The sequence below is a fragment of the Streptomyces sp. NPDC051582 genome (assembly GCF_040681715.1).
Taxonomy (GTDB): Bacteria; Actinomycetota; Actinomycetes; order Streptomycetales; family Streptomycetaceae; genus Streptomyces.
In genome coordinates, this window is sequence record NZ_JBFAZJ010000030.1 from 57,108 (window position 1) to 103,766 (window position 46,659).

Annotated in this window: 45 protein-coding genes (1 of these 45 cut by a window edge); 26 read left to right on the forward strand and 19 right to left on the reverse strand. The window is 73.8% G+C overall.

Annotated elements, in window-relative coordinates; genetic code table 11:
• Window positions 1-270, reverse strand: the start of a protein-coding gene (locus AB0M92_RS30990; protein ID WP_366105624.1) for an IclR family transcriptional regulator C-terminal domain-containing protein. The gene continues 480 nt to the left of window position 1, outside the view; only the first 270 of its 750 coding nucleotides appear in the window; the start codon lies at window positions 268-270; its stop codon lies beyond the left edge, outside the window.
• Between the two features lie 122 nt (window positions 271-392).
• Here AB0M92_RS30990 and AB0M92_RS30995 point away from each other — a divergent pair, with 122 nt between their 5' ends.
• Window positions 393-1,085, forward strand: a complete 693-nt coding sequence (locus AB0M92_RS30995; protein WP_366105625.1) for a hemerythrin domain-containing protein — start codon at window positions 393-395, stop codon at window positions 1,083-1,085.
• Between the two features lie 9 nt (window positions 1,086-1,094).
• Here the strand turns inward: AB0M92_RS30995 and cynR are convergent, their stop codons facing one another.
• Entirely contained in the window at window positions 1,095-1,982 is an 888-nt protein-coding gene (gene cynR / locus AB0M92_RS31000) for a transcriptional regulator CynR (protein WP_366105626.1), read from the reverse strand.
• A gap of 124 nt (window positions 1,983-2,106) precedes the next feature.
• Here cynR and AB0M92_RS31005 point away from each other — a divergent pair, with 124 nt between their 5' ends.
• Window positions 2,107-2,691 carry a carbonic anhydrase gene (locus AB0M92_RS31005; protein ID WP_366105627.1) on the forward strand — a complete coding sequence of 195 codons (585 nt, stop codon included), beginning with the start codon at window positions 2,107-2,109 and terminating at the stop codon, window positions 2,689-2,691.
• Window positions 2,692-2,785: 94 nt separating this feature from the next.
• Entirely contained in the window at window positions 2,786-3,256 is a 471-nt protein-coding gene (gene cynS / locus AB0M92_RS31010; RefSeq protein WP_366105628.1) for a cyanase, read from the forward strand.
• A gap of 101 nt (window positions 3,257-3,357) precedes the next feature.
• Here cynS and AB0M92_RS31015 read toward each other — a convergent pair whose 3' ends face one another.
• Window positions 3,358-3,981 (reverse strand): helix-turn-helix domain-containing protein, encoded by a 624-nt coding sequence (locus AB0M92_RS31015; RefSeq protein ID WP_366105629.1) that lies wholly within the window; start codon window positions 3,979-3,981, stop codon window positions 3,358-3,360.
• Window positions 3,982-4,101: 120 nt separating this feature from the next.
• Here AB0M92_RS31015 and AB0M92_RS31020 point away from each other — a divergent pair, with 120 nt between their 5' ends.
• A complete protein-coding gene (locus tag AB0M92_RS31020) occupies window positions 4,102-5,553 on the forward strand; it encodes an amidase (protein WP_366105630.1) in 1,452 nt (483 codons plus the stop codon).
• 41 nt (window positions 5,554-5,594) lie between these two features.
• Here the strand turns inward: AB0M92_RS31020 and AB0M92_RS31025 are convergent, their stop codons facing one another.
• Window positions 5,595-6,587: a DUF5937 family protein gene (locus tag AB0M92_RS31025; protein WP_366105669.1), complete on the reverse strand. Its 993-nt coding sequence runs from the start codon at window positions 6,585-6,587 to the stop codon at window positions 5,595-5,597.
• 70 nt (window positions 6,588-6,657) lie between these two features.
• Here AB0M92_RS31025 and AB0M92_RS31030 point away from each other — a divergent pair, with 70 nt between their 5' ends.
• On the forward strand, window positions 6,658-7,587 hold the full coding sequence (locus AB0M92_RS31030; protein ID WP_366105631.1) for an aldo/keto reductase: 930 nt from the start codon (window positions 6,658-6,660) through the stop codon (window positions 7,585-7,587).
• A gap of 15 nt (window positions 7,588-7,602) precedes the next feature.
• On the opposite strand, the gene AB0M92_RS31035 is transcribed toward AB0M92_RS31030, so the two are convergent.
• The gene (locus AB0M92_RS31035) at window positions 7,603-8,259 is read right to left on the reverse strand and encodes a hypothetical protein (protein WP_366105633.1); all 657 of its coding nucleotides are present in this window, start codon (window positions 8,257-8,259) and stop codon (window positions 7,603-7,605) included.
• Window positions 8,260-8,391: 132 nt separating this feature from the next.
• Between AB0M92_RS31035 and AB0M92_RS31040 the strand changes: the two genes are divergently transcribed.
• The 9 genes from AB0M92_RS31040 to AB0M92_RS31080 all read left to right on the forward strand — a co-directional run bounded on the left by AB0M92_RS31040 (window position 8,392) and on the right by AB0M92_RS31080 (window position 15,892).
• A complete protein-coding gene (locus tag AB0M92_RS31040; protein ID WP_366105634.1) occupies window positions 8,392-9,069 on the forward strand; it encodes a response regulator transcription factor in 678 nt (225 codons plus the stop codon).
• Between the two features lie 124 nt (window positions 9,070-9,193).
• Entirely contained in the window at window positions 9,194-10,567 is a 1,374-nt protein-coding gene (locus tag AB0M92_RS31045; RefSeq protein ID WP_366105671.1) for a HAMP domain-containing sensor histidine kinase, read from the forward strand.
• A gap of 144 nt (window positions 10,568-10,711) precedes the next feature.
• Entirely contained in the window at window positions 10,712-10,939 is a 228-nt protein-coding gene (locus AB0M92_RS31050) for a hypothetical protein (protein ID WP_366105635.1), read from the forward strand.
• Window positions 10,936-11,862, forward strand: a complete 927-nt coding sequence (locus AB0M92_RS31055; RefSeq protein WP_366105636.1) for a sigma-70 family RNA polymerase sigma factor — start codon at window positions 10,936-10,938, stop codon at window positions 11,860-11,862. The genes AB0M92_RS31050 and AB0M92_RS31055 overlap by 4 nt, the downstream gene beginning before the upstream one ends.
• Entirely contained in the window at window positions 11,846-12,640 is a 795-nt protein-coding gene (locus AB0M92_RS31060) for a hypothetical protein (RefSeq protein WP_366105637.1), read from the forward strand. The genes AB0M92_RS31055 and AB0M92_RS31060 overlap by 17 nt, the downstream gene beginning before the upstream one ends.
• 111 nt (window positions 12,641-12,751) lie before the next feature.
• Entirely contained in the window at window positions 12,752-13,198 is a 447-nt protein-coding gene (locus AB0M92_RS31065; RefSeq protein WP_366105638.1) for a GntR family transcriptional regulator, read from the forward strand.
• Complete coding sequence (locus tag AB0M92_RS31070) at window positions 13,195-14,127, forward strand: ABC transporter ATP-binding protein (protein ID WP_366105639.1); 933 nt, start codon at window positions 13,195-13,197, stop codon at window positions 14,125-14,127. The genes AB0M92_RS31065 and AB0M92_RS31070 overlap by 4 nt, the downstream gene beginning before the upstream one ends.
• Window positions 14,124-15,071, forward strand: a complete 948-nt coding sequence (locus AB0M92_RS31075; protein ID WP_366105640.1) for a transporter — start codon at window positions 14,124-14,126, stop codon at window positions 15,069-15,071. The genes AB0M92_RS31070 and AB0M92_RS31075 overlap by 4 nt, the downstream gene beginning before the upstream one ends.
• Before the next feature lie 47 nt (window positions 15,072-15,118).
• A complete protein-coding gene (locus AB0M92_RS31080; RefSeq protein ID WP_366105641.1) occupies window positions 15,119-15,892 on the forward strand; it encodes a class I SAM-dependent methyltransferase in 774 nt (257 codons plus the stop codon).
• 61 nt (window positions 15,893-15,953) lie between these two features.
• Here the strand turns inward: AB0M92_RS31080 and AB0M92_RS31085 are convergent, their stop codons facing one another.
• The 3 genes from AB0M92_RS31085 to AB0M92_RS31095 all read right to left on the reverse strand — a co-directional run bounded on the left by AB0M92_RS31085 (window position 15,954) and on the right by AB0M92_RS31095 (window position 22,026).
• Entirely contained in the window at window positions 15,954-17,240 is a 1,287-nt protein-coding gene (locus tag AB0M92_RS31085; protein WP_366105672.1) for a serine hydrolase domain-containing protein, read from the reverse strand.
• Window positions 17,241-17,376: 136 nt separating this feature from the next.
• Window positions 17,377-21,276, reverse strand: coding sequence for a helix-turn-helix domain-containing protein (locus tag AB0M92_RS31090; protein ID WP_366105642.1), 3,900 nt, complete (start codon window positions 21,274-21,276; stop codon window positions 17,377-17,379).
• Between the two features lie 174 nt (window positions 21,277-21,450).
• Complete coding sequence (locus tag AB0M92_RS31095) at window positions 21,451-22,026, reverse strand: hypothetical protein (RefSeq protein WP_366105643.1); 576 nt, start codon at window positions 22,024-22,026, stop codon at window positions 21,451-21,453.
• Between the two features lie 135 nt (window positions 22,027-22,161).
• Between AB0M92_RS31095 and AB0M92_RS31100 the strand changes: the two genes are divergently transcribed.
• Both AB0M92_RS31100 and AB0M92_RS31105 read left to right on the forward strand, forming a co-directional pair.
• Entirely contained in the window at window positions 22,162-24,276 is a 2,115-nt protein-coding gene (locus AB0M92_RS31100; RefSeq protein WP_366105644.1) for a SpoIIE family protein phosphatase, read from the forward strand.
• A 61-nt stretch (window positions 24,277-24,337) separates the two neighbouring features.
• The gene (locus tag AB0M92_RS31105) at window positions 24,338-25,348 is read left to right on the forward strand and encodes an endonuclease/exonuclease/phosphatase family protein (RefSeq protein ID WP_366105645.1); all 1,011 of its coding nucleotides are present in this window, start codon (window positions 24,338-24,340) and stop codon (window positions 25,346-25,348) included.
• Here AB0M92_RS31105 and AB0M92_RS31110 read toward each other — a convergent pair.
• Genes AB0M92_RS31110 through AB0M92_RS31120 form a run of 3 tightly spaced genes read right to left on the reverse strand, consistent with a single transcriptional unit; the run spans window position 25,317 to window position 27,010 of the window.
• Entirely contained in the window at window positions 25,317-26,186 is an 870-nt protein-coding gene (locus AB0M92_RS31110) for a hypothetical protein (RefSeq protein ID WP_366105647.1), read from the reverse strand. The two genes, AB0M92_RS31105 and AB0M92_RS31110, sit on opposite strands and share 32 nt — an antisense overlap.
• Window positions 26,186-26,521: a MazG-like family protein gene (locus AB0M92_RS31115; RefSeq protein ID WP_366105649.1), complete on the reverse strand. Its 336-nt coding sequence runs from the start codon at window positions 26,519-26,521 to the stop codon at window positions 26,186-26,188. The genes AB0M92_RS31110 and AB0M92_RS31115 overlap by 1 nt, the downstream gene beginning before the upstream one ends.
• A 45-nt stretch (window positions 26,522-26,566) precedes the next feature.
• Window positions 26,567-27,010, reverse strand: a complete 444-nt coding sequence (locus tag AB0M92_RS31120; protein ID WP_366105650.1) for a nuclear transport factor 2 family protein — start codon at window positions 27,008-27,010, stop codon at window positions 26,567-26,569.
• A gap of 119 nt (window positions 27,011-27,129) precedes the next feature.
• Here AB0M92_RS31120 and AB0M92_RS31125 point away from each other — a divergent pair, with 119 nt between their 5' ends.
• Entirely contained in the window at window positions 27,130-27,699 is a 570-nt protein-coding gene (locus AB0M92_RS31125) for a PadR family transcriptional regulator (protein ID WP_366105651.1), read from the forward strand.
• 64 nt (window positions 27,700-27,763) lie between these two features.
• On the forward strand, window positions 27,764-28,516 hold the full coding sequence (locus AB0M92_RS31130; protein WP_366105673.1) for an SGNH/GDSL hydrolase family protein: 753 nt from the start codon (window positions 27,764-27,766) through the stop codon (window positions 28,514-28,516).
• A gap of 34 nt (window positions 28,517-28,550) precedes the next feature.
• On the opposite strand, the gene AB0M92_RS31135 is transcribed toward AB0M92_RS31130, so the two are convergent.
• Window positions 28,551-29,144 carry an MBL fold metallo-hydrolase gene (locus AB0M92_RS31135; protein ID WP_366105652.1) on the reverse strand — a complete coding sequence of 198 codons (594 nt, stop codon included), beginning with the start codon at window positions 29,142-29,144 and terminating at the stop codon, window positions 28,551-28,553.
• A 141-nt stretch (window positions 29,145-29,285) separates the two neighbouring features.
• Between AB0M92_RS31135 and AB0M92_RS31140 the strand changes: the two genes are divergently transcribed.
• The gene (locus AB0M92_RS31140; RefSeq protein ID WP_366105674.1) at window positions 29,286-30,194 is read left to right on the forward strand and encodes a helix-turn-helix domain-containing protein; all 909 of its coding nucleotides are present in this window, start codon (window positions 29,286-29,288) and stop codon (window positions 30,192-30,194) included.
• Between the two features lie 12 nt (window positions 30,195-30,206).
• Here the strand turns inward: AB0M92_RS31140 and AB0M92_RS31145 are convergent, their stop codons facing one another.
• From AB0M92_RS31145 to AB0M92_RS31165, 5 genes are all read right to left on the reverse strand, one after another.
• Entirely contained in the window at window positions 30,207-31,397 is a 1,191-nt protein-coding gene (locus AB0M92_RS31145) for a low temperature requirement protein A (RefSeq protein ID WP_366105653.1), read from the reverse strand.
• Between the two features lie 80 nt (window positions 31,398-31,477).
• Complete coding sequence (locus AB0M92_RS31150) at window positions 31,478-33,493, reverse strand: hypothetical protein (protein ID WP_366105654.1); 2,016 nt, start codon at window positions 33,491-33,493, stop codon at window positions 31,478-31,480.
• A gap of 90 nt (window positions 33,494-33,583) precedes the next feature.
• On the reverse strand, window positions 33,584-34,336 hold the full coding sequence (locus AB0M92_RS31155; protein WP_366105655.1) for a hypothetical protein: 753 nt from the start codon (window positions 34,334-34,336) through the stop codon (window positions 33,584-33,586).
• A gap of 43 nt (window positions 34,337-34,379) precedes the next feature.
• Window positions 34,380-34,778: a hypothetical protein gene (locus AB0M92_RS31160; RefSeq protein ID WP_366105656.1), complete on the reverse strand. Its 399-nt coding sequence runs from the start codon at window positions 34,776-34,778 to the stop codon at window positions 34,380-34,382.
• Window positions 34,779-34,855: 77 nt separating this feature from the next.
• Entirely contained in the window at window positions 34,856-35,563 is a 708-nt protein-coding gene (locus AB0M92_RS31165; protein WP_366105657.1) for an aspartate/glutamate racemase family protein, read from the reverse strand.
• Window positions 35,564-36,176: 613 nt separating this feature from the next.
• Between AB0M92_RS31165 and AB0M92_RS31170 the strand changes: the two genes are divergently transcribed.
• Entirely contained in the window at window positions 36,177-38,459 is a 2,283-nt protein-coding gene (locus AB0M92_RS31170) for an ATP-binding domain-containing protein (protein ID WP_366105658.1), read from the forward strand.
• A gap of 52 nt (window positions 38,460-38,511) precedes the next feature.
• On the opposite strand, the gene AB0M92_RS31175 is transcribed toward AB0M92_RS31170, so the two are convergent.
• Window positions 38,512-39,411, reverse strand: a complete 900-nt coding sequence (locus tag AB0M92_RS31175; RefSeq protein ID WP_366105659.1) for a helix-turn-helix domain-containing protein — start codon at window positions 39,409-39,411, stop codon at window positions 38,512-38,514.
• A gap of 206 nt (window positions 39,412-39,617) precedes the next feature.
• Here AB0M92_RS31175 and AB0M92_RS31180 point away from each other — a divergent pair, with 206 nt between their 5' ends.
• The 4 genes from AB0M92_RS31180 (at window position 39,618) to AB0M92_RS31195 (ending at window position 44,804) form a co-directional block, all read left to right on the forward strand.
• Window positions 39,618-40,991 carry an MFS transporter gene (locus AB0M92_RS31180; protein ID WP_366105675.1) on the forward strand — a complete coding sequence of 458 codons (1,374 nt, stop codon included), beginning with the start codon at window positions 39,618-39,620 and terminating at the stop codon, window positions 40,989-40,991.
• A 105-nt stretch (window positions 40,992-41,096) separates the two neighbouring features.
• Window positions 41,097-42,419 (forward strand): cytochrome P450, encoded by a 1,323-nt coding sequence (locus AB0M92_RS31185; RefSeq protein ID WP_366105660.1) that lies wholly within the window; start codon window positions 41,097-41,099, stop codon window positions 42,417-42,419.
• Between the two features lie 149 nt (window positions 42,420-42,568).
• A complete protein-coding gene (locus AB0M92_RS31190) occupies window positions 42,569-43,183 on the forward strand; it encodes a TetR/AcrR family transcriptional regulator (RefSeq protein WP_366105661.1) in 615 nt (204 codons plus the stop codon).
• Window positions 43,167-44,804, forward strand: coding sequence for an isovaleryl-CoA dehydrogenase (locus AB0M92_RS31195; RefSeq protein ID WP_366105662.1), 1,638 nt, complete (start codon window positions 43,167-43,169; stop codon window positions 44,802-44,804). The genes AB0M92_RS31190 and AB0M92_RS31195 overlap by 17 nt, the downstream gene beginning before the upstream one ends.
• Window positions 44,805-44,861: 57 nt before the next feature.
• Here the strand turns inward: AB0M92_RS31195 and AB0M92_RS31200 are convergent, their stop codons facing one another.
• A complete protein-coding gene (locus tag AB0M92_RS31200) occupies window positions 44,862-45,356 on the reverse strand; it encodes a DUF3995 domain-containing protein (RefSeq protein WP_366105663.1) in 495 nt (164 codons plus the stop codon).
• A 65-nt stretch (window positions 45,357-45,421) separates the two neighbouring features.
• Here AB0M92_RS31200 and AB0M92_RS31205 point away from each other — a divergent pair, with 65 nt between their 5' ends.
• Window positions 45,422-46,027 (forward strand): TetR/AcrR family transcriptional regulator, encoded by a 606-nt coding sequence (locus tag AB0M92_RS31205; RefSeq protein WP_366105664.1) that lies wholly within the window; start codon window positions 45,422-45,424, stop codon window positions 46,025-46,027.
• A gap of 131 nt (window positions 46,028-46,158) precedes the next feature.
• The gene (locus AB0M92_RS31210) at window positions 46,159-46,473 is read left to right on the forward strand and encodes a CPCC family cysteine-rich protein (RefSeq protein ID WP_366105665.1); all 315 of its coding nucleotides are present in this window, start codon (window positions 46,159-46,161) and stop codon (window positions 46,471-46,473) included.
• The last annotated feature ends 186 nt before the right edge of the window (window positions 46,474-46,659 follow it).

The following is a 46,659-nucleotide window of genomic DNA, read 5'->3' on the forward strand; positions in this document are numbered from 1 at the left end:
GGTCAGCAGGTCGGCCATGCGCGGGGTGGGCTCCAGATGGCGCAGCAGGCTCCGGTGCAGCCCGGGGATCCGCGGCCCGAGTTCGTACCCCTGCGGGGTGCGGACGAGGTAGCCGCGCTCGGTGAGCGGGGCCAGGAGGTGGTAGGCGGTGGACAGCGAGCATTCCATCCGGCGGGCCAGGGCCTTGGCGCCGAGCGGTCCGGGGGCGTCGGCGACGGCGTCGAGGATCGCGAGCGCGCGGTCGACGGACTGCGGACCGGTGGGCGGCATGGTGCGGATCTCCAGGTTCTCCGGTGGAGGGGGTGGGCGTACCCCGAGCCTATGACGCAGTGGACGGACGACGTTCATCGAACGTTGACCCGACGCTGACACGGGGCGCGCACAGTCTCCGTATGGACAGCGAACACGTCGCCCCCGCGAGGCCGTACGGTCCGGTGGCTGCCGATCTCACCGGCGTCCGGGTCACCCATCGTGCGATCCTGGCCGACATCGAGCGCCTGGCCGGGCTGCTCGGCGCTCTGGCCGCGGCCGCCGAACCGGCCGGGCCCGCGAGGGCCGGGGCCATCGCCGGGTACGTGCACCGTTTCAACGAGGTCGTGCGGGGCCACCACCGCGGGGACCAGATCCTGTGGCCGGTGGTCCTGGACGCCGTGCCCGACGCCGCGGAGGCGGTGGCCGGCATCGTCCGCTTCGTCGCCGACCACGAGGCGCTCGACGCGCTCCAGGCCGACTGCGACGCGGCCGCGGCCCGCTTCGCCGCCGAACCCGGGCGCCACGCGGGGCACCTGGCCCGCCTGCTGGCCGTCCAGCGGGACCTGCTGGCCGCGCACATCGAAGCCGAGGAGCGGCACGTCCTGCCGGTCATCGCCCGCCGGGTGCCCGGCGCCGCGTACGCCGCCGCGCAGGCCCGCATCCGTCAGGCAGACCGCTCCGCGGACCCGGCGTGGTCCCGCGCCTGGCTGCTGAGCCACGCCACCGAGGACGAGGCCCGGCGCCTGATGCCGGCGGGCGCCGCGGCCCCGGCCGGCCTGGAGCCGCGGCTGCGCGAGTACGCCGCCGAGGCGTCGGCGGTGTTCGCGGGCTGACCGGCCGGTTCAGGGGTGCGGCCACTGCCGGGCGAGCGAGGTGAAGGCGCGGACGGCGGCGCTCTCGTACGCGCTCTCGCGGCGCAGCAGGACCACCGTCCGCGCCGGGAGGGCGGGGGCGAGCGGGACGGGGTGCAGCGGGGTGTCTCCGCGGGTGAGGGCGTCGGGGAGCACCGTGGCCAGCCCGGTGCGGCGGACGATCTCGGTGAGGGCGCTGATGGAGTTGGCCTCGACCGCGATCCGCGGCGCGACGCGGTGCAGGCGGAAGTACGCGTCGATGTGCGCCCGCGTGGCGAAGTCCCCGCTGAGCAACGCGAGCGGGAAACGGGGGAGTTCGGCCACGGGCAGGGGCTCGGTGCGGCCGGCGTGCGGGTGGTCGGGGCCCACGACCAGGCCGAGGGTCTCGGTGAAGAGGTCGGTGGCGCCGATGCCGGGCAGATGCGCTCCCGGGAAGGCGATGCCGAGGTCGACGGCGTCGGCCAGCAGCGCCGACTCCAGCTGATCCTGCGTCATTTCCTTCACGTTCAGGGCGATTCCGGGGTGCCGGGCGTGGAGCTGTGCGGCGAGCGGGCCCAGCAGGTACGCGGTGAAGGTCGGGGTCATCGCGAGGCGCAGGCTGCCGCGCGAGAGATCGGCGACGTCGAGCACGGCCCGCTCGGCGGCGGCCAGGTCCTGGAGCGCGCGGCGCGCGTACGAGGCGAAGGTCGCGCCGGCGTCGGTCAGTCGTACGGACCGCCCCGTACGGTCCAGCAGCTGGACGCCCACGGTCCGCTCCAACTGCTTGACCTGCTGGGACAGCGTGGGCTGGGAGACGTGCAGCTCCTCGGCGGCGCGGGTGAAGCTGCCGTGTTCGGCCACGGCCAGCAGATAGCGCAGATGGCGCAGTTCCAGGGGCATGGAAGCGAGTATAGATCGCACCAATAACGATCATGCTCAACATGTCTTGGACACTATAGATCCAGGTCATGCATGGTGGATCTCGTCAGCCCGACCCGGGCCGGCCCCACCGAAGGGAGTGACCGTGCAAGACCTCACCGAGGGCCTCGCGCACTTTCAGCAGGACGTCTTCCCGGCGAAGGCGGAGCTCTTCGCCCGCCTGGCGACCACCCACCGGCCGCGGACGCTCTTCATCGGCTGCTCGGACGCCCGCGTCGTCCCGGAGCTGATCACCCAGCGGGAGCCGGGCGAGCTGTTCGTGATCCGGACCGCCGGCAACCTCGTACCGGCGCACACGGACGTCCTGGACGGCGGCGACGGCGTCGCCGCCAGCATCGAGTACGCGGTCGCCGTCCTCGGCGTCGCCGACATCGTGGTCTGCGGGCACTCCGCCTGCGGCGCCATGAGCGCGCTCGCCGCCGGACAGGACCTCGCGGAGCTGCCCGCCGTCGCCCGCTGGCTGCGCCACGCGGCCCCGGCCGAAGCGGCGCGGCGCGAGCCGGGGCCCCTGATCCGGGGCAACGTCGCCGTGCAGCTCGCGAACCTCGCCACCCACCCCGCGGTGGCCCGCGCCCTGGCCGCCGGGACCGTCACCCTGCACGGCTGGGTCTACGACATCCCCACCGGCGCGGTCGAGCGGATCGAACCCGCCGCCGCCCTCGCGGCCTGAACGCCGTACCGGCCCCTCCGCACCCCCAACCCCAGCCCCCAACCCCAGCCCCAGCCCCCAACCCTCGACCCCCGACCCCCGAAGGGAACCTCCCGTGATCCACGCCCAGTTCGACCCCTCCGCCCGCCAGGCCCTGGCCGTCGCCGCCGTCGACGCCAAGATCCGCAAGGACCTCTCCTGGCAGCGGATCGCCGACGCGGCCGGCCTGTCCGTCGCCTTCGTCACCGCCGCGGTACTCGGCCAGCACCCGCTGCCGGCCGCCTCCGCCGAGGCCGTCGCCGAGCTCCTCGGCCTCGACGCCGACGCGGCGCGGCTCCTCCAGACCATCCCGACCCGCGGTTCGATCCCCGGCGGCATCCCGACCGACCCGACCATCTACCGCTTCCACGAGATGCTCCAGGTGTACGGCACCACCCTCAAGGCCCTGGTCCACGAGCAGCTGGGCGACGGCATCATCAGCGCGATCAACTTCAGGCTGGACGTCAAGAAGGTCGCCGACCCCGAGGGCGGGGAGCGCGCCGTCATCACCCTCGACGGCAAGTACCTCCCGACCAAGCCCTTCTAGGGGGTGGCCGCAAAGTGGCGGCGTCCGCCCGCGGGACAGGCGGGACTTTGCGGACACCCCCTAGCGGATGCCGGCGCGTCCTGAAGGGCGCCCTTCAGGACTCAGCGGCCCTTCTCCCGCGCCGCCGTCCCCCGGTCCAGGGCTGCCGTCACGGTCGCCATGAGCCTGTCGCCCACGCGGTCGACGCTGCCGTTCTGAGCGCTGACCTGGGCGCCTTCCAGGAGGAAGGTGATCTCCGCGGAGACGTCATCGGGCACCTTCGCTCCCGCCCGCTCGCACATGGCCGTGAGGCGGCGGCGCTGATCGACCTTGTGCTCCTCGATCAGCCGGCGGGCCGGATGGCCGGGGTCGGTCAGGCCGGCGATGGAGTTCACGAAGGGGCAGCCCCTGCCGACGATGTCCGGCAGTCCTTCGGCGACGAAGCGCGCCACGCCGAGCACCTGGGCCCGTCCGTCTTCGGCGTGCTCGGCTTCCACCCGGTCGAAGGCGGTCGTGTACTGCGCCGCGACGATCCTCAGCCACTCCTCGATCAGTGCGTCCTTGGTGGCGAAATGGCGGTAGAGGGCCGTCTTCGTCGTCTTCGCCCGCTCGGCGACGGCCTGGACTCCCACCGCCCTGACGCCCTCCCGGAGGAAGAGCTCCTCGGCCGCGTCGAGGATGCGCTCGCGCGGGGGGAGCCGCGCGACCCTGGAGTCCCGGCCCGGCCGCGGGGGGCTGCTCGTCATGGTCTGCCTCGCTTCGGTCGCGGTGGCCGGCGTCTCTCGGGCCATGTTACGTTACCGCCCACTCCCAAGCGATACCGATCGGTATCGCACGGGACCGAGCGGGAACGCAGGTGGAAATCCGTGGAGCTGCACGAATACACCCGGTACGACGCGGTGGGACTGGCCGGCCTCGTGGCGCGGGGAGAGGTGACCGCGGCGGAGCTCGCCGCCGCGGCCCGAGCCGCGATCGCGGCCGTGAACCCGCGGATCAACGCCGTCGTGGAGAGCTGGCCCGCCGAGGACGCCCCGGTCCCGGGCAGCACCGCGCTCGCGGGCGTGCCGTTCCTCATCAAGGACCTGGCCGTGTCCATGAAGGGCAAGCGCGTCGAGTTGGGCAGCCGCCTCGCCGCGGGCAACGTGGCGGCGGAGGACTCCTTCCTGATGCGGAGGTTCCGCCGGGCCGGCCTGGTGACGCTGGGCCGCACGGGCTCGCCCGAATTCGCCTTCAGCACCACCACGGAGCCGCTCCTGTACGGCGCCACCCGCAACCCCTGGGACCTCACCCGGACACCGGGCGGCTCCAGCGGCGGGTCGGCCGCGGCCGTCGCCGCCGGCATCACTCCCCTCGCCCATGCCACCGATGCGGCCGGATCGATACGCGTGCCCGCCGCCGGAACCGGGCTGTTCGGGCTCAAGCCCACCCGGGGCCGGGTCTCCCTGGGGCCGGAGGCCGACGAGGTCTTCAACGGCCTCGCGGTGCACGGCGGGCTCAGCCGGACCGTGCGCGACAGCGCGGCCCTGCTCGACCTGATCCAGGGCCCGGAGACCGGCGACCCCTACTTCGCGGAGCGCCCCCGCCGCCCGTACGCCGAGGAGATCACCAGGGAGCCCGGTCGCCTGCGCGTCGGCCTGGTCACCACCCCCTGGAGCGGGCGGGCCGTGGAGCCGGCCGTGCACGAGGCGACCCTGGCCGCCGCCCGGCTGCTGGAGTCGCTCGGCCACCAGGTGGACCAGGTCGACGTCGCCACCGTGGATCTCGGCGTGAGCTGGGAGGAGTTCGTGCTCGCCAACGCCCGCCTGTGGTGCGCGAACCTGGTGCAGTGGATCGACGACCTCGCCGGGGCCTTCGGCCGGCCCGTGGACGAGTCCACCGTCGAGCCGGAGATGCTCGCGAGCTACGCGTGGGGACTCAAGGTGAGCGGCGCGGAGTTCGTGCGCGCCCTCGACGTGCGCAACCGGGTCGCCCGCGCGGTCGGGGCCCACTTCGAGTCGTGGGACGTGCTCTTGACGCCGACGCTCCCCGAGGCGCCGGTGGCCCTGGGCACCTACGGCCGGGGAGCGGAGAACGCCGACGGGCTGGGCTGGGTGGAGCACCTGTTCCACCGCTCCCCGTTCACCGCCGCTTTCAACGTCGCCGGCACGCCCGCGATGTCGGTGCCGCTGGCCTTCGACCCGGCCACCGGCATGCCGATCGGTGTCCAGTTCGCCGCGGGCTACGGGCGCGAGGACGTGCTCTTCCGGCTTGCCGCGCAACTGGAGAAGGCCGCGCCCTGGGCGCACCGCAAGCCCGCCGTGTGGGCGGGCACCCCCTGAGGCCGTGTCTTTCGGATCAGGGCGGATCGGCAGGACACCCCCTAGACGGACGAGCCGAGCAGGGACTCGGCGACCGCGGTGCGGGCGTACAGCACCGAGCGGCCCGCCCGGTGCGCGCTGACCAGTCCCGCGTCGCGCAGCGCCGTCAGGTTCTGGGAGACCCGGGCCGCCGACAGCCCCGTGCGCCGGGCCAGTTCGGTGGTGGAGGCCGGGGCCTCCAGCTCCGTCAGCAGCAGGGTCCGCGAACGGCCGAGCACCGCGGCGACGGCCTGCGCCTTCGGGCTCGGCGGCCGGGACGCCCACAGCGCGCCGACCCCGCGCGCCGGGTACGCGATCTGCGGCGGGTCCGGCGGGGTCATCCGGGTGAGCAGGCCCGGCCCGAGGAAGGCCGAGGGCACGAGCAGCAGACCGCGGCCCGCCATCTCCCGGGTCAGCGGCCGGGTGCGGCGCACGAGGCTCAGCGCGTTCTCGTCCCAGCGCACGGCGCTGTGCAGCTCGTTGATGACCTGGCCGGCGCCCCGCTCGGCGGCCTGCCGGGCCCGGTGGAAGACATCGGCCTCCAGTACCGCGCGGATCCGCGCCCAGTACGGAGCGAGCGCCAGCTTCCAGTACGCCTCGACCTCCTGCGCCAGCCGCGGCAGGCGGGCCGGCGGATCCGCGTACAGGGCCCGGGCGCGGGGGCCGAGCGCGTCCTGGTGGTGGCGGAGGTGGTCGAGGTTGCGGCGAACCGTTTCGGCGGGGGCCGCCACCAGCTCTGCCAGCTCCGCCGCCAGCGCGGGGGCCGGTCCGGCGGGCGCGGGGTTGAGGAAGTGCGGTACGTACTTCGAGGCCGGGACCAGCTCGGCGAGCCAGCCCCGGTCCAGCCCGGCGGCCGCCAGCCGGGGCCGCACCTGCTCGGCCCAGGGCCGGTACACGGGCGACACGGCGCCGTCGCCCAGCAGCCGCCGGAAGCTGGTGACCACCTCCCACAGCGGCGAGACGGCGAACCGCATCTGCGCCAGATCGCCCGCCGAGAACGCCAACTCCGCCAGCAGGACCACCCCTTGGATTCACCCATGCCCAAATCAATGGCCCCGACCCTACCGCGGTGCGGATCCTTTCGGCATGACCTCTCAGACCCCCGATCAGACCCCCGATCAGACCCCCGACGCAGCCGCATCCGGCACGTGGAAGCTCGGCGACCTCGAAGTGAACCGCCTCGGCTTCGGCGCGATGCGCCTGACCCAGAACGGCCCGGCCTTCGCCCCCGGCGCCGCCCCCAGCGACCGCGGCCGGGCGATCGGCGTCCTGCGCCGCGCCGTCGAACTCGGCGTGAACCACATCGACACCGCCGCCTTCTACTTCTCCCCGCTGCGCTCCGCGAACGAGCTGATCAACACGGCCCTGGCCCCCTACCCGGACGACCTCGTCATCACCACCAAGGTCGGCCCCGGCCGCGCCCTGTCCGGGGAGTTCCTGCCGCACGCCACCCCCGGACAGCTGCGCGGCCAGGTCGAGGAGAACCTCCGCCAGCTCGGCCGCGACCACCTCGACGTGGTGAACCTGCGCATCGTCGGGACCGATTCGATCGCCGAGCGCTTCGGCGCCCTGGCCGAACTGCGCCAAGCCGGACTCATCCGCCACCTGGGCCTGTCCAACGTCCTGCCCGGGCACCTCGCCGAAGCACGGGCCATCGCGCCCGTGGTCTGCGTACAGAACCTGTACGGACTCGGCGCCGCTCCCGAGCAGGAGGCGTTCCTGCGCACCTGCGGGGAGCAGGGGATCGCATACGTGCCCTTCTACTCGATCGCAGGCACGGGACGCGAAGCGGGCGCGAGCGGCGCCGAGCACCCGGAGGTGCTCGCCGTGGCCCGCGCCCACGGGGTGGGCGCCGCCGAGATCCGGCTGGCGTGGACCCTGCACCGCGGACCGCACGTCCTGGCCATCCCCGGCACGGGGAACCCGGACCACCTCACCGCCAACGTGGCCGCGGGCTCCCTGCGCCTGTCCGCCGAGGACCTCGCCCTCCTGGACTCGGCCGGCCGGAGCGCCTGAGGGCCGGGCGCGCGGTCAGCGGGTACCGACCGGACCCTTCCCGACGGGGGTGTTGCCGGTGACGGCGCCGTCGGCGCCGGCCAGCGTCACGGCGTGCCGGACCCCGTCCGTACCCAGGACGACGGCCAGCCACGCGCTGCCGCCGCCCTGCTGGGCCACGGGACGCAGCGATTCCAGCTTGCCGCCCTCCACGGCGGCCGTCGCCTTCTCCACGGCCTGGGCCGCCGACAGCGCGGGCAGCGGCGCGGGGGCGCCGCCCTTGGCGGAGCCGCCGGCCCGGCCGCCGCCGGGACCGCCCGGACCGCGGCCCGCCGGCCCGCTCTCGTCCGGGAAGGTGCGGTCGCCGTCGACGATCTCGGGCTCGCCGCCCTTGCGCGCCATCGGACCCGGCCGGCCCCCCATCGGACCCTCGCCCGGGCCGTGCGCGCGGACCTTGGCGGCGAAACCGCCCCGCACGTGGTCGTGGTGGCCGTGCTCGGCCACCGCCACCGCGGCCAGTCCGCCGCCGATCACGACGACCGCCCCGAGGGCCACCCATCTCGTACGCCCTTCCCGGGCGAGGCGGACCAGCCGGCCGCGGCGGCCCGCCGCGCCGCCGCCCGCGCCGGCCAGGGTCTTGGCCTCGTCCGGGCCGGCGGGCGGATCGGCGGGCTGGGGACTGGACTGAGTCATCGACATGCTCCTCGCGTTCTGCGGGCACGCTGCCCGGCTGGGCAGATCGTGCGCGCCGGATGCTGAAGCCCTGCTGAAGCCGGCTGAAGACCTCTTCAGCAAGCGGACGGCGCGACCTGAGAACCTGTCCCCATGCGCGTACTGGTGGTCGAGGACGAACGGCGGCTCGCCGCTGCCCTCCAGCGGGGTCTGCGGGCCGAGGGCTTCACCGTGGACGTGGCCCACGACGGCCCGCAGGGCCTGTGGCTGGCCGGGGAGCACGACTACGACGCCATCGTGCTCGACATCATGCTGCCCGGACTCAACGGCTACCGGGTCTGCGCCCGGCTGCGCGCGAGCGGCTGCGAGTCGGGGATCTTGATGCTCACCGCCAAGGACGGCGAGTACGACGAGGCCGAGGCCCTCGACACCGGCGCGGACGACTTCCTGTCGAAGCCGTTCTCCTACGTGGTCCTCGTCGCCCGGCTGCGCGCCCTCATCCGGCGCACCGGCCGCCGCAGTCCGCAGATCATGGAGTTCGGCGATCTCGTGATCGACCCGGCCGGGCAGCGGTGCACGCGCGCCGGGTCCGAAGCCCGGCTGACCTCCCGCGAGTTCGCCGTCCTCGTGTACCTGGCCCGGCGGGCCGGGGAGGTCGTTCCCAAACGGGAGATACTGGAGCACGTCTGGGACGCGGCGTACGAGGGCGACCTCAACGTGGTCGAGGTCCATGTCAGCGCCCTGCGCCGGAAGATCGACGCACCCTTCGGACGGGCCGCCGTGGAGACCGTCCGCGGCGCGGGCTACCGGCTGGCGGCCGACGGTGGCTGACCGCGGACCCGTCGGCGCCGCCGCGGCCCGCGTCCTCGGCCGCTTCCCGCTGCACGCCGGCGCCCGGATCCGTGAGCTCGTACGGGGCCCGCGCCCGAAGTCCGCAGGCGACCTCGCCCGGCGCCTGCGCCCCCGGTCGGTCCGGGCCCGGGCCACGCTCGGCGCCTCGGCCGTGGTGGCCCTGGCGCTCGGCGCCGCGTCCTTCGCCCTGCTCGGGATCCTGGACGGCAACCTGATGCGGGACGCCCAGGCCGCCGCCGAGCGCGAAGCCCTCTCCACCGCCGGGCTGGTGGCCGCGGGCCGGTTCGACACCGTCGTGACCCCCGGGCGCGGCACCGACTTCGTCCAGATCGTCGACGCCCGGGGCCGGGTCCTGGCGGCGAGTCCCAACCTGGCCGGCCGCCCCGCCCTCTCCCCGGCACGCCCGGGACGGCCCGGCACGGTCCGCGACACCTGGAAGGAGGGCCCGGCGCGCGGCGACCGCCGCCACCGCGTCGTCCAGGTCACCACCGTCACCGCGGACGGCCTCGTCACCGTGTACGCCGGGACCTCCCTGAGGGAGGCCGACACCGCCGACGACGTCATCACCGGCGTGCTCGCGGTCGTGGTTCCGCTGCTCGTGCTCACCGTGGCCCTGGTCACCTGGCGGGTGACCGGCTGGGCGCTGCGGCCCGTCGAGGCGATCCGCGCCGAGGTCGCCGCGATCAGCGACCGCGATCTGCACCGGCGGGTGCCGGTGCCGCGCAGCCAGGACGAGATCGCCCGCCTCGCCGTCACCATGAACGCCACCCTGGACCGGCTGGAAGCCGCCGGGATCCGCCAGCGCCGGTTCATCGCCGACGCCTCGCACGAGCTCCGCAGCCCGATCACCGTGCTCCGCACCCAGCTCGAAGTCGCCCAGGCCCACCCGGACCCGGCGCTGTGGGGCGAGCTGGTCAGCGGGGCCCTGGAGGACACCGTACGGCTCCAGGACCTCGCCGCCGACCTGCTCCTGCTGGCCCGCCTGGACACCGGGGAGGCGCCGCCGGACGCTCCCGTCGACCTGGCGGACGTGGCCCGGGAGGCGGCCCGCTCGCGCCGCCGGGACCGCATCCCCGTCGACATGGAGATCGCTCCCGAGGCGGTCGTGCGCGGCAGCACCCTGTGGCTCTCGCGGCTCGTCACGAACCTGCTGGACAACGCCCAGCGCCACGCCGACCGGAGGGTCCGGCTCGTCCTGCGCGCCGACGGGCCCGCGCGCACCGCCGTACTGGAGGTCCGCGACGACGGGCCCGGCATCGCGGTCGCGGACCGGGAGCGGGTCTTCGAGCGGTTCACCCGTCTCGACGACGCCCGCAGCCGCGACGAGGGGGGCACCGGCCTGGGTCTGGCGATAGCCCGCGACATCGCCACCCGCCTGGGCGGATCCCTCACGGTCGAGGACGCGCCGGCCGGTGCCCGGCTGGTGGCCAGGATCCCCCTCGAACCTGACGGAAGCGGGGCGGACGCCGGGTTCTGATTGTTCCCCGTTCTGCTCTTTTCGCACCTGTCCAACTCTGTTCACTCCATGCTTGCTTCGGCTCCTGAAGGGGGGCGTGGCAACGCCATGAGCCGCATCCCGGACAGACACCAACCAGGCGCAAAGCAGCCAGAGGACGGCGCGATGAAGAACAACCGGATGATCGTCACCGTGGTGGCGCTCTTAGCGATCTTCGCCTTCAGCGTGGTGATGGTGGTGGCGGGACAGCCCGTCGCGGCCGTCACCGCCCTGATCCCGTCGGTCGCACTGGGCGTGCAGCAGATCGTGCAGGCGGGCACCGGGGTGGCCGAGAGCCGCCGCGAGCGGCCCGCCGCGCAGGTGCCCGACCGGGAAGAGGAGCCGCGGGGATGAACCTCCACTCGGCACCCCAGGACCTCCCCGAGGGCCGGCGCGGCAGGCCCGGCCGGCCGCTGGGCCCCATCACCGAGGGCACCGGGCCGGCGCACCGCGCCTGGCTGGAGCCGCTGCGCGACGCCATCCACGGCAAGGGAGTGACCCTGGACGAGCTCCAGGCCCGGACCGGCCGGGACAAGGGGCACATATCGGAACTGCTGCGGGCCGTCGGACGCTACCCGCGCTGGGTGTTCGTGCGCACGGTGCTCCTCGCGCTGGAGCGGCCCGGCCTGCCGTACGACTCGATGCGGCTGCGCTGGGTGATCGCGGCCCAGGACATCGGCAAGCGCACCTCGTGGATCAAGGACTGCCTCCACGAGGGCGGCGCCCGCCACCGCACCGCGAACACCTCGGCCCCGCTGGACTTCCGGGCCTTCCAGCAGATGCACCGGCCGCACTACACCAGCTACGCCTCGGCGTTCCTGCGCCGGGGCGGCCTGGTCGAGAAGGCCGTCGACGACGTGTTCACGCTCCTGCTGATGCTGTGGCACGACGCGCTCGCCAGCGAGAACCCCGAGCGGTTCGCATGGCCGATGCTGCGCCAGACCGTGCTCGAACGGGCCTCGAAGGAGAACGGCCGGCCCTCCCTCGTCGAGGCCGCCTTCGAGACGGTCGCCCTCGGTCTCGCCCCCGACCCGGTCGGGCAGGTCGAGGAGTCCATGGCCCTGTTCCGGGCCGTCGGGGGCCTGCCGCCCATGCAGCGGGACGTCATCGTCCTGCTCCACCTGTGCGGACTGGAGGAGGCCCGGGCGGCGGACGAACTGGGCGTCTCCCCGGCCTCCGTGCGTTCCACCGCGCGACACGCCAAACGCAATCTGCACGCCGTCCTGTACCCGGACACGACCACCGAGGAGGAGGTCTCCGGTGACCTCGACGATTGACCAACTGCTGGCCCGCGCCCGCCTCCACACGGCTCCGCACGCTCCCGCCGACATCGCGGACACCGGCGGCGCACCGCACCGCGGGGTGATCGCCGGGGCCTGCGGCGCGGCGCCCGGCGAACCGCGGAAGGACATGCGGGGAGCCGCCCGCGACCTGCGGGCCCTGTGCGAGACGGCCGTCACGGGCGCCGCGGTCGCCGCGCTCGGGGACTTCCTCACGCACAAACTGCCCCAGCCCTCCGGGGCGCGCGTGCTGGGCTGCATCCTGCTGCTCACCGACGCCGAGGACTCCGCCCGGTTCTGGTGGCAGTACGCCGCCGGCGCCGGGGACTCGATCGCCTCGTACTGCCTGTACCTCCACCACCTCGCGCTCGGGGAGGACCACGAGGCCGTCTGGTGGCGGCGCCAGACGGTGCCGGCCGCCACGGGGCGGGCGGCGGACGCTCCGCCCCCCTCGGACGTGCCGGACACGTCCACGGTGGTCTTCGACGGCGCGGAGCGCGATCTGGCCGCCGACGCGAGCCTGCCCACGACCCTGCGCGTCCTGCGGGCGCTGCGTCCCGGCGGAGCCGGGTCCGGGCGCGGTACGGGCACGGTCAGAGCCGTCATGGAGTACGTCTCGGCCGCCGTCAGCTACGTCGACGACGATCTCGAACTCCCGCTGCCCGACCCGGACTTCACCGATCGCATCCGCGACCTGACCGCCGCTCCCGGCCGCCCGCCGAAATCGGGCCCCCGCACCCCGCCCCGCCTCCCGCCCCGCCTGCGGGCCACTTGATCAGGTAGGAGCGGCCTTCGGGTTCCTGCCGCCCCGCACGTCCGCGATTTGACGGACCGTGACCTCTCGCCACATCATTCCACTAAGGCATTAGTGGAATGAGGCAGGCGCATGATCGAGTTTCAGGTGGACCGGCACAGCGGTGTCGCCACGTACCTGCAGCTCGCCAACCAGGTGAAACAGGCGCTCCGACTGGGCGTCTTGGAACCGGGGGACCGGCTGCCGACCGCCAGGGCCGTGGTGGAGGCCACCGCGATCAACCCCAACACCGTGCTGAAGGCCTACCGAGAGCTGGAGCGCGAGGGGCTCGTCGAACCCCGCCCGGGACAGGGCACGTTCGTCACCCGCTCGCTCTCCCGCCCCGAAGCCGCCGCCGATTCGCCCCTGCGCGCCGACCTCGTCGGCTGGGTGACCCGCGCACACGCCGCCGGGCTGGGGCGCGAGGACGTACTGGCGCTCGTCGAGGCGGCGCTCGCCGAGGCGGCGGCGCGGCCGCCGGGACCGGCGGGATCCGCGGCGGCCGGCACGCAACGACCGTCACGAGAGGACACCACGTGAACGACCCGACCGCCGAACCGGCGCTCCGGGCAACCGCGATAGGGCAGCGGTTCCGGGGGAACCAGGCCCTGCACGACTGCGCCTTCGAACTGCCGGCGGGGCGGATCGCCGCGCTCGTCGGCCCCAACGGGGCCGGCAAGAGCACGCTGTTCCACCTCGTGACCGGCCTGCTGCGGCCCACCACCGGGGAGATGCGGGTCTTCGGCGCCCTCCCCGGCACCCGGGCCGCCCGAACCCGGACGGCCTTCGTCAGCCAGGACAAGCCGCTCTACCCGCAGTTCACCGTCGCGGAGATGCTGTCCGTGGGCCGCAGACTCAGCCCCCGCCACTGGGACCAGGCCAAGGCAGAACGCATCGTCGGTGAGGGCGGGATCCCGCCCGGGACCCGGATTGGCACCCTCTCCGGAGGCAGGCGCACCCGCGTCGCGCTGGCCCTGGCCCTCGGCAAACAGGCCGACCTGCTCCTGCTGGACGAGCCGCTCGCCGACCTCGACCCGCTGGTGCGCCACGAGGTGATGGGCCTGCTGATGGCCGAGGTCGCCGACCGCGGGATCACCGTCGTGATCTCCTCGCACGTCCTGCCGGAGCTGGAGAACGTCTGCGACCACGTGCTGCTCCTGCAAGGCGGCCGGATCCGGCTCGCGGGCGACACCCAGGACCTGCGCGAGGCCCACACCCGCCTGACCGGCCGCGCCGACCCGGACACCCCGGACGGGCTGCCGCACGGCGCCGACCGCGAAGCCGTCGTCCACGCCACCACCACCGGCCGTCAGCTGACCGCGCTCGTCCGCAACGCGCCCGGCGGCTCCCTCCCTTCGGGGGTCGACGCACGCTGGATCACCGCGACGCCCTCCCTCGAAGAACTCCTGCTCGCCCACCTGCGCTCCGGCCCCCGCAGCGCCGCACATGCAACGGAGGCCGCGGCATGACGGGCACCCTGTGGCTCGCCTGGCGCCAGCAGCGCCTGCTCGTCCTCGCCGGAGCCCTGCTCGTCACGGCCCTCACGGTGTGGGTCGCCCTGCGGCGGGCCGACCTCATGGAGGCCGTCAGCGGCTACGACCTCTCGCAGTGCAAGGGCTGGAACGGCGAATGCCCGCCCGAGACCTACGCCGCCATGTCCGAGAGCAGCGGGGGCATCCGCCTCCTGGGCGCCATCGGCCTGGCCCTCCCGGCGGCCATCGGCATGTTCTGGGGAGCCCCGCTCATCGGCCGCGAGCTGGAGAGCGGCACGATCAAGGTCGTCCTCACCCAGGACACCGGCGTCCGCAGCTGGTTCGCCGCCCGCTTCGGCCTGGCCGCGTTCTGCGCCGCCACCGTCTCCACCGCCGTCGCGGGACTCCTCGCCTGGTGGTGGGCGCCGATCGCCAACATGTACGACGGGGTGTACTGGCACGACCCGTACATCCTCAACGCGTCCGGTCCCTCGGCCGTGGCCGGCGCCCTGTTCGCCCTGGCCGCCGGCACCGCGATCGGCCTGCTGGTCCGCCGTACGCTCCCCGCGATGGGCGTGACCCTCGCCGCGGTCCTCGCCGTGGCCGCCGTACTGACCTTCTTCCGCCGGGACTTCGTCACCCCCGTCGACCGGATCACCCCCGGCACGCAGCCCAAGCAGCCCATCGGCAGCGCCTGGTCGGCGGGATACCGCTACCTCACCCCCGACGGGGCCCAGCACCCGCTGGAGAACTGCCTGTTCTCGGGCGGGCAACTGCGCGCGTGCATGGAAGAACACGGCTTCACGGGCCGGGTCCACAAGGTCTACCCCAGCTCCGACTTCTGGACCTTCCAGGGAATCGACACCACGGTCTACCTGCTCCTCGCCCTGGCCCTCGTCACGCTGACGACCGTCCGGCTGCGCGGCCGCCGCCTCGGCTGAGCCCGCCTGTCAGGCCCTCTCCACCGCTTCTTCCGGAGGAACCTCCCATGGCAACCAAGAAGAACCTCATCGCCAACCGCACCACCTTGACCCACAAGGTCCGCTACGCGGCGCGCAACCCCGCGCGCATCGGCCCGTACGTCCGCCGCGCCGCCCGCGACAGCTGGCTGCGGCTCAAGCACCCCGACCACGTGGGCTACTACCGGGCGGTCATGGCCTCCGACACCGCCCGCAATCCCGAGGCCGCGGTCGGCAGCCAGACCCACGACCGGTGGCTGGCCCTCGGCAAGATGCAGTTCGAGTACCTGGTGGAGCACGGCCTCGCCCCGCACCACGCGATGCTGGACATCGGCTGCGGCAACCTGCGCGCCGGCTGGCGGTTCATCGAGCACCTCGATCCCGGCCGGTACTACGGCATCGACATCTCGCCGGACATCCTCATATCCGCCAAGCAGACGCTGGCCCGCCAGGAGCTCCAGGGCAAGCTGCCGCACCTCACCCTCACCCAGGACCTCACGCTCGACTTCCTGCCCGAGGCGCACTTCGACGTCGTGCACGCCCACAGCGTGTTCTCCCACTCGCCGATCGAGATCATCGAGGAGTGCTTCGCCCACGTCGGCCGCATCCTGGCCCCGGGCGGCTTCTTCGACTTCACCTTCGACCGGACCGAGGGCACCGAACACCAGGTCCTGCGGGAGGACTTCTACTACCGCACCCGGACCCTCGTCGACCTCGCGGCCCGCCACGGGCTGAAGGCCCGGTTCATGGAGGACTGGGAGCGCTTCGGCCACGGCCAGTCCAAGATCCGCGTCACCGCCTGAGAACGCGACGCGCCGCCCGGCCGGACCGCAGGGTCCGGCCGGGCGGCATCCGTCACCGGGGTCAGCGCGAGCCGCGCTCCGGGAGGTCCTGCTCGGCCGGGGCCGCGGTCAGCGCCGGCAGCAGCGCGAAGCCGCGCTGGGAGGGCGCGGCCGCCGGGCCTGCCGCCGGGGTCTTCTTCCCGCAGAACGCGCCTTCGAGCGTGCCGCCGAGGGCCGTGTTCGCCTCGCCCTTGTTCGAGGTGTTCGCCACCGCCGCCAGGCTGCGCTTGCCGTCACGCGTGGAGAAGGCGTACGTGTAGAAGCCCTGCACCGTGCCGGTGTGCCCGTACACCGACGTACCGCACGACAGGTCGTAGCGGCGCAGGCCCAGGCCGTAGAAGCGGCTGTTCGCCGCGTCCGTCGGGGTCATCGTGAGCATGGCGTCCAGCGTGCCCGGCTTCAGCAGCTTGCCGGCGAGCAGCGCCGACGTGAAGGTGTTCAGATCGGCCGCGTTCGAGATCATCGCGCCGGCGGACTGCGCCCAGGAGACGGTCTGTTCGGTGGAGTCGACCAGCGGCGCCCCCGCCTCGTCCGGGTGCAGGTAGCCGTGCAGGTGGGCGCCCTTGATCTCCGTCGAGGGGTGGACGTACGAGGTGTTCTTCAGGCCCAGCGGCTTGATGATGCGCTTCTCGTACTCCTTGGCCACGCCGTGACCGGTGGCCTTCTCGATGAGCATGCCGACGACCACGAAGTTGGTGTTGGAGTACTGGTACGAGACGCCCGGCTGGGTCGTGCGCGGCTCGCGCAGCGAGAGGGCGACCAGCTCCTGGTAGGTGAAGACCTTGTTCCGGACGGCCTCGAAGCCGGGCACGGTCTTGTCGAACATGGCGTTGGTGTAGTCGGACAACCCGCTGCGGTGGGTCATCAGGTGACGGACCGTGATGCGGTCGTCGGGCAGCAGGCCGGGCAGGTACTGGTTGACCGGGGCGTCCAGGCTGATCTTGCCCTCGTCCACCAGCTGGAGCAGGACGACGCTGGAGAACGTCTTGGTGACGCTGCCGATCCGGAAGCGGCCGTTCACGTCCATGGCCGCGCCCGTGGTCCGGTCCTGGACGCCGACCGCGCTGGTCAGCGGCGCACCGGAGCCGGTGATGCGGACCATCGCGCCGGGAGCCCCGACGGCCAGGGTGTTCTTCAACGCCTGTGTGACGGCCGCCATGTCGGGCTTCGGGGCGTGCGCGGCGGTGGTCTGCGCCGCGGCCGGGGCGGCGAACGGGCTCGCGGCCGCCTGGGCGGCGGTCGCCGGCACCACGCCGGCCACGACGGCGAGCAGGGCGGCACTGAGAGTCAGGCGTCGGTCGAGAGGCAGGCGCACGATGTTCCTCAACTACGGGATGACGGGACGGGATTAGCTGTCGCAGTCGCGAACTCGCCGCCGCGGGGCGGTCAAGTCCGCGGGCTGTGATCGTACGTGCCCCGCCGGTCCGGCTCGTGCACCCGCTTGCTCAGAACGTGCAGGCAGGGGCGCTTTTCAGCCACTCGGTGCCCGTGCGCAGCCGGCAGATCTCCGCCAGCCGGGCCTTCGGATCCGGGTTCCACAGCCGCACCGTGCCGTCGTTGCTGCTGCTCGCCACCGTGCGTCCGTCGGGCGAGAAGACCACGCCCCACACCGCGCTCGTGTGTCCCGTCAGGGCGGCCCAGGACCGCCTTCCGGCCACCTCCCAGAGCCGCACCGTACGGTCGTTGCCGCTGCTGGCCAGCCATCGTCCGTCGGGGGAGAAGGCGATGGCGCGCACGGAGCCGGTGTGGCCCGACAGTACGGCCCCCGCCCCGGCCGCCGGCCCCGCCCGCCGGGCGTCCCACAGACGTACGGTGCCGTCGTTCCCGCTGCTCGCCAGCGTCCGCCCGTCCGGGCTGAACGCGACCGCCCGGACCGCGCCCGCGTGCCCGGTGAGCGTGGCCAGCGGCCGCCGCCCGGGCACGTCCCACAGACGTACGGTCAGATCGTCGCCGGCGCTGGCCAGCGTGCGACCGTCCGGGCTGAACGCCACGCCGTTCGCGAAATCCGTATGACCGGTGAGCGTACCCAGGGCGGTACGGGAGGCCACGTCCCAGAGCCGGACCGTCCGGTCGGAACCGGCCGAGGCCAGCAGCCGCCCGTCGGGGGAGAACGCCACCGCGTACACGATCCCGCCGTGCCCGGTGAGCGTGCCCAGTGCCGTACGGGAGGCCACGTCCCAGAGCCGGACCGTCCCGTCGGCGCCCGCCGAGGCAAGGAGGCGCCCGTCCGGGGAGAAGGCCACCGAGAACACCGTCGCGGTGTGGCCCGCGAGCGGGGCGACCACCCGCCGCCCCGCCACCTCCCACAGCAGCACCGTGTGGTCGGCGTCCGCGGTGGCCAGCAGTTTCCCGTCCGGGCTGTAGGCGGCCTGCCAGATCTCGGTGAACGGGCGCGCGGTCAGCACCGGACCGCGCAGGTCCCAGAGCACCACCGACTGGTCGAAGGCCGCGGTGGCCAGCAACGCGCCGCCGGAGTCCACCGCGACCCCGAGCACGTAGTCGGTGTGCCCGGCGAGCGTGGCGAGCGCCCGGCCGCCGCGCACGTCCCACAACCGGGTGGTGCCGTCGCCGCCCGCGCTGACGACCGTGGTGCCGTCGGGGGTGTAGACGACCGCGTTGATGTCGTCGTTGTGACCCGTCAGCGCCGTCGTCGTACGGCGCTCGGCCACGTCCCACAGCCGCAGGGTCCGGTCCACGCCCCCGGAGGCCACCGTCCGCCCGTCCGGCGCGAAGGCCACCGCCAGTACTTCGGCGGTGTGCCCGGAGAGGACCGCGATCTGACGGGCCGCCACCGGATCCCACAGCCGTACGGTCTGATCGGCGCCCGCCGACACCAGCGTCCGGCCGTCCGGCGCGTACGCGAGGGCGTTGACCCGCCCGGTGTGGCCGGTCAGCTCGGTCACGGCCGACCCGCCGCCGGCGGGATCGCACAACCGGACCGTCCCGTCGGTGCCCGCGACGGCGAGCGAGCGCCCGTCGGGAGCGAAGGCCACGGCCCGGGCGTCCGCCGTCCCCGCCGGGAGCACCGCGACGACGTGCCCGTCCGTGTCCCACACCCGCACCGGCCCCTGCGAGGACGTCGCCGCGATGGTCCGGCCGCCCGGCCCGAACGCGATCGCGCGCACCCGGCCCGGCATGGTCAGCGTGGCCGTCGTCCGCCGGTCCGCGACCCGGCGCAGCAGCACCTTCCCGTCGGAACCGGCGCTCGCCAGCAGCCCGTCGCCCGGGGCGAACGCCACCGCGTTGACCGGCCCGCCGTGCCCGCCGAGCCGGGCCAGGAAGGGCTGGGACTGCGTGCTCAGCAGCGCGCCCCGCGCCTCGGGGTTCGCCTCCGTGCGGTACGCCTCCTCCGCGAGCCGCATCGAGGCCTCCGGCTGACCGGCGGCGAGGGAGGTGGACCGGACGGCGAGGGCCTGCGCACGGGCGGTGCGCTCCTGGCGGAGGGCACCCGACCGCTGCTGGTACGCGACGGCCCCGGCGCTCAGGGCCAGGACCAGCAGGACGCCGAGCAGGGCCACCATCCGCTGCCGGAGCCGGACCTGGCGCAACGCCTGCGCCCGGCGCATGTCCTGCGCGGCCCGGCTCGCGCTCAGGAAGGCCGCCTCCCGGGGGCCGAGCCGGCTCCCGCCGCCGAGTTCCCCGGCCCGGGCACGGGCGGCGTCCAGCCGGCTCCCGCGGTACAGGACGGACGGGTCGCGCCCCTCGCGCTCCCACTCCTCGGCGGCGCGGGCCAGTTGCCGGTGGACCAGCAGCCCGTCCCGGTCGGCGTGGATCCAGCCGCGCAGCCGCGGCCAGGCGTGCAGCAGGGCCTCGTGGGTGATCTCGACGGTGTCGCTGTCCATCGTGATCAGCCGGGCCCGGACGAACGCGTCGAGGGCGGCGGCGGCCCGGTCGGCACCGGCGAGCTGCTCCATCAGCTCGGCCCGGGACGTGCGCCGCCGCGTAGCCACCGCGCCGTCGGCGACGTGGACCAGTGCCACCAGGACGCGGCGGATCGTCCGCTGCTCCTCGGGGTACAGGCGGGCGAACACGCTCTCGGCGGTGTGCGCGACCGCGCCCTGGATGCCGCCCGAGTCCTCGTACCCCGCGACGGTCAGGGTGGACCCGGCCCGCCGCTGCCAGGTGGCCATCAGGGCGTGGGAGACCAGCGGCAGCGCACCCGACGGAGCGTCACCGGGCCCGGCCGCAGGGCCGCCGGCGGCCGCGGCGGGCTCCTCCCGCAAGCCCGCGTCGCGCAGCAGCAGCTGGACCAGGCCCGGTTCGAGGGCGAGCCCGGCGAGCTCGGCGGGGCGGGTGATCGACTCGCGCAGCTCGGCGACGGACATCGGGGGGAGGACGAACAACCCGTCCGTGCAGGCCGCGGCCAGTTCGGGCAGGTCCAGACAGCTGCCCGTGAAGTCGGCCCGTACGCCGAGCACCACGACGGCCGGGTCGTGCGCCCTCGTCCCCGGTTCCGCCGTGGCCAGGGCGCACAGGACGTGGACGAAGCCGCGCCGCTCGTCCTCGTCGGAGCAGAGCGTGAAGAGTTCCTCGAACTGGTCCACGAGCAGGACCGGCCGCACGGAGGGGGGCCGGCCATCCCCGGCCCCGCCCGCCTCACCCGCCTCGCCGGGGGAGCCGTCCGCCAGGCCCCGGACGGCTTCCAGCAGGCGTCGCGGCCGCTCGCGCAGTTCCCGCACGGTGATCCCGAGGTCGCCGCCCAGCACCTTGGCGGTGGAGTCCAGGAGCTCTTGGAGGGGATGCGCGGTCGGGGTGAGCCGTACGACCGGCCATCCGTCGGCGCCCGCCATCGGGAATCCGCCGGTGCGCCGCAGGGCCGGTACGAGACCCGCGCTGAGCAGGGAGGACTTTCCGGCGCCCGAACGGCCGACGAGTACCAGCGGGCCGCCGCCGATCCGGTCGAAGACCCGCTCGACCAGGGCGGCGGTCACCCGGTCGCGGCCGAAGAACCAGCCCGCGTCGCGCGAGGTGAACGCGGCGAGGCCGCGGTAGGGGCACTCGCCGGCCGACCGAGCCTGCCCGGAGGCCGCGGCGGTGCGGGGTTTCGGCACCTCGGCCTCCGTGACCAGTTGGAGGAGCGTGCCCCCGGCCTCCAGCACCCGGTCGCAGCGCAGCGCGACATCGTGGGTGACGCGCTTGGCGCCGGTCTCGATCTTGCTCAGATAGCCCTTGCTGTAGTGCGTCCGGCGGGCCAGATCGGCCAGCGACAGACCGCGCTGCACCCGCAGCCGGCGCAACTGGGCCGGAAAGGCCGCGGCGGGGCCGGCGGTGCCGGCCGCTCCGAGTGGATCGGGCTCGTGATCGGTGTGGTGATCGGTGTCGCGTCCGCGGTCCGGGTCCCCCACGGCATCCCCCATGGCACAGCGCGCCCAGGTCGTGAGATGGAACGTCCCAGGCTACCGCGGGGGTCGGACGGCGCGGCGCGCGCCGGGCCGGCGTGGCGCGAGGCGCGCGCCGCCGCGGACCTCCGGGGCCGCCGGGGGAGCGGCGGACCCGGAAGGCCGCGAACGGGTGCCCCGCTACGGGCGATTGAGGGTGATGGAATTGATCGGGGTCAGGTTCGCGTAGACGCCCCGCTGCTGGGCGATGGGGGATCCGCAGCCCGCCCCGCCCGAGCCCGTGCACAGGCTGGCGGTGGCCCCGCCGTACTGGTTGTTGAGGACCCAGTGGCTGCCGTACTGGTTGCTGAGGTTGTGGGCTCCGTAGCTGGTGAAGATGTGGCTCGGCTTGACGGCCGGGTTCTGGTCCTGCGGGTAGATGCAGACCGACCCGTACGGACAGCCGGCCCAGTCGTCGGCGGGCCTGGCGTCGGCCGGGCCGCTCAGTGCCACGACGGCCGCCGCGGCGGTGGCGAGCGCGGCGGCGCCGCGGATCATCTTGCGCATCATGTCCCCCTGTTGGGTGAGTCCCTGGGTTGACGTCGGGGCGAGGGAGCCCGTACCGGCCCGACGCCCCGACTCGCTGACGTCTTCAGCCTTGCCCGGCTGCCGGCGGGGGTCGACGGGTTTCCCGTTGCCCATCGCCGGCCCGGACCGGGAAACCCTGCCCGACCTGCCCCGCAGCGGGACGGCGGGCAACCCGTCACCCGTGGTCACCGGCCGGCTCCCGTCCGCCGCCGTAATGTCCTCCGCCCCGATGGCGGGCAGAATTGAGGGGGCAGCCCGTGTCCGCCGCGCGGGCGCCGGTCAGCCGCGCAGGCGCGCCGGACGCGCGCAGAAGGGGGCCCGCCGATGCCATCGGACCGGCTGGGGGGCACGAACGACCCCGGCCCGATCCGGTCCGAACCGGGGTCCTTGCTGGAACACGTGGTGGTGGCCGTCTTCGGCATCGACGACGAGGACCGGGTCTGCTACTGGGGCCCCGGCGCGCAGAGCCTCTTCGGCCACGAGGCCGGCTCGGTGCTGACCCGCCCCGCGGCCGCCCTCTTCCCCGAGCCGGACCCGGGCGAGGGACCCGGCGGGGCCGCCCACCTCGCCGAGCGCGCCCGGACCCTCGGCTACTGGCGCGTACGGATGCCCGCGCTCCACCGGGACGGCTCGGTGTTCGACTGCGGCTTCCGGGTCTTCCCGATGACCGGCGCGACCGGCGCCTCCGTGGTCATCGGACTGGCGAGCCGGGGCGACGAGCTGGACCGGGTGAAGACCAACCTGTCCTTCCTCGACTCCCTCTTCGAGACCTGCCCGATCGGCCTGGTCATGCTGGACGAGGAGCTGCGCTACGTCCACCTCAACCAGGCACTGGCCGACATGGACGGGGTCCCGCTCGGCGAGCACCTGGGCCGCCGGATGGCCGACGTCATGATCACCTCGGACGGCGGGGAGTACCAGCGCATGCTGCGGTCCGTGGCCGACGAGGGCCGGACCGTGATCGGCACCCTCGTGGGCCTGCGCACACCGGGCCACCCGGACCGCGACCAGGTGCGTTCGGTCAGTTTCTTCCCGCTCACCGGCGCGGGCGACACCCGGCGCGGGGTGGGCGGCCTGCTGCTGGACGTCACCGACCGCGAGCAGGCCATCCTGGAGGCGACGGCCGCGCGCAGGCGCCTGGCCCTGCTCGACCGGGCGGCGGCGGGCATCGGGACGACCCTGGACCTGAACACCACCGCGCGCGAGCTGGTCGGTGCGGTGGTTCCGGAATTCTGCGACGCCTCCGTCGTGGAACTGGTGGAGTGGATGGACGAGACCGAGGCGTTCGACCCCGGGCTGCCGGTCGCCACCCGCCGCATCGCCTCCGGCACCACCCTCCCCGAGCCCGCCGTCGAACTCGTGAGCGGCCTGCGGGAGGTCACGTACCCGCCGGGCTCCCACACCCACCAGATGCTGAGCACGGGCCGTCCGCTCTGCTTCACGGTCGACCAGGAGTTCGCGACCCGGACCATCGTCCACCAGGAGCGCGCGCAACTGCTGCTGGACAGCGGACTGACCTGCATCCTCATGGCACCGCTCATCGCCCGCGGCACCGTGCAGGGCATCGCCATGTTCGGCCGCTCCGCCGCCCGCCCGGCCTTCGGCGAGGAGGACCTCGCACTCGCCGGTGAACTCGCCTCCCGGGCCGCCCTGTGCCTGGACAACGCCCGGCTGTACGGCAAGGTCCGGGACATCGCGCTCACCCTCCAGCGGGCCCTGCTCCCCAGCGCCCCCGCGGCGGGCCCGTACGTGGACATCAGCCACCGCTACCTGCCCGGCAGCCGCGGTACCGAGGTCGGCGGCGACTGGTACGACGCGATCACCCTGCCCGACGACCGGGTGGCGCTCGTCGTCGGCGACGTGATGGGACACGGCGTGCCCGCCGCCGCGGCCATGGGGCGGCTGCGGATCACCGCGAAGACCCTCGCCCGGCACACCGCCGAGCCCGCCGCCCTGCTCGAAGAGCTCGACGCCTGCGCGCAGGAGGCCGGCATCGAGTGGGCCACCTTCCTGTACCTCCTGTACGACCCCCGCACCGGGCGCGCCCGCATCGCCAACGCCGGCCACCCGCCGCCGCTCGTACGGCACCGGGACGGAACCGTGCACGTCGTCGGCGACGTGCTCGGGGTCCCGCTCGGGGTGGGCGGCGTACCGTACCGGTCGATCGAGGTCGACATCCCCGAGGGCGCCACCGTGGCCCTGTACACCGACGGGCTCGTCGAGGCCCGTGGCCAGGACATCGACACCGGAATCGAGGCGCTGTGCGAGCAACTGCGGGCGCCGCTCGGTTCCTTGGAGGAGGGCGTCGACCGGATCCTCGCCCGTCTGCTGCCCGACACGGCGACCGACGACACCGTGCTGGTCCTCGCCCGGGTCGCGGCGGTCCCCGGCCGCCCGCCGGCCGCGGGAACCGGATCACCGCGCCGGGCGTCGTCGTAGCGTACGGCGCGGGTGGCGGAGCGCCGCGCGGGGAGGCGGAGCCGATCGGGAGCGGGGGCGCGTGGGCGAGCAGGAGGCGGGGCGGGGGCCCGGGCGAACGCGTCGGCGCCGGCCGCAGCAGTGGTCATGGCGCCGGCGGGGGCGCGTCCTCGCGGGGCTCGCGGTCCTCCTCGCCTGCCTGCTGGTCTTCCACGGCGCGGTGCCCGACGGGCTGCCGGGCCGTCCCGGCAGCCTGCTCGAAACGTTCCTGCCCTGGCTGGGCCTCGCCGTCCCGCTCCTCGCCGCCCTGGCGGTGCTGCGCCGAGCGACCGTGGCCGGGCTCGCCGCCCTGCTGCCCGCCGCCGCCTGGCTCGGCCTCTTCGGCGGCCACCTGCTCCCCGGCCCGGAGCGGACACCCGATCTCCTCGCCGTCCAGCACAACGTCAGCGACGAGAACCCCGACCCGGCGGGCACGGCGCGGGCCCTGGCCGGCACCGGCGCCGATCTGCTCGCGCTGGAGGAGCTGACGCCCGCCGCCGAGCCGGCCTACGCGGCCGTGTTCGCGCCGCGGTACCCGTACCACGCGGTGGCGGGCACGGTCGGGCTCTGGTCGAAGCACCCGCTGGCGGACGTGCGCCCGGTGGACATCAGGCCGACCGGAGTCGGGGAGGGCTGGGACCGCGGTCTGCGCGCCACGGCCCGCACCCCGCACGGGGAGGTCGCCGTGTACGTGGCGCACCTGCCCTCCCTGCGCCTGAGCCCGGCGCACGGCTTCGGTTCCGCACGGCGGGACGAGAGCGCCGAACTGCTCGGCGCCGCGATCGCCGCCGAGCCGACGGATCCGCTGATCCTGCTCGGGGACCTCAACGGCACCGTGGACGACCGCGGCCTGGACCCGCTCACCTCGCGCACGGAACCGCCGGCCCGGGACTTCGCGTTCAGCTGGCCCGCGACACTGCCGCTGGCCAGGATCGACCAGGTCCTGACGCGCTCGGCGACCGTCACGCGGATCCGGTCGCTGCCCGCGACGGGAAGCGACCACCTGCCCGTCGCCGCCCACATCACATGGCGCGCTCCTGTACGAGATCGCTGAAGCGCCGCAGCCCGTGCTCGCCGTGGCCCATGAAGAGATTGGGCTCCACGAGTTCGAGCTCCATCACGACCGGCGCCCCGTCGTCCGCCGTCGCGATGTCCACCCGCGCGTGAAGCAGCTTCGGTGACCCGGGCACGGCGGCCAGCGCGGCCTCGGCCAGGGCGAGTTCGGCCGGAGACGGCAGGTGCCGCACCAGACCCGGGTGCGGCACGCGGCCGTCGTCGACGGTCCCGATGTCGGTCAGCACCGGACCCTTGCGCACCGCGTGGCTGAAGGAGCCGCCGAGGAAGACGAGCGCCCGTTCGCCCTCGTCGATCCGGGTCAGGTACGGCTGCACCATCGCGGTCGATCCGGCCGCGTGGAGGGCCGCGACGTGACCGGCCGCCTTCTCGTGGAGGTCCTCCGTGTAGCGGGCGGCGCCGCGGGCCCCGGCCGACACCGTCGGCTTGACGACGAACTGGCCGTGCCCGGGGAGGTCGACGGCCCCGCCCGGCGCGATGAACCGCGTCGGTACGACGGGGACGCCGCGGCCGGCGAGCTCCCCGAGATACCGCTTGTCGGTGTTCCAGCGGACCAGCCACGCCGGGTTGTCGAGCCGTGTCACCCCCTGCACCGCTTCGGCCCAGGCCAGGTATTCGGGCAGGTGCTGCTCGTAACCCCAGGTGGACCGGATGGCCACCGCGGCGCACCGCGACCAGTCGAAGTCCGGGGCGTCCCAGGCCGCCGCAACGGCGTCGAGACCGCGGGCGCGCAGCGCTTCGAGGATCAACGGCAGGTCGGTGTCCCAGGCCAGGCCCAGGTCCGAGGTGGCCAGGGCCACCCTGGCGGTGGTGGACATCAGTTGCCTCCCGTCTCTTCGGCCGCGTCGTCCGAGGTCTCGACGCGCAGCAGGACGCCCCGCTCGTCCCGTGCGTAGACGCGGTCGCGGTTCTTGGCGAGCTTGCGCTCCACCTCGGACTCCAGGTCGATGCCGTTCATCTCGGCGAGCGCCGCGAGGTACAGGAACACGTCCGCCAGCTCCTCGCCGAAGTTGGGCAGTTTCCTGCGCCAGGCGGTGAAGGCCTCCCCGACCTCGGCGGTCAGCAGCCCGAACTCCAGTGGTACGTCACCGGTGTTGAAGCCCTTCACGAGCTTGTTGTCCCAGGCGAGCTGCTGGGCCGATCTGATGTCCACCGGTTCCTCCGGGCGTACGTGCGGGAGCGGGCTGCCCCGCGCAGCCTAACGACCTGCCGCCCCCGCGGCCGGAGCCGGGACCAGGCCGTCGGCGACCAGCCCGGCGAGGACCGCCTCGCCCAGGGCGTGCACCGCGGACTGCGGCCTGACCATCACCGTGAACTCCTTGATCCGGCCGTCCTCGGCGTAGTGGACCAGGTCGATGCCGTGGATCGCCCTGCCGTTCACCGTGGCCCGGAAGAGCAGGATCTCCGACGGGGACACGGAGCCGTCGACGCTCGTCTCGGCGCTGCCCGCGTACCGGCCGACGTAACGGAAGTCCTCGAAGGTGCGCAGCAGCACTCCGAAGAGCCCCAGCACCATCGGCCGGCCCTCGAACGGAGTGAACTTCACCGGGCTGTACAGGCGCACGTCCTGCGTGAACAAGTCCTCCAGAGCGGCGAGGTCGCGGCTCTCTACGGCGGCACGGAAACGTTCTGCTGCGTTCACGGCTTCTCCCTGAGGATCTGCTACTCACGAATATGATTAGTCATTTTCTTGAGTATCATGCGAGAGGTGTCCGTGCACAGGGGCGGCACCCGGAACAGGGGCGAGAGGGAGGCGATCCGATGGCTTTGCGCCATGCCGTACTGGCGGCGCTGCTGGACGAGGAGCTGAGCGGATACCAGCTGGCGAAGGCCTTCGACCTCGGCGTCGCGAACTTCTGGCACGCGCTCCCGCAGCAGCTCTACGCCGAGCTGGCCCGGCTGGAGAAGGACGGGCTGATCACGGGCCGGGAGGTGGTCCAGGACACCCGGCCCAACAAGCGCCTGTTCACCGTCACCGAGGCCGGCCTCGCGGAGCTGGAGCAGTTCACCGCCTCCGCGGCCAAGCCCTCCTCGATCCGCGACGACCTCATCGTGAAGGTCCAGGCCGCCGACCACGTGGACCCCGACACGCTCATCGCGCAGCTCACCGAGCGCGCGGCCTTCGCGCAGGCCAAGGTCGACCTGTTCGGCGGTCTGCTGGACAAGATGCGGGGCGACCGCTCCGAAGAGGACTTCCTGCGGCACGGCGAGGGCATCGGCCCGTACCTGACCTGCCTGCGCGGCCTCGCCTTCGAGCGGGGCAACCGCGACTGGTGCGAGCGGACGATCGCCGTTCTGCGGGAGCGGGAGGCGGCTCGTGCGACCCACTGAGTCCGCCGACCCGACCGAGCCCGCCGGCCCCGCCGAGTCCGCCGGCCCCACCGGGCACGCGTACCTGAGGTACGTGGCCCTCGGCGACAGCCAGACCGAGGGGCTCGGGGACGGGGACGACGCCACCGGTCTGCGGGGCCTGGCCGACCGGCTCGCCGAGCAGCTCGCGCTCCACAACCCCGGCCTGACGTACGCCAACCTGGCCGTCCGCGGCCGGCTGGCCGGTCAGGTCCGCGCCGAGCAGCTCGCTCCCGCCCTGGCCCTGGAGCCCGACCTGGCCACCGTGGTCGCCGGGGTCAACGACGTGCTGCGGCCGCGGTTCGACGCGGACGAGGTCGCGGGCCACCTGGAGGCGATGTTCGCCGCGCTCACCGCCCAGGGCACGCGCGTCGTGACGATGACCTTCCCGGACCTCGGGCGGATCACACCGCTCGCGCGCCCCCTCGCCCCGCGCGTGAGCGCCCTGAACGACCGGATCCGGGCCGCCGGAGACCGGCGCGGGGTGGTGGTCGTCGAGACGGGGCACCATCCCGTGGTCACCGACCCCCGGCTGTGGAGCGCGGACCGGCTGCACGCGAGCCCGCTCGGCCACGAGCGGATCGCCGCCTCGCTCGCGTACGCCCTCGACCTGCCGGGCAGCGACGACTCGTGGACGCGCCCGCTCCCTCCGGACGGGGCGCCCCGGCCCACCCTCGCCGCCGAACTGCGCTGGGCCGCCGCGTTCCTGGGCCCCTGGCTGGGCCGGCGCCTGCGCGGCCGGTCCTCGGGCGACGCCCGCACCGCGAAACGCCCGGAGCTCCTTCCGGTACGGCCGTGAGCCGCGCCGTCCCCGTCCCCGTTCCCGGGTACGCCTAGCGCGGGGTGCTGTCGTCGGCCTTGAACGGGCTGCCGTGCCCGGGCACGATCAGGTCCGCCGCGGCCAGTACGCGCAGCCGGGAGGCGCGGTGCACCTCGCGGTCCGGGGCGACGGGGTCCTCGGCGGGGCCGTCGGCGTGCCACCAGAGGTCCCCGGCGAAGGCCACGACTCCCATCTCGGTGCCGGCGAGCAGGGTGATGTCCTCGGGGCTGTGGCCGGGGGTGCGGATCAGGCGCAGGGACGGGGTGAGTTCGTAACCCTCCGCGTCGCGGTTCGTCCACTGGTCGCCCCGGTACTCCACCTTGTGGTCGTGCACCCGGGCGCGACCGAACAGGCCCACGTTCATGGTGTTGTCGGGGTGGTGGTGGCTGAGGACCACGTCGGTGATGTCCTCGGGGCCGAGGCCCAGTTCGGCGAGCGGGACGAGGATGTCCTCGTGGCTCCCCACCATGCCCGGGTCGAAGATCACGTGCCGTCCCGCGTCGTGGACGTAGGAGACGGTCGCGGCGACCCCGGGGCCGGTGGAGCCCACGTAGCCGGTGGTCAGGACCTTGTATGCGGCGCTGCGGCCGAGCGGTGCGTCTGTCATGGCCCCAATCCTTCCTGGAGCGGCGGGGGTTCACGAGTGGCACCAATGCCCACGATCGCAGGATTCGTGCCAACCGTGTGCCAGACTGCGCCCGTGCCCCCCTTCAAGACCGTCGCCGCGTACGTCCCCGCCGGCGTCGGCATGCTCGCCGTCGGCATCGTCACCGAAGTCTTCGGTCCCCACGGGGCGGCGCTGCCGGGCTTCGACCTCGCCCTGTGCGCCGACCGGCCCGGCCCGGTGGCCACGGACTGCGGCGTGCCGCTGTCCGTCGCGCACGGCCTGGACCGGCTCGCCCGAGCCGATCTGCTGCTCGTCCTGCCCGGCGCGGACTTCCGTACTCCGCCCGCTCCCGCGGTCCTTGACGCGCTCAGGTCCGCGCACGGGCGCGGAGCCGTCGTGGCGGCCCACTGCGTGGGCACGTTCGCGCTCGCCGCCGCCGGACTCCTCGACGGCCGGCGGGCGACCACGCACTGGCGGTTCGCGGAACTCCTCGCCGGCCGCCACCCCCGGGTCACCGTGGACCCCGACGCCCTCTACATCGACGAAGGCGACATCGTCACGGGCGCGGGAGCCGCGGCCGGCTTCGACCTGTGCCTGCACCTGCTGCGGAGGGAACACGGCGCCGCACTGGCCAACGGCATCGCCCGGGACATGGTGCTGCCCTCCCACCGCGACGGCGGCCAGGCCCAGTACCTCGCCGCGCCCGTCCCCGGGAACGGACAGGACGAGCGGCTCGGCGCCGTCCTCGACTGGGCCCGCGCACACCTCCACGAGCCGCTGCCCGTCACGGAACTGGCCCGCCGCGCGATGATGAGCAAACGCTCCTTCGCCCGCCGCTTCACCGCAGCGACCGGCACCACCCCGCACGCCTGGCTGCGGAGCCTGCGCCTGAGCAGAGCGGAGGAACTCCTGGAGACCACCGACCTCCCCGTCGAGGAGATCGCCCGGCAGGTCGGCTACGGAAGCGCCGCGGTACTGCGCGATCAGTTCGTACGCCGCCGCGGAGTCCCGCCCCGCGCCTACCGCAGCGCCTTCACCCGCACTCCGTAGGAGCGGGTGTGGTCAGGGCCGGGCCGGGCCCGGGGCCGCGCGGCGGTGGCGCTGGAGTCCGCGCGCGTAGAGGAGGTGCGCGATCGCCTCGGCGGCCAGGAGCAGGACGACCAGCCAGGGCGCCAGGTGACCGGCTCCCCAGACGACGAGCAGGGGGATGCCGATGCCCGGAAGGGCCCAGACGGCGACGCTCGCCGGCGGGCGCCCGTAGCGCAGCGCGATGCAGGCGTGGGCCCCGTGGTACAGGGCCAGGCCGCCCGCCAGCACCCACACCGCGCCGGTCGGCAGATGGGCGTGGTCGGCCTCCTCGACGGCGGTGGCCAGTCCGGCCGCCATGCACAGGACGCCCGCGGTCACGAAGAAGTGCAGGAAGCCGCCGATGTCACGGGCGAGCAGGTAGGCCCGGCGGTCGTCGGCCCTGGCGAGCATGAGTTCGGCCGAGGTCGAGCCGAAGTCGAAGTACGACCACCAGAGCGCGGCCAGCAGGACGAAGCCGAGGACGCCCACGACCCCGGCGCGCAGGGTCCAGGTGTGGTCGGCGGAGGTGACCAAGGCGATCACGGACTCGCCCAGCACGATGATGACGAACAGCCCGACCCGTTCGACGATGTGCCCGGTGTCCAGCCGGGCGGGCAGCCCCCGGCCGCGCGCGCTGAGCAGCAGCGCCATCTCGGCGGCGATGAGCACCGCCCACATGACGTACTGCCAGGGCGCGGGCACCGCGGCGGAGGCCGCCCACAGCACGCCCGAGGCCAGGCAGTAGCTCAGGGGGCGCCAGCGCGGGACCCGCAGCGGCTCGGGGTACTTGGTGGCCGGCCACCACAGCCCCAGCAGGACCAGCCGGGTACCGGCGTACCCGAGGGCGTAGACGGAGCCGCGGTCGGTGTCGGCCTCGGGCACGGCGCACGCCATGACGGCGATGCAGAGCATGGCCGACAGCATGAGCAGCCGGCGGCGGGGGCCGTTGTCGACGAAGAGGTTCGCCGAGACCATGAGGTTGATCCACAGCCACCAGGGCGGGAAGTAGAGCCCCAGGAACACGGCGAAGTCGCGCAGGCTCGGATCGCCGTGCAGTCGGTGGGCGAGCTGGGAGGCGAGCGCGACGAAGACGAGGTCGAGGAAGAGTTCGAGCCAGTCGGCGTGCCGGCCTTCCTGCGGGTGGCCGGCTTCGTCCGCGTCCGTGCCCGACTGGGAGGTGCTCATGCGTCGCCCGGCTCCGTTCCGCCGCCCTGGCTCGCGGCCTCTTCCCCGTACGAGAACACGGTACGGCCCGGGCCCGTGCCCTAATCGAGGGCGCGCGGCGCGGACAGGGCTTCCAGGGGGTTCCGGCGCCGGGTGACGGTGGCGAGGGCGACGGTGGAGGCGAGGCAGACGACGAGGGAGAACACGGTGAGCGACAGGGAGGCCGTCGGAGTGCCCACCGAAAGGGCGGCGGTCGCCAGCAGGGCGGCGATCATGCCCGTCGCGTTGATCCCGTTGAGCCGGCGGCTCGCGTACGCGTGGAGCACCTCGGTGCTGCCGGAGGAATGCTGACGCCGGTTCTGGAGCTGTTCCAGCAGACTGGCCACGACCACGGCGACGGGGATCACGCCGGACCACTCCGCGTACTGCACGAAGATCTCCAGGGCCGTCGCGCCCAGGCAGACGAGCAGGCAGAGCAGGTTGACCCAGGTGACGCGGCGGACGTCCTTGCGGCGCGGGACGTAGTACAGCCGAAGCGTGGTGCGTGCGACCCGATGGGCATCCTCCGCGGCGGGTCTCCCGCCGTCCGCCTGGTCCGAGAAGCTGACGAAGAACTGCTCCGGCAGTCCCTGGGGGCCCCCGTCCTCCCAGTCGGAAGGGGCGGGGACCGGGTCGAGGACCCACCGGTCGTCGGACGTCTCGATACCGGCCAGGTCCACCCCTTCGGGCGTGGGGACGGCCAGCTGGTTGTGGGCTTCGGTCGGCAGGCAGAGTTCCAGCTCGGCCGAGACGCCGAGCAGCCCGTGGCGGCGCAGGACGCAGGCGCGGTCGTAGACGTAGTGCAGCCGCGGGGAGGTGCCGTACGCGGTGTCCAGCTCGGCGACCAGCGGCAGATGGCGGGTGGCCGCGCGGATCCGGTCGCCCAGGACGCCGCCCGTGACCTCGGTCGCCGTCTCCAGCAGCGTCGCGACGGTCTCGTGCTGGCGGCTCTGCACGGCGGAGCCGAGGGCGAGGGACATCTCCCGGTGCGAGGCGCGGAGCTCGACGCGGCCGGATCCGCCGCCCCGGCGGGCGCTCCCGTCAGCTCCCTCGCCGGCCCCGGGGTCCCCGCCGTCGCCGCCCTCCCCGCCGTCCTCCGCGAGCCAGTACGAGACCGCGTTGGCGATGTACGACTGCACCTCGATCCGCTTCAGCGAGGGCACGACCCCGCCGTTCGGGTCCCGGATGTCGAGCTTGTCCAGGGTCTCGCCGTAGTCCCAGGGGAAGATGTCGATCACCGCGCGGGTGTTCTGCGTACCGGACGCGTACAGCGTCGAGGTGACCGAGTGTTTCGCCTTGCGCCGGCCGACCACCTCGACCACGTGGTCCCGGCGCATGACGGTGTGCGGGAAGTGCGCGAACTCCTCGGCCACGGACAGGCTCGCGGAGACCTCCGGCATGCCGCGCCGGTCCGAGCCCCGGCCGGCCTCCAGCGCCAGCGCCGCCGTCAGGGTGGGGGCGGGGGCCTGGCGTTCGCTGTAGTACGTGACCAGGTCGCGGGCGAGGCGGCCGATGCGGGCCGCGGCCAGGTCGCGCGGGGGCCGGGAACCGGCGAGCAGGCCGTCCAGCCGTACGATCGCCCGGTTGTCCACCTCGGCCTGCGAGGCGAGGATCAGCGCGACGGACCGTACGACCTCGGCCAGCAGGGTCAGTTCGCGGGGGTCGGCCCCGGACCCCAGCGCCGCGGCCGCCGCCCGGCTCGCCGCCTCCGGATGGCCGGCGAGCAGGGCGGTGTGGGAGAAGGCGGCCAGTCGGCTCAGGGCCCGGTCCGGATTGGAACGGGCCAGGTGGTGGACCTGTTCCACGTACCAGCCGATCTTGTCGGTGTTGAACGGGTCCAGCGGCTGGAAGTAGTACGCGGCGGCCAGCCGGTGGGCGCGTCTGAGCGTCGCGTCCTCCTCCTCGGCGAGCCGGTCGAGGAGGTCCTTGCGCAGCAGGGGCCGCAGCCGGAACGCCTCGGCCGCCGCCATGGGACGGGGCTCGACCACGGACAGCCGCACCAGCGGCCCGCTGTCGGCCGGGACCCCGAGGGCATCGGCCGTGTACTCGACGATGTCCGGATCGAACCAGTCGTACACGCAGAGGTGTTCGAGCAGCGAGCGCCGGGCGGGCGGCAGTGCGGCGAACGTGCCGCGGATCCGGCGCAGGACGAGGTCCGTGTCCAGGGGTCAGCCCTCCCGGGTGAAGTGGGACAGGAACTCCGAGATCGCCGAGGGCAGCCCGTCCAGCTTGCTGCACAGCTCTTCGGCGGACCCCTTGAGCTCCTCGATGCCCGCCAGGTCGATCCACTCCTGGACGGTCGCGGCGTCGAAGGGGGGCAGGATCAGGTTCAGGACGGCGCCGGCGTACGGATGCGAGAGGCTGGGGATGCTCCGCCCGGCGAGGAAGACGGTGATGCGGCGCGTGGCGAGCAGGTCCGGCAGGAAGCTGGTGCTGATCCAGCTCTGCAAGGGGGGCTCGCAGCGGTCGAAGCCGTCCAGGAGCACGATCGGGCCGGAGCCGGGAACGGTCGCCGACTCCGCGAGGCGCGCCACGAGTTCGTCGCTCATGGCCGAGTTCTGGGTCTCGCGGTCGGCGTTGACGCTCAAGGCGATGTCGAGGTGCGAGCGGTTCATCGACATCCCCTGGAAGTTCACCGTCGGCACCTCGCCGTAGCGCTGTTTGAGCGCGCGGAAGGAGTCCATGCGGATGCCTTGCCCGGATGCCTGCCGGTATATGTGGTTCAGTACGTCGAAAGCCGCCCAGGTGGTGGCGAGGTCGACGTAGCAGACCGTGCTGTCACCGTGTCGCCGGTGCACCTCGATGAGCAGGGCGGTCTTGCCGATTCCCTCGTCGCCCTCGAAGAACAGGGCCCGGTGCGATGCCCCTTCACCGATCACACGGGCGGCGTGGGCCAGTTGCTCGACGCGGTCTACGTGCACGCCGTCTTCCCCCCCGGAAGTCCCCTGAGTGCTGCGGACCGGATCAGTTGGCGGGCTGCCCGGTGCCGGTGCCGGTGCCGGTGCCGGAGCCGGTGGCGGGTCCGGCACCGGGTGCGGGCCCGGGTCCGGCACCGGGTGCGGCACCGGTGTCGGGCTCGGGGTCGCCGTCCTTGCGCACGATGATCCAGCTGTCCTCGACCTTGCTGTCCACGAGCCCGACCTTTCCGCCCTTGACCGTGCTGACCAGGGATTTCAGGATCTTGGAGCGCTTCGAGTGCACGGTCTGATCGGCCGGGTCCGCCTCCGGGGCGGACTCGACGGTGAAACTCCACAGCCGCAGCCGGATCTTCTTGATCCGGTGCCTCATGGACCACAGGAAGAAGCCCAGTACCAGCACTACGGCCACGGCCACGGCAGCCTGCTGCCAGTTCTCGATGACCACGCCTACCCCCCTCGGTTGGCTTGATAGCGCCGAATGATGGCACGGGGCGGACCGCTCGATTCCGAGTGCCGATCGATTCAAGCCAAACGCGGAGCGGCCGACAGCGCTGCCTCGACGGCGGCCTCGGCGTGGATCCGGGCGGTGGGGAAGACGGGCACGGGGCTGTCCCCGGCGCCGACGAGCAGCTCTATTTCGGTGCAGCCGAGGATGATCCCCTGGGCGCCGTCGGCCACGAGCTCCGCGATGACCTGCCGGTAGGCGGCGCGCGACCCGTCGAGGACGATGCCCCGGCACAGCTCCTCGTAGATCACCCGGTGCACGAGCGCGCGCCCCGCGGTATCCGGGACGCACACCTCCAGCCCGCTCGCGGCGAGTCGGCCGCGGTAGAACTCCTGCTCCATCGTGAAGGCCGTGCCCAGCAGGCCGACGCGCGTCAGCCCGGCCGTCTTCACGGCATCGGCGGTGGCGTCGGCGAGGTGCAGCAGCGGCACCGAGAGGCCGGCCTGGACCCGGTCGGCGACCTTGTGCATGGTGTTGGTGCAGATGAGGACGAGGTCCGCGCCGGCGGCTTCCAGCCGCTGGGCGGCCTCCGTCAGCACCTCGCCGGCCTCCGCCCACAGCCCCTCGGCCTGGAGCCGCTCGATCTCCGCGAAGTCCACGGAGTACAGCACGCAGCGGGCCGAATGCAGCCCCCCGAGCCGGTCACGGGTGAGCTCGTTCAACAGCCGGTAGTACTCGGCGGTCGATTCCCAGCTCATGCCCCCGAGGAGTCCGATCATCTTCATAAGTGGACACGGTAACAGCTCGCAAATCCATAAGGATTACTTTGTTTTCCTGTCGGTTGTCGGGTGGGTGAAACCGGTCGCCGCCGGTGCGGGAGGTCCCGGCGCCGGCGGCGGCTCGTGGTTCGTGGTTCGTGATCGGTCACCCCCGACGGTCAGGACTTCGCGGCGCCCTCGCGCATGACGTTTTGGAAAGCCGTCATACACGGCATGCAGTGGTGGTCCGTTTCTGCGTCGCCTCCCGGCTGGAGGGGGCGGCCGCACAGGGTGGCCCGGCGGTCACGGGCGACGACGTGCCATACGAGGCCAGGCCCTGTGGCCGCCTCACCGACCTGCATTTCATACATGAGAGTGCTCCATGTGGTGGACAGCTCCGTGTGTCCACCAAAGCAGTGCATGGCGCCGAAAGCCTGACGGGTGAGCCGTCCGGGTGACATCCGCCCCACCGTCTCGTTCACCTGTGCGATGCGTGCGGTACGGGTCTTCGGGATACAAAAAAACCCCGGACCAATTGACGGTCGGGGTATTCGTCTGCGTATATTTGATGTTTCGCGCCACGATGAGAACAGGGCGTGATGGGGCTTTACGAACACATCGTATCGGGTCGGGAGTGGAATTGTCAAGCGTGGAATTCCGTAATGAGCAGCAATTCATCGACGAGCTCTATGCGCGTCTGGACGACCTGCGTGACCAGGCCGAACACGCCGTGCAACAGGCCCTGTCCGGCGCGGGGTCCGGGTTTCAGGCACGTCTGGAGCGCGACGTGGTCGTCGCCGAGCAGTCCGGTCTGCTTTCCGCGCTGAACGCGGGCGAGAACGGTCTGTGTTTCGGCCGGCTTGAGTTCTCCGACGGACAGGACCACCACATCGGCCGTATCGGAATCCGGCAGGGCGACGCCGACCGCACCCCCCTCGTCCTCGACTGGCGGGCCGAAGTGGCGCGCCCGTTCTACCTCGCCACGGGGCATTTCCCCATGGGCCTGCGCCGGCGCCGCCACATCACCACCCGCGGCCGCGAGGTCACCGCCCTGCACGACGAGATCCTCGACCTCGCCGACACCGAGCGCACCGGCCACGAGGGGGCCGACGCCGACGCCGTACTGCTCGCCGCCCTCGACGCCGCCCGCACCGGCCGCATGCACGACATCGTGCAGACCATCCAGGCCGAGCAGGACCGCATCATCCGCTCGCCGCACCGCGGCGTACTCGTGGTGGAGGGCGGTCCGGGCACCGGCAAGACGGCCGTGGCCCTGCACCGCGCCGCCTATCTCCTCTACGCCCACCGCGAGCTGCTCGCCAAGCGCGGCGTGCTGATCGTCGGTCCCAACCCGGCGTTCCTCGGCTACATCGGCGAGGTGCTCCCCTCCCTCGGTGAGACCGGCGTCCTCCTCTCCACCCTCGGCGAGCTGTTCCCCGGCATCCGGGCGACCGGCACCGACCGGCCCGGCGCCGCCGCCGTGAAGGGCCGCGCGCAGATGGCCGACGTCCTCGCGCAGGTCGTACGCGACCGCCAGGCGCTCCCCGAGACCGTCCCCGCCGGCAGCGGCGAGGACAGCGCCGTGCTCCCCGAACCGGCCCTGGAGATCGACCACGACGACTACGGCACGCTGCTGCTCGACCGGACCATGGCCCACGAGGCCCGCGACCGGGCCCGCGCCACCGGGCTGCCGCACAACCTGGCCCGCCCGTACTTCGCGTTCCGCGTCATCGACTCCCTCACGCACCAGCTCACCGACCGCCTCGGCGCCGACCCGTACGGCGGCCCCAACCTGCTGGGCGCCGACGACATCGCGCAGCTCGGCAAGGAGATCGCGACCAGCGCCGAGGTGCACGCCGCGATCGACAGTCTCTGGCCGCCCCTCACGCCCCGGCAGCTGGTCTCCGACTTCCTCGCCGACCCCACCCATCTCCCCTCCCACGACGCGGAGCTGATCCGGCGGACGACGGAGGACTGGACGCCCGCCGACATCCCGCTGCTCGACGAGGCCGCCGAGCTCCTCGGCTTCGACGACAGCGCGCAGCGCGCCGCCGAGGAGCGCGAGCGGCAGGAGCGCATCGCGTACGCGCAGGGCGTCCTGGACCTGTCCCAGGGTTCCGAGTCGTACGAATTCGAGGACATGGAGAACGAGTTCCTCGCCGCGCACGACATCATCGACGCCGAGCGGATGGCGGAGCGGCAGGAGGAGGCCGACCACCGCAGCGCGGCCGAGCGGGCCGCCGCCGACCGTACGTGGGCCTTCGGACACGTCATCGTCGACGAGGCGCAGGAACTGTCCGAGATGGCCTGGCGGTTGCTGATGCGGCGCTGCCCGACCCGGTCGATGACGCTGGTGGGCGATCCCGCCCAGACCGGCGACGAGGCGGGCTGCGGATCCTGGAAGCGGATCCTCGACCCGTACGTCGGGGACCGCTACGAGCTGGTCCGCCTCGGCGTCAACTACCGTACGCCCGCCGAGATCATGGACCTGGCGGCCGCGGTGCTCCGGGCCCGTCACCCCGGATTCGAGCCGCCGAGCTCGGTGCGGTCCACGGGGCGGCGGCCCTGGGTGCGGGAGACGGACGACCTCGCCGGCGCGGTCGCGGAGGCGGTGCGCGAAGGCGCCCCGGCTCAGGCCCGGGAGCGGGGCGGGCGGCTGGCGGTGATCGCGCCGCGCCCGCTGCACGAGGCGCTGGCGGCCGCGCTGCCCGGCGTACGGGCGGGGGAGGAGCCGGACCTCACCCGTACGGTCGTCCTGCTGGACCCGCGCCAGGCCAAGGGGCTCGAATTCGACTCGGTGATCGTCGTGGAGCCCGCGGACCACGAGCCGAGCGATCTGTACGTCGCCCTGACCCGTGCCACGCAGACCCTCGGGGTGGTGCACACGGGCCGGCTGCCGGAGGGGCTGGCCGAGCAGCCGTGAGCGGGACCTGTGGGTCCTGTGGGTCCTGCGGGTCCGCGGCGGGCCGGACGCGTCAGACCGCGGCCGGGGCGAGGAGTGCCGGCGGCTCCGGCCGCACCCGGCCGCCCGGGAGCTCCAGCCCCGCGAGCCGCTCCAGGCCGGCCCGGCTCTCCTCGTCGACCGGGACCATCGTCACCAGGCGCGGGCCCGCCGCCGGCCCGAGCCACAGATTGGTGTGCTCCAAGTGCAGCAGCCCGACGTGCGCATTGCGCACGTACTTCGTCTTGGCGCTCAGGCCGAGCACCTCGTGCCGTGCCCACAGCTCCCGGAACTCCGCCGACTCGGCCTCCAGCCGCGCCAGCAGGGCCTTCCAGGCCGGCTCGGCGAGGTGCTCCGCCATGGCCGCCCGGAACTTGGCCACGATGGTGCGGTTGACCTCGGCCACGTCGGCCATCGAGGCCCGCCAGTCGGCGTTGGTGAACGCCAGCCAAAGGCAGTTGCGGTCCTCGGGAGCCACCGCGTCCAGGTCGCACAGCAGCCGCCCGTACACCTCGTTGTAGGCGAGGATGTCGTACCGGCTGTTCTGGATGCACGCGGGGACGGGCCCCAGCTGGTCGAGCATGGCCCGCAGGGCCGGGGTCACGCTCGGGCACGGCGCGTGCGGGGCCGGATCGGGGCTGCCGGCCAGCGCGAACAGGTGCGTGCGCTCGCTGGAGTCCAACAGCAGGGCGCGCGCGAGGGCGTCCAGGACCTGAGGGGAGACCTGGATCTCGCGGGCCTGCTCCAGCCACGTGTACCAGGTGACACCCACGGCGGAGAGCTGGGCGACCTCCTCGCGGCGCAGCCCGGGGGTGCGCCGGCGGCGGCCGCGCACCAGCCCCACCTGCTCGGGCGTGATCCGCTCCCGGCGGCTGCGCAGGAAATCGGCCAGCTCGTGCCGGCGTACGTCGCTGTCGGGGGCAACAGTGGTCATGGAACCAGGGTGCCGCACCGCTCATCCCGTTGCCAGGTATTCGTCGTACCAGGATAAGGACACTCTGGTACCAGGCTGAGCGCGGGGCGATCGTTTCCGTTGTGAGCGAAGCAACCGTACGTACCACCCGCCCCTCCCCGCCGGCCCCGGCCCCGTCGGCCCCCTCCTCGCCGGCCCCGGCCCCGGGCCCGTCGGCCCCGGCCGCGATCGGCCCCCTCGGGCTGTTCACCGTGCTGCTCGGCGCGGCACTGCCCCTGATCGACTTCTTCATCGTCAACGTGGCCCTGCCCGCCATCGACGACGACCTCGCGGCGGGCCCCGCCACGCTGGAGCTGATCGTCGGCGGCTACGGCGTCGCGTACGCCGTGCTCCTCGTCCTCGGCGGCCGCCTGGGCGACACGGCGGGACGGCGCCGGCTCTTCCTGATCGGGATGACCGCCTTCGGGGTCACCTCGCTCCTGTGCGGGCTGGCGCCCACCGCCTGGACCCTGGTCGGGGCGCGCGTGGCGCAGGGCGCCGCGGCCGCGCTGATGCTGCCCCAGGTGCTCGCCACCATCCAGGCGACCACCCAGGGGCCGCGCCGCGCCCGCGCGATGAGCCTGTACGGGGCCACGGCCGGGCTGTCCATGGTCGCCGGGCAGATCCTGGGCGGTGTCCTGGTCGCCGCCGACGTGGCCGGTTTCGGCTGGCGCTCGGTCTTCCTGGTCAACGTGCCGGTGGTGGTCCTCGGACTGGTCCTGGCCACCCGCGCCGTTCCGGAGACCCGCTCGGACCGGCCCGCCTCGGTCGACGTACCGGGGACGCTGCTGCTCGCACTGTCCCTGGTCTCCCTGCTGCTTCCGCTGACCGAGGGCCGGGCCGCCGGCTGGCCGCTGTGGACGTGGATCTCGCTCGCGCTCTTCCCGTTCGCCGCCGCGGGGTTCTACCGGACCGAGCGCCGGGCCGACCGGCTCGGGCGCACCCCGCTGGTGCCGCCGAGCCTGCTGCGCCTGCAGTCGCTGCGGCGCGGCCTGGCCCTGCTGGTTCCGTTCTCGATCGGCTTCAGCGGTTTCATGTTCGTCATCGCGGTGGTCCTCCAGCAGGGTCTGCGGATGGGCCCGGTGGAGGCGGGCCTGGCGCTCGTGCCGATGGCGGTGGCCTTCTTCGGGGCCTCGCTCGCCGGGCCGCGGCTGGTCGGCCGGTTCGGCAGCCGTGTCGTCACCGCGGGCGGCGTCCTCCAGGCCGTCGGCGTCACGCTGCTCGTCCTCGCGGTCCTGCGCGGCTGGCCGGACCTCGGGCTGGCCCCGCTCGCCCCCGGCGTGGCCGTCGCCGGTCTCGGCCAGGGTCTCCAACTGCCCGTCCTGATGCGGCTGATGCTGTCCGACGTACCGGCCGACCGCGCGGGTGTGGGTGGCGGGGTCATGATCACCACCCAGCAGTCGGCGCTCGCCCTCGGCGTCGCGACCCTGGGCAGCCTGTTCCTGGCGCTGGTCCCGTCGGCCGGCATGCGGGACGCGCTCGTCGTCACCCTGCTCGTCCAGCTGGGCATGATCGCCCTGACGGCGCTCCTGAGCCTGCGCCTGCCGAGGGTCGTGCGGTGAAACCCCGCTCGCGGGCGGGGTGTCACGGGGGGCGTCCGCTCGCGTACAGTCCGTGATGCCCGCGCCCCTCGGGGCCAGGACCAGCGGCCGAACAGGAGAAGATCCGTGGCCACCGAAGCCGGCTTCGACCACCCCCGCCCGCCCGCCGCCCGTACGGGACGGCCGATCCCGGAGGCGGACCCCGCCCTCGTGGAGCGATGGCGCACCGGCGGGGGCGAACTGGTCGACCTGCTGGCCCTGGTGCGTGAACGGCTCGGCGGAGTGGCGGCGTTCCGCCTCGGGCCGACCCCCACGGTCCTGGTCACGGGCCCCCGGGCCGTCCGGCACGTCCTCGCCCTGCATCCCGACCGGTACGTCAAACGCTCGCACCGCGCCCGGCTGTTGATCGGCGACGGGGTGCTCGCCGCCACCGGCGAGGCCTGGAAGAATCAACGGCGGCTGCTTCAATCCCAGTTCACCGGAACCGGGATGCGCCGGTACGAGCAGCGCATCGCCGCGGCCGCCCGGGTCACCGCCGAGCGCTGGGCCGGGTACGCCCGTTCCGGGCAGCGGCTCGACGTCGGCCGGGAGATGCGCCGCTTCGCCCTGGACACCATCTGGCGCTCCCTCACCGGGCACCCGCTCGACGACGGCACCGAGCGCGAGCTGAACGCCGTCGCCTCCGTGGTGGCCGCGATGCCGACCCTGCCGGCCGACGCCGCCGACGCCCGCGAGGCCGTCGCCGCCGACCTCGCCCGTATCGACGCCGTGGCGCACCACGCCATCGAGGCCGCGCGGGACGGGGCGGCCGGCCCCGACGGCCCGGGCCTGCTGCACCTCCTGCTCGGCGCGGCCGCCGAACGCCCCGAATACACCGACCGCCTGATCCGCGACGAGCTGATCACGCTGCTCGTCGCCGGCCACGAGACCACGGCCACCACCCTGACCTGGCTCTACCTCCTGCTCGACCGGCACCCCGAGGCCCGCGAGGAGGCCCTGGGCGCGGGCGCCCCCGGCTCGGCGGAACGCGGCCGCGCCATCCAGGCCCTGGTCCACGAGACGCTCCGGCTCTACCCGTCGGCGTGGATCCTGCCCCGGCACGCCGCCGAGGCCGACGTGCTGACCGGCCACGCCGTCGAAGCGGGCTCCGACGTGGTGGTCTGCCCGTACCTCACCCACCGCGACCCCGAACTGTGGCCGGATCCCGAGCGGTTCGACCCCCGCCGCTTCACCACCCCGGACGGCCGCCCCACCCACCCCGGCGCCTACCTCCCCTTCGGTATCGGCCCGCGCGCCTGCCTCGGCCTCCGGTTCGCCCTCCGCGAGTCGACCGTCCTCCTCGAACACCTGCTGCCGGCCCACGTCCCGGCCTTCCACTCCGTCCCGGCCAAGGCGGCGTACAGCATCACCGTCCGCCCCGACGGCCCGACCCCGGCGAGCCTGCGCTAGGGGGTCCGCAAAGTCCCGCCTGTCCTGCGGGCGGACGTCGCCATTTCGCGGACACCCCCTAGGCGGCGCCGATAGGCCGCGAGGTCGCGAGGTCGCGAGGTCGCGGCGGGGTCTGGTGTGAAGCACTGAATCGGTGCTTCAATCCTTCCGTGCCCTACCGTCGCCCGCCCTCCGTGCAAGCCCGCCTCGACGCCCGTCGGGAGCAGGTGCTCGAAGCCGCCGTCCGCCTGCTCTCCCGGGAGGGGTACGGCGGCTGCTCGGTCGCCGCGATCGCTGCCGAAGCGGGCATCTCCACCGGCAGCGTGTACCAGTCGTTCTCCGGCAAGTCCGAGCTGGCCGCCGCGCTCTTGCGAACCCTGGTGGCCCGGGAGCTGGACGCGGTGGCCGCCGCGACGCGGCGCCCGGGCGGCGCGTCGCAGCGGGTGGCGGCCGCCGTCGAGACCTTCGCGTACCGGGCGCTCCAGGCGCCGCGCCGGGCCTTCGCCCTGCTGGCGGAGCCGGCCGACCCCGCCGTCGACGCCGAACGCCTCGTCTTCCGGCGGGCGTTCCGCGACGTGTACGCCGAACAGATCGCCGCGGGCGTGGCCTGCGGGGAACTCCCCGCACAATCACCCGAGCTGACGGCCGCCGCACTGGTCGGCGCGATCGCCGAAGCGCTCGTCGGACCGCTGGCCGACGGGGAGGCGGCCCCGGGGGACGTCATCCCCGGCCTGATCACCTTCACCCTGCGTGCCCTTGGAGGACACGATGCCGCAGACGCATGAGGTCACCAACCAGGTGCCTGCGCACCACGGTTACGACGCGGCGGCCGACCCGGCCCTGCTGGAGGCCGTCGCCCGCGAGGGCGCCGCGTGGGCGGTGCCCGAACTCCACCGGCTCGGCGCCCTCGCCGGCGGCGAACAGGCCGCGGAATGGGGTCGCGTGGTCAACGAGAACCCGCCGGTACTGCGCACCCACGACCGCTACGGCCACCGGATCGACGAGGTGGAGTTCCATCCGTACTGGCACGAACTGATGGGCACCGCGGTCTCCCACGGGCTGCACGCCGCGCCCTGGGCGCAGGACCGGGCCGGGGCGCACGTGGCGCGCGCCGCGAAGTTCCTCGTCTGGGGCCAGGTCGAGGCGGGACACTCCTGCCCGGTGTCCATGACGTACGCGGCCGTACCCGCGCTGCGCGCCAATCCGGAGCTCGCCGGATGGCTGGAGCCGCTGCTCGCCTCCCGCACGTACGACTACGGACTGCGCCGGCCGGACACCAAGCGGGGTCTGATCGCGGGCATGTCGATGACCGAGAAGCAGGGCGGCTCCGACGTACGGGCCAACACCACGACCGCCGTCCCGGCCGCGGACGGCACCTACCGGCTGACCGGGCACAAATGGTTCACGTCGGCGCCCATGTCGGACGTCTTCCTGACGCTGGCCCAGGCCCCGGGCGGACTCTCCTGCTTCCTGCTGCCGCGGGTGCTGCCGGACGGCAGCCGCAACCGGCTGCTGCTCCAGCGGCTCAAGGACAAGCTGGGCAACCGGTCCAACGCCTCCGCCGAAATCGAGTACGACGAGGCCTTCGGCTGGCTGGTGGGGGAGGAGGGGCGCGGCGTCGCGACCATCATCGAGATGGTCAACATGACCCGCCTCGACTGCGTGCTCGGCGGGGCGTCCGGCCTGCGGCTCGCCACCATCCGCGCCGTCCACCACGCCACGCACCGGCGGGCGTTCGGCAAGGCGCTCATCGACCAGCCCCTGATGCGCAACGTCCTCGCCGACCTCGCCCTCGAATCGGAGGCGGCCACCGCCGTCGCGCTGCGCCTCGCGGGCGCCACGGACCGGGTCGCCCAGGGCGACCAGGACGAGGCGCTGCTGCGGCGGCTGGGGCTGGCCGTGACCAAGTACTGGGTGTGCAAGCGCGTACCCGGGCACGCCGCCGAAGCCCTCGAATGCCTGGGCGGCAACGGCTACATCGAGGACTCCGGCATGCCGCGCCTCTACCGCGAGGCCCCGCTGTCGTCGATCTGGGAGGGTTCCGGGAACGTGGCAGCCCTGGACTCGCTGCGGGCCATGGCCCGGCAGCCGGAAACCGTCGAGGCCTTCTTCGAGGAGGTGGGCCGGGCCGCGGGCGCCGACCGGCACCTGGACGCGGCCGTGGCCGGGCTCCACAAGCAGCTGGCCGATCCGGCCGAGGCCGAGTACCGGGCCCGTCGGCTCACCGAGACGATGGCCCTGGTCTTGCAGGCGTCGCTGCTGCTGCGCCACGCCCCGGACGCGGTGGCGCAGGCCTTCTGCGCCTCCCGCCTGGGCGGCGAGCACGGCGGCGCGTACGGCACGCTCCCGACGGGCGTGGACACGGAAGCCATCCTGGCCCGGGCCCGCACCACGACGCCCGCCTGACGCGGGCGCGGGTTCGCCGCCGGGCCCCGCCCCGGTGGCGAACCCACGGCTCGCCGGTCAGGCGCGGCGGCGCCGGGTGCGCAGGGCCACGTACCCCGTGAGTCCGCCCAGTGCCACGCACAGCGGCGAATAGAGCCGCAGGTCCCAGTGGCGGAACTCGGCCGGCTTGGACCACAGTCCGAGCCCGGAAGCCGCCAGTCCGCCGAGCCCGCGTGCCGCCATCGCCCCGGACACCGCCCACAGTCCGGCCCGCACCGGCCGGGCCCCGCCGAACCGGCTCGCCGGCCGGGCGCCGGTCACCACCAGCCCGGCGGCGGCGCCCAGCGCACCCGCCACCGCGAGCGTCAGCGGTCCGGACGGCAGCTGCGCCTCGTCCACCCCGACCACCACGGTCGCGAACTCGGCCCGCGAGGCCAGCGGCCACGGGGAGAACACCCACGTCACATGCAGGGCGCCCGCGGCGAGCAGCCCGCACGCCGCCGCCACCGCCGCACCCCGGACCCCGGCTTCCGCGTGCTCCCCGCCGACCCGCCTGGTCGTCATGGCGCTCATGTCGTCACCCTCTCCCCGGTTCCATACACCTCTGTCTGGATTTTCCATACAGTACTGTACGGAACATGGCCAAGGGGAGAGTGACCAAGGAGGAGTGGACGGCGGCGGCACTGCGCGCGCTGGCCCGCGGAGGGCTCGCGGCGGTGGCGGTGGACGTGCTCGCCCGCGAACTCGCGGTTTCGCGCGGGAGCTTCTACTGGCACTTCGAGAACCGGGAGGCCCTGCTCGTGGCCGCCCTGGAGACCTGGGAGCGGCGCGCCACCGCGGAGGTCATCACCGCCGTCCGCGGCGAGGGAGACCCGTGGACCCGGGCGCGCATGCTGTTCGCCGTCGCGCTGGGATCCGAGGAGATCGCCGGGCTGGAGCCGGCCCTCGTCGCGCACACGGCCCACCCCGCGGTCGCCGAGGTCGTCGCCCGGGTCACCCGGACCCGGCTGGACTTCCTCGCGGAGGTCTTCGGCGGGCTGGGCTTCGGAGTGCAGGAGGCCCGCCATCGCGCGTTGGCCGGGTACGCCGCCTACCTGGGCTGGCTGGAACTGCGCAGGACCGCCCCCGACACGGCCCCCGAGGTGCTGCCGGAGGACCCCGGCGCGCAGGCGGCGCTGGACCACCTCATCGGCATGATCCTGCCGCCCCCGCCGACCGCCCCGCACGCCGCCGGGCAAGGGTAGGACGGACGCGAGCCTCCGCGGCACGGGGCGCGCGGCCACCGGAGCCACCGCGACGGCCGGGGCGAGGTGGCCGGGGCGAGGCGGCCGGGCCGCATGTTGTGGATCACTCCGGGAATCCGGACGATGGCGGCATGGTCTTTGAAGGAACGCCCACCAGTCCCGCGGATGGCGCCGAGAACGGCCTCATCGCGTGCCCGTGCTGCTTCCGGCGAACGCTGGAGGAGCGCGCGAATTTCGAGATCTGCCCGGAGTGCGGCTGGGAGGACGACGGGCAGGACGACGCGGATGCCCACATCGTCCGGGGCGGCCCCAACGGCCGGCTGAGCTTGGCGCAGGCCCGGTTGGACCATCAGGAGGAAGTGGGACGCGACGAGTCGATGGCACGCGGCGGTGAGGGGCTGTGGTTGTCGGAAGCACGGCGCCAGGTTCCGGACATGGCCGACTAGTAGTGCTTTGTTAGCTGGTCTTGTCACGGTCGGTGTTTGGTAGTTCGCTGCTGGTATGAGGGCGGGTGAGCTTGCTGAGTGTCGGGGTCGGTTGGAGGAGTTCGCCGGGGAGGTGTTCGCGCCGCTGGTCCGCAGGGATCAGCGGGCGAAGGGCCAGTTGTATCTGCGGGGCCTGTTGCTGGACGG

Excerpts from the sequence above, each read along its gene's own strand:
- AB0M92_RS30995 (WP_366105625.1), top strand. The coding sequence starts at position 393 with ATGGACAGCGAACACGTCGCCCCCGCGAGGCCGTACGGTCCGGTGGCT.
- cynR (WP_366105626.1), bottom strand. The coding sequence starts at position 1,982 with ATGCCCCTGGAACTGCGCCATCTGCGCTATCTGCTGGCCGTGGCCGAA.
- AB0M92_RS31015 (WP_366105629.1), bottom strand. The coding sequence starts at position 3,981 with ATGACGAGCAGCCCCCCGCGGCCGGGCCGGGACTCCAGGGTCGCGCGG.
- AB0M92_RS31030 (WP_366105631.1), top strand. The coding sequence starts at position 6,658 with ATGACCTCTCAGACCCCCGATCAGACCCCCGATCAGACCCCCGACGCA.
- AB0M92_RS31035 (WP_366105633.1), bottom strand. The coding sequence starts at position 8,259 with ATGACTCAGTCCAGTCCCCAGCCCGCCGATCCGCCCGCCGGCCCGGAC.
- AB0M92_RS31040 (WP_366105634.1), top strand. The coding sequence starts at position 8,392 with ATGCGCGTACTGGTGGTCGAGGACGAACGGCGGCTCGCCGCTGCCCTC.
- AB0M92_RS31050 (WP_366105635.1), top strand. The coding sequence starts at position 10,712 with ATGAAGAACAACCGGATGATCGTCACCGTGGTGGCGCTCTTAGCGATC.
- AB0M92_RS31055 (WP_366105636.1), top strand. The coding sequence starts at position 10,936 with ATGAACCTCCACTCGGCACCCCAGGACCTCCCCGAGGGCCGGCGCGGC.
- AB0M92_RS31065 (WP_366105638.1), top strand. The coding sequence starts at position 12,752 with ATGATCGAGTTTCAGGTGGACCGGCACAGCGGTGTCGCCACGTACCTG.
- AB0M92_RS31075 (WP_366105640.1), top strand. The coding sequence starts at position 14,124 with ATGACGGGCACCCTGTGGCTCGCCTGGCGCCAGCAGCGCCTGCTCGTC.
- AB0M92_RS31080 (WP_366105641.1), top strand. The coding sequence starts at position 15,119 with ATGGCAACCAAGAAGAACCTCATCGCCAACCGCACCACCTTGACCCAC.
- AB0M92_RS31100 (WP_366105644.1), top strand. The coding sequence starts at position 22,162 with ATGCCATCGGACCGGCTGGGGGGCACGAACGACCCCGGCCCGATCCGG.
- AB0M92_RS31110 (WP_366105647.1), bottom strand. The coding sequence starts at position 26,186 with ATGTCCACCACCGCCAGGGTGGCCCTGGCCACCTCGGACCTGGGCCTG.
- AB0M92_RS31125 (WP_366105651.1), top strand. The coding sequence starts at position 27,130 with ATGGCTTTGCGCCATGCCGTACTGGCGGCGCTGCTGGACGAGGAGCTG.
- AB0M92_RS31135 (WP_366105652.1), bottom strand. The coding sequence starts at position 29,144 with ATGACAGACGCACCGCTCGGCCGCAGCGCCGCATACAAGGTCCTGACC.
- AB0M92_RS31140 (WP_366105674.1), top strand. The coding sequence starts at position 29,286 with ATGCTCGCCGTCGGCATCGTCACCGAAGTCTTCGGTCCCCACGGGGCG.
- AB0M92_RS31145 (WP_366105653.1), bottom strand. The coding sequence starts at position 31,397 with ATGAGCACCTCCCAGTCGGGCACGGACGCGGACGAAGCCGGCCACCCG.
- AB0M92_RS31165 (WP_366105657.1), bottom strand. The coding sequence starts at position 35,563 with ATGAAGATGATCGGACTCCTCGGGGGCATGAGCTGGGAATCGACCGCC.
- AB0M92_RS31175 (WP_366105659.1), bottom strand. The coding sequence starts at position 39,411 with ATGACCACTGTTGCCCCCGACAGCGACGTACGCCGGCACGAGCTGGCC.
- AB0M92_RS31195 (WP_366105662.1), top strand. The coding sequence starts at position 43,167 with ATGCCGCAGACGCATGAGGTCACCAACCAGGTGCCTGCGCACCACGGT.
- AB0M92_RS31200 (WP_366105663.1), bottom strand. The coding sequence starts at position 45,356 with ATGAGCGCCATGACGACCAGGCGGGTCGGCGGGGAGCACGCGGAAGCC.
- AB0M92_RS31205 (WP_366105664.1), top strand. The coding sequence starts at position 45,422 with ATGGCCAAGGGGAGAGTGACCAAGGAGGAGTGGACGGCGGCGGCACTG.
- AB0M92_RS31210 (WP_366105665.1), top strand. The coding sequence starts at position 46,159 with ATGGTCTTTGAAGGAACGCCCACCAGTCCCGCGGATGGCGCCGAGAAC.